Raw genomic sequence first — 57,671 nt, forward strand, 5'->3', positions numbered from 1 at the left:
AGCAATATGTATGGTCTTATTCCGCACTTTTTCCCGGCGGGAGCTATTCCTAATTTAAAAATAGAAAGTGCAAATTACTCCAGTAATATAACAACAGGAGCCTGGCGCGCACCCTACACAAACTTTCTGGCTTTTGCAGAGCAAAGTTTCTTTGATGAAGTTGCAGAAGTATTAGATCAAGACCCTGTTCAGTTACGTTTAGATTTGCTAGACCAGGTTAATGAAGGAGCAGATGAGCGTATACAGTACTCAGCTTCCCGAATGAAAGAAGTGATCAAACTCGCTGCTAAAGAAGGAGACTGGGGAAATGCTCCTGAAGGTGTTTTTAAGGGTTTTTCGGCTTATTACAGTCATAACACGCACGTTGCCGAAGTCGCCGAAATACGTATGCAAAACGGAATTCCTATAGTTGAGCGCGTTACAGCAGCTGTAGATTGTGGTATCGTTGTGAATCCTACGGGTGCAAATAATCAAGTGGTAGGTGGTGTTCTAGATGGTATAGGTCACGCGATGTACGGTGATTTTACCTTTACAGATGGTAAACCCTCTTCAACAAATTTTGACACCTACCGTCTTATACGTATGCACGAGACCCCAAAAGTAGCCGTTCATTTTGTTAAAAGTGAAATTGCTCCTACCGGTCTTGGAGAGCCGGGACTTCCTCCTGCAGGTGGCGCTGTTGCAAATGCAATTAAGGCTGCAACCGGAAATCGTATTCTCAAACAGCCATTGACTAAATATATGACTGAAACAGAAACTACCGTAAAAGGATAACTTTAATGAAACTTATAAAAAAAAGAGACCTCAAATGAGGTCTCTTTTTTATGCAATTCAATTAATGAATATCAAAAACTATAGCCTATTGAAACGCTATAGTTTCTAGGTGCAATAGGATTAATACTATTGTCATCATGTACATTATAATTTAACTCATTTGTGATATTCGCAAGCTTAGCACGTATACTAATATTGTTGCTAAGGGTATATCCTAAAGTTGCATCTAACTGAAAATAATCTGAAAGTGGTATAAGCTGTCTTCCACTATCTGGATTTGTAGTTTGAAAAGACCTTCCTGCAAAACGAGTTCCGAAGTACGAACTTACAACTCCTAGATTTAAGCCATTTAAAGCACCACTGTTTATAGTGTAATTAGCACTTAAGTTAGCTGTATTTTTAGGATTGTATCTAAATAAACTTCCTACAATATAGATATTAGATTCAGTATACTTCATCTCATTAAAACTGTAACCTGCCATAAGACGTAAACCTTTAGTAGGATATGCTGTAATATCAACTTCAACACCTTTACTTTCAGTAGCACCCGCAAGTTCCTGCACGTTATTATCTGTCAAAGACGTTTGTGCCAGATTGCTGTTTTTAATAATGTAACCAGTGATATTCAGAAGTAATTTGCTTCCGAAGAATTCATTCTTAAGACCTACTTCATACTGGTCTATAATTGAGGGTTCTAAAGCCTCTCCATTAATATCAAGACCTGTATTTGTCTCAAAAGAGTTAGCATAACTCGCAAAGATCGAGTTGTGTCGTGTAGGTTGAAGAATTAAACCAAATCTTGGCGTAAAAGCATCGTCATACAAATTAGTTACTGTTGTGTTCCCACTCGGGTAATTTGTGATCTCACTTTCTGTATCCTGATAGGTATAGCGCATACCGGCTAATACTTTTACATAATCATTAATTGCTATCAAATCCTGAATATAGATACCAAATCGTGAAACCGGAGTTGTGGTAAGTCTGCTTTGATCAAGATCTGGAATATCATTTCTAAAATTTGCATAATCAGGATTAAAAATATTGATCACGTCGTAGAAGTTTTCGCCATTATCCTGCTCTGAAAAGGAGTTGAAACGCGTGTCTTTTGTTTTATAATTCTCAACATCTGCACCTATTAAAAACTGATGTTTTAAGAAACCTGTATTGAATAAACCTTTTAAATCTAGCTGATTGATGTTATAGTTATCACGAGTATCTCTCTTCTGAAGATTGCGCTGCCAATCTCCATTTTCCTGCACCGTACCTCCTGAAGTATTGGGTCTAGTATTTGAAAATAAATTGGTATTGTAATGACGAAACGAATTTATATAGGTCAAGCCCCAATTATCTGAAAATTGATGATTTAAAGTTGCCGTAACAGAAACCTGTTCAGAATCAAAATATCCCCACTTAACCCCTACAAATTGATCTCTGGGAAGATCTACTAACTGATAATTGATTATCCCTGCCCCAAAATCTGGTGTGCGCGAATCATTTGTATAATCTGCCTCAATTAAAAGATTAGTCTTATCTCCTAGTTTAAATAATAATGAAGGATTGAAATAATAGGTATCTGAAGAAACAAATTTTCTAAAACTATCTGCAGAAGCATATGAGCCGTTTAATCTAAAAGCAACCGTTTCAGAATCATTTAATGCTCCGTAAATATCAAATGTGGGCTTAACAAGGTTGAAGCTGCCAAAAGTAATATCTACCTTTCCTCCAAAATCAAAACGCGGTTTTTTAGTAATTAAATTTAAAATACCCCCGGCTTCAACATTACCAAAAAGAATAGCAGCGCTTCCTTTTAAAATTTCTGCCTGCTCAATACCGCTGGTCTCCAACTTCATTCCATTAAAATAACGCACTCCGTTTTTAAACGTATTGCTGCTTCCTAAACTATAACCGCGAGAAGCAATCTCTTCTTGATAACCACCTGTATTCCCCATAATATAAACCCCATTTGCATTCTTCAAAATATCGGTTAAGGAATTCACTTGTTGGTTTTCTAAGGTTTGTTGCGAAATAACCGCAGCACTTTGTGGCAAATCTAAAGGTCGTATACCCGCTTTAGCAGCATTGGGAGTTTTGTTAAATAAACTTCCGGAAACGATAACTTCATTTAGTTGATTGTTTGCTTCTTTTAATTGTATTACAGGAATTTGAGTCGTTTCTCCTGCACTAATAATTGCCGATACTTGTGCCGGCTGAAATCCTAAATGAGAAATTCTTAAAACATATTTTCCGGGCTTTAAATTTTCAATTACATAAAAACCTTCCTCATTTGTAATTGCATATTTGTTTGTATCATCAATTGTAATAGTGACTCCATCAACAACTGTATTGTTTGGAGATTTGATTTGCCCAGATAATTTTCCGTCCTGAGCCCATATACAGCAAGACATGAATAAAATACTCATTAAAAACTGAAACTTCAATTGCATCTTTGTTTAGATTAATTAAAAATAATGCGCGAAGCTAAAACTAGAAATGAATTTAAGCAAGCTTATTTAGACTAAATATGCTTAATAAGATAAAATTAAATTATTGAGGATATTTATTTCGATAAAAATCAGTCTTTTATGAAGAAAAATAATTGAATTTTGAAAGTATAAGTATTAAATATTCTAAAAGTTTATAGAAGATTTTGGTGAGAATAAAATTATATAAGCGTTGTATTAAATAGATAGCCTATAAGTGCTGTAGCTACCATTGCCAGAGTACCCCACAACGTGATTCTCAAGATAGCCGCTAGCATACTCGAACCTCCGGTTTTTGCAGCAACTGCTCCTAATACAATTAAAAAAAGAAGTGCAGAGGCATATTGTATATATTCCATATAGGCAACAGGCGCTATAAAGGCAACCAGTACGGGTAGCCCACCTCCTACTGTAAATGCAGCCCCGCTCGAAAATGCAGCCTGTAACGGCTTAGCCTGAGTTATCTCGTGCATTCCTAACTCATCACGGGCGTGTGCTTCGAGAGCATTGTGTGCCGTTAATTGCTTTGCAACCTCAAGTGCTGTGGCTTCTGTGAGACCGCGATCGATATAGATTCTTTTTAATTCGTGTAATTCTTCATCAGGCATCGTTTCCAGTTCGTTTATTTCACGTTCCAGATCGGCCTTTTCAATATCACTTTGCGAACTTACAGACACATACTCGCCTGCTGCCATAGATAAGGCTCCGGCAACAATACCTGCAACCCCGGCAAGAATAATAGGCTCGCGAGTAGTGCTCGCAGCCGCCACCCCTATAATCAGACTCGCTGTAGAGAGAATTCCGTCGTTTGCACCCAGTACCGCAGCGCGCAACCAGCCACTGCGATGTGCATAATGATCTTCAGTTTGCATATTGCTAAATTAAACCAATATATGCTGTATAAAAGGTATAAATTGATTTTAGATACTTTCCAAATAGCTTCTAAAAATATTTAGATTAGCTTCAGATTTAATAAATTGCTTCTCCTAAATTCTATTCTTATGACTCTTGTTTTTGCTACACATAACCCTAATAAACTTCGAGAAATACAGGCATTAATGCCAGATTCAATTCAGCTTAAAAGTCTAACAGATATAGGTTGTACCGAAGATATTATAGAAGATGCACCTACCATAATAGGCAATGCTTTACTAAAAGCCAGATATGTAAAACAAAAATATGGTTATGATTGCTTTGCAGACGATACCGGCTTAGAAGTTGAAGCTTTAGATGGTGCTCCCGGCGTCTATAGTGCGCGTTATGCCGGTGAGCAAAAAGATGCTAACGATAATATTGATAAACTGCTCTCTGAACTTAAAACTAAAGAAAACCGAAAAGCTCATTTTAAAACTGTGATTGCACTTATTATTGATCAAAAAGAAATTTGCTTTGAAGGAATTTGCAATGGTGAGATTACATTGGGCAGAACGGGTTCAGAAGGTTTTGGTTACGACCCCGTTTTTAAACCTGAAGGTTATGAGGAAACCTTTGCTCAAATGCCACTCTCTTTAAAAAACAAAATAGGACACCGCGGAAAAGCTACTGAAAAACTAATTATTTCACTTCAAAATTCTCAATGATTAGCGTTTTTTTTCAATAATGGAGATTTTTAATTAACCCCACACAAAACAATTAGTTGCTAAACTTTTGATTTACAGTGAACTAAATCATAACATACTTCTACTTCTTCTTACATTTATTAACATTATCTTTGCAGCCTCTTAAATCAACGTTGATTGAAGATAATTTTTTTATATGAGTACATTTAAAGCGTTAGGACTTAATGATGCCATCTTGCAAGCTGTAACCGATATGGGTTTTACAGAGCCTTCAGAAGTGCAAGAAAAAGCCATCCCAGTCCTATTACGCGAGGCAACAGACGTAGTTGCACTCGCCCAGACAGGAACAGGTAAAACGGCAGCATTTGGTTTTCCGCTTATTCAAAAAGTAGATGCAACCAGTCGCAAAACACAGGGATTAATAATCTCTCCAACTCGTGAACTATGTCTACAAATTACAAACGAACTTAAAAGCTATTCTAAATATGTTAAGGGTTTAAATACCGTTGCTGTTTATGGAGGAGCTAACATACAAGAACAAGCCCGTCAGATTTCGCGTGGTGCTCAAATAATCGTTGCAACGCCGGGTCGTATGCAAGATATGATGCGACGTAATCTGGTAGATATTTCAGGAATTGATTTTTGTATTCTTGATGAAGCAGATGAGATGCTTAATATGGGATTCTATGAGGATATAACAACTATTCTTGCAGACACTCCTAAAAACAAACAAACCTGGTTATTTTCGGCCACTATGCCTAAAGAGGTTGCTCGCATCGCTAAGCAATTTATGAATGACCCTATAGAAATTACGGTAGGAACCAAGAATATGGGTGCTGAAAATGTTTCGCACGAATATTATATGGTTAACGCCCGTGATCGTTATCAGGCTTTAAAACGTCTGGCAGATGCTAATCCTGAAATTTTCTCAGTTGTATTTTGTCGTACTAAACGCGATACTCAGAAAGTAGCTGAACAACTTATAGAAGACGGTTACAATGCTTCTGCATTGCACGGAGATTTAAGTCAAAATCAACGTGATCTGGTTATGAAAAGCTTTAGAGCACGTCAAATACAAATGCTTGTTGCTACAGATGTTGCTGCACGTGGTATTGACGTAGATGATATTACGCACGTAATCAACTACCAATTACCAGATGAAATAGAAACCTATACGCACCGTAGTGGTCGTACAGGACGTGCCGGTAAAACTGGTATTTCTATGGTTATCGTTTCAAAAAGCGAAGTACGTAAGGTTAGAACTTTAGAAAAAATAATCAACAAAAAATTCATTCAAAAAGATATTCCTACAGGGATGGAAATTTGTGAAGTACAGTTAATGCACCTTGCAAATGATATTCGCAATACCACGATTAACGAGGAAATCAACCCCTATCTTTTTAGTATAAATGAAGTTCTTGAAGGTTTAAGCCGTGAAGAACTTATAAAGAAAGTATTTTCGGTAGAATTTACACGTTTCTTTAACTACTACAAAAAGACGAAAGATCTTAATGCAGGAGTAGTTGCAGATATGAAAGAAGATTCTGGTGAGTCTACACGTTATTTTATAAACGTAGGACAGCGTGATGGTTTTGACTGGATGAGTTTAAAAGACTTCTTAAAAGATCTAACAGGATTAGGTGAAGGTATATATAAAGTTGATTGTAAAGACTCGTTTTCATTTTTTAATACAGATACAGAACATAAGGAAGCAATTTTAGCTTTATTTGAAGACTTTAATCTTAAAGGTCGCTCAGTACACGTAGAAATCACCAAAGACACCAGAAGCGGTGGCGGCGGTGGCGGCAAACGCAAACGTAACGATCGCAGAAGTGGTCCCTCTGGCGGAGGTGGCGGCGGTAGACGCAGAGATGATTCTGGAGGTGACGACGGTTTTAAAAAACGTAGATCTTCTGGAGGTGGAAGCGGCAGAGATCGTAACAGCAGCAGCGAGCGAAGCGGTGGTGAACGTAGAGGTAAAAGTAAACCAGCAGGAGAACGTGAAAATAAAAGCCCGTTTTCAGGAAAAAGAAGAAGACGCGACCGTTAATTGACTATTAATTTTATAAGTATTGTCACGTTTGGTATGATTTTATCGTCTCTTTTTCTAAATTGAAAGCTATATGAAGAAGATTTTTATACTACTCCTGTGTGTTGTTTTACCCGGAGCTATTTTTGCGCAACAGGTTACTTCAGACGAGGCTGAAGAAAGTATCATTGAAGGTACTGTAATAAACGCCTCTACAGATCAGGCACTCGAAGGAGTAAATATTATAAACCTTAATACTGTAAAAGGAACCACAACTGGTACAGACGGAACATTTAAAATCAGGGCATCTTCTACAGATACCCTGTTTTTTTCTTTTTTAGGTTTTAAAACCTTACAAGTACGTGTTACCAATGACTGGAAACGTTTTGGAGATGTAAAGGTAAAGATGACCGAAACCGGGATTGCTCTAGAGGAAGTAGTAGTTAAGAATATAGAGCTTACGGGGTATCTCGAGATTGATGCACGTAACGTTCCTGTTTATAAAAATGTACGATACAGTATATCTGGCTTAGACACGGCTTATGAAGCAGGTAATTCTCAGCCTGGCGCTATTAATAAGGTATTAAGTGCCATATTTAATCCGGCAGATTTTCTAAATAAAGTCTTCTCAAATAAAAGCTCCCAAATGCGGAAGCTTAGACAAATGAAGGAAGACGATAATATTAGAAATCTTCTAGTTACTAAATTTGACCGAGAAACACTTTCTGCATTATTACAAGTTCCCAAAGAAGATATTGAAGCGATTTTAGGACGTTGTGATTATTCGCAGAGTTTTGTAAAGTCGGCAAATGACCTCCAAATATTAGATGCTTTAAGCAGCTGTTATGAAGAGTATAAAGTGCTCAATAGAGATAAGTAACTAAGACATTTAGATGCAAATAAAATAGCCTTTATATGATAAGCATATAAAGGCTATTTTATTTTACCTTACTATTAAAGTGCTCAATTAGTTGATCGTAATTTTTAAGATTACGAGTTAACCACAGATCCTTGATTTGAGTAATGTCTGCAGGTTTTAAAACCCAATCTAGATTTGAATTGCGCAAACGTTGAGTTAATTCTTGTAATAAAATAGCAGCGCATACAGATATATTTAAGCTCTGGGTAAAACCAAATGTTGGAATATAGATGTACTCATCTGCTGCCTCTATAACGGTATCAGTAAGGCCATCTTTTTCACTTCCGAAGAATAAAACAGTAGGTTGATCTAATTTAAAATCTTCAAGTTTATGAGCTGTGTGATGCGGAGTAGTAGCTACAATTTTATAACCTTTACTTTTTAAACTACTTAGCGCTTCTTTTGTACTGTCATATCTGTAAACGCTCGTCCATTTCTGCGCTCCCATCGCAATCTCGCGATCTATTCGTTTTCCTTTAAGTTCTTCTATCACGTGTACATCCTGTACACCAAATGCATCGCAACTACGCATCACAGCACTTGTATTATGCAAATGCCCTACATCTTCTATAGCAACCGTTAAAAAGCGTGTACGTTGCTCTAGGACCTCTTTAAATAGCTGCTGGCGTCGTGGTGTTAGGTAAGATTCTAGGTACTCTGTTAATTCTAAATTCATGATGTCTAAAAATAAAAAAACCCGGCCAATTGGCCGGGTTTTAAATTCAATATTTGGGTTTTTTACTGAACGTTTGACCCTACGTTACCCTGTGCTATTAAAGTAGCCAGATTAGTTGCACTTAAGTGTACATTAACATAACCGTCAATAGCAATCATTTGATCATAAGTGATTGCCGCACCATCTGCACCATTGTATTTTGATACGTTAGTTTTACTAATACCATCAACTCCCATTACATTAGTAAGTGAAATTAAAATATCACCAGGAGCTTCTGCTACAGAACCTGCATGTATATGTGCAGGATGATCTCCACCCACAGTAGTACCTGCTAGGTCTATAGTAACTAGAGTTTCATCATTAACACGCTCTTCAAACTTTACTGTACCATTAATCATTGGGTTAGAAACCGAATTTAAAACATACGTCTTACTCGTTCCTGTCAACTCATTTTGACCTATATCACCTTGAGCGACGATAGTGCTAAGCTGTGCACCAGAACCTAAATGTACATTGATGTACCCATCAAATTCTAGTAAATCATCATAGCTCACATCTTCACCAGCATTTGGAGTTGCTGCCGCATCATCACCATTAAGACCCTCTACCTGAGCAGCACCCATACCTGTTGTACCATCTACCATTCCTAAAGTGATAAGAATCGCACCAGTCTCTGCTGCAGTATTTGCATGTATGTGGGCAGGATGCATACCACCATCTGGAGTACCATTCAACATCAATTCAACAAGAGTTGTACCATCTTTACGCTCAGAAAATAATGCTGAACCATTGATTGTTGCAACATCTGCAGAACCCAAAACATAAGTTTTTGTATTTCCAGTTAACTCATTAGCACCTATATCTGTTTGAGAAACTACGGTAGCTAATTGAGCATCAGGACCTAAATGTATATTTATGTACCCGTCAAAATCGAGTAAGTCTTCATAAGTAACGGCCGTCTCGTCATTAAGTGCCGCTACATTAGTCATACTTAAACCTGTATCACCATTAACACCCTGAAGACTTACAACAATTGCGCCGGTCTCAACTGCACTATTTGCGTGAATGTGAGCCGGGTGAGTAGCCCCTGCTATTGTATTTTCAACATCTAATATTATTAAAGAAGTACTATCTGCACGCATTGAAAAAGTTGCCGTACCCTTAATATCTGCATCAGTCTTCGCCTTAAGCATATATTCTTTAGTATCTACAATTTCATTTTGACCTATGTCCCCTTGAGCAACGATTGTGCTTAATTGAGTCGCACTTAGATGCACGTTGATATAACCATCAAATTCAAGTAAGTCATCATAGCTTACGGCCGCACCAGCGTTAGGTGTACCATCTGTACCATTTAAAGCTGTAACATCTGTCTTACTTAAACCAGTATCACCTATTACAGTAGCAAGAGATACAACAATCGCTCCGTTGTCTAGTGTTGTACCTGCATGTATATGTGCAGGATGCATACCACCATCTGGTGTACCATCTATGTCAAGTGTTACCAAAGTTTTTCCACTCACGCGCTCTTCAAATAAAGCTATTCCATCAATGCCATCTACATCTTTTGTAAATAAAGTATACTCTTTAGATTCTCCGGTTAAGTCATTTTGACCTATATCTCCTTGAGCCAGTAATGTTCCTAGGTTATCTGCACTAGCGTGTACATTAATATAACCATCAAAAGCAATCAAGTCAGCATAAGAAAGCGCAGACCCATCATTTGTAGCTGTTATATTTGTCAAACTTCTACGTGTTGCGCCATCAACAGGAGTCAAGTCGACAACAATATCACCTCCTTCAAGAGCTGTACCTGCATGTATATGAGCAGGATGCGAGCCACTTGTTGTCCCATCCATTAGGATGCTAACATCAGTAGAACCGTCCAATTTTTCTGTAAATGTAACAGTACCACTAATGTCTGGATTTGATACTGAGGCCAAATCGTACGTTGTAATATTTCCCGTTGCCTCACCAGGAATAACGTCAATACCATCATCATCGCTGTTACAACCTACAAGCGATAAAAGTGTAAATGCTAGTAAATAAATTTTTTTCATAAAAGTATGTTTTTTTAGAATTATTGCAATTATAATGAATAATAAGTGATTTTTATACGAATAATCTAACAATACTCTATCTTTAAGAACTAACCCTCAAAGCTAAAATGGCGCTAATTTTTTAAATAAATATTTAAACACCTCTTTCCCAGGCGATAAGGCGAAGTATTATTTCTGATTATTTAAAATCTATCTAGTAAATTTTAATATCAAACTATTATTATTTTAATTTATAATTTTAAACACAAATAACATTTTGAAAAATATTGTCGTACTCTCAGGTGCAGGGATTAGTGCAGAAAGTGGTCTTAAAACTTTTAGAGATGCAAACGGTTTATGGGAAGGTCATGATGTTATGGAAGTTGCCAGTCCCGAAGGTTGGTCTAAAAATCAAGAACTGGTATTAGATTTTTACAATCAACGCCGACGGCAACTTAAAACGGTACAGCCCAATGCTGCACACAAAGCTTTGGTTGCTCTTGAAGCTAATTACAATATTGACATAATTACTCAAAATGTTGATGATTTACATGAACGGGCCGGCAGCAGTGCTGTAGTACATCTGCATGGCGAACTTTTAAAAGCCCGAAGTACTGCCGACGAAAGCATTGTTTTAGATTGGAATACTGATATTATAACCGGTGATCGCTGTTCAAAAAACAGCCAGTTGCGCCCGCATATTGTTTGGTTCGGAGAGATGGTTCCTTTACTAGACACTGCTGCAGCACTGGTGTCTCAAGCTCATTATATTATAATTGTGGGTACTTCTATGCAGGTTTATCCTGCAGCAGGATTAATTGATTATGCTAAACAAGATGCTACAATCTATTTTATAGATCCAAAGCCCAGCATCAACTCCCGTAAGAATCTTAACGTTATTGCTGAAAAAGCTACTATAGGTATTCCTACTGTGGTTGAGGAATTGATGAATAGCTAAGTCGTGCAGCTTTTACCCAATTAATAATAGCCTCAGCCTGTGCAGCGCTCAACTTTGCATCTTGATGAATTAACGTATACGAATCTAGCGGCATCTCGTTCTTTTCAATCTCTTCAAGAACTTCTTCTAATTTATGATCTTTTCGCTTTGCTGTATAATTTCCCCAATCTGCAAAGTTTAAATGTTCTTTTCCTTCCTCTACATGATCTGCAAGAAAGAAACTTACAGGTGCCAGATTTGCATACCAGGGATACTGTGTTTGATTGCTATGACAATCATAGCAGGATGTTTTTAAAATGCCAGCAACCTGCTGAGAAGGTCTCGTTTCAGCAAGAAAAGGTTCTAATGATTCATAGCCTTCTTCATTTTTTTCAACAGGAAAAAATTGAATTACAATGAGAACCACAAGAGCCAACTTAAGAAAACGTTTAATCCAGATCATTTTTTTATTTTTAAGCCCCATAAACTTAGGCAATAAATGGATACTGCCCACTGGGATTATCTACTATCTCAAACCTGCGCTTCCCGAAGCAGCAGATACTCTCACGCAAAAGTTTTACTTCAAAATGAAAATCTGTTAGCTTTTACTTTAGCGTGTATTTCTGAAAAAAAATCTGAAAACCATATTAAGGCTGCCTGGGTTTTAGAAATGGCTCTCCGAGAAAAAATTCAGTTTCTAATACCTCAACTCGATTTATTTTTTGAAGTAGCTCAAAATTTAACTAACAATGCTACGAAGCGCTCTTTCTCAAAAATTTTTGAATTACTTACCGAAACACACTACATAAAAAAACAAGAATTACTGAATAGTGCACAAAAGACCTTACTCGTAACTTTGTGTTTTGATCTATTAATCGCAAAGGAGAAAGTTGCTGCTCAAGTTTATGCAATGCAAAGTCTTTTTTATTTAAGTACAGATTTTAAATGGGTTAAAAATGAATTACAATTACAGTTAGAGTTGATGTATCCTAATGCAAAACCTGGTGTAAAATCACGCACAAAGAAGATTTTGAAAGCTTTAAAACGCTCGTAATAGATTCTACTTACGCATTCTTTCTATTTGAGGTTTGTTACTAGCTTTGAGCTATGTATCTTTGCCGTTTAAATTAAAAACTAATTATGTCGCTATCTTCATTAGAAGCTGTATCACCTATAGACGGTAGATATTCAAATAAAACGGAAGTATTATCAGCCTTTTTTTCTGAAAAAGCACTTATAAAATACCGAATTAAAGTAGAAGTAGAATATTTCATTGCGCTTTGTGAAATTCCGTTACCACAGTTGGCTGATTTCCCAAAGAAACATTACGCAGATTTAAGAGGTATTTATGAAGATTTTACTACAGAAGATGCAGAACATGTTAAAAATATTGAACAGGTAACCAACCACGATGTAAAGGCTGTCGAGTACTTTATTAAGGAGAAGTTTGATGCGTTGGGTCTTACAACATCAAAAGAGTTCATACATTTTGGCCTTACTTCTCAGGATATAAATAACACCGCAATACCGCTTAGTCTAAAAGACGCGACCAATCAGGTTTATTTACCGCAGCTTCTTGAAGTTTTAGATCACCTTAAACAACTTGCAGATGAGTGGGAAACGATACCTATGCTTGCACGTACTCACGGTCAACCCGCTTCACCTACACGTTTAGGTAAAGAAATAGAAGTGTTTGTAGTGCGCCTTGAAGAGCAAATACGTTTACTTAAAGACATTCCTAGCGCTGCAAAATTTGGTGGTGCAACCGGAAATTATAATGCACACCACGTAGCTTATCCACAGATTAACTGGAAGAATTTTGGAACTTCTTTTGTTAGCGGAACTTTAAAACTGCACCACTCCTTCCCTACTACTCAAATTGAGCACTACGATCATATGGCTGCTCTTTTTGATACTATGAAGCGCATAAATACAATTCTGGTAGATCTAAATAGAGATTTCTGGCAATACATCTCTATGGAATATTTTAAACAAAAAATAAAAAAAGGAGAAGTTGGTTCTTCTGCAATGCCACATAAAGTGAATCCTATAGATTTTGAAAACAGTGAAGGGAATCTAGGAATAGCAAATGCCCTTTTTGAACATCTTTCTACAAAATTACCCATATCAAGATTACAACGGGATCTAACAGACAGTACAGTTTTACGTAATATTGGTGTACCTCTAGGTCATACCATAATTGGTTTTCAGAGCACATTAAAAGGCTTAAACAAACTACTTTTAAATGAAGGCAAGTTTGCTAAAGATCTTGAGAATAACTGGGCTGTAGTTGCAGAAGCGATACAAACTATTTTAAGAAGGGAAGGCTATCCAAACCCTTATGAAGCTTTAAAAGGTCTGACTCGTACTAACGAGGTAATTAATCAAGCTTCTATGCACGCGTTTATAGACACTTTAGAAACAAGTGATGCTATAAAGCAAGAACTCAAAGCTATAACTCCTGCAAATTATACAGGCATCTAAACCCTTATGAAAATATCACTAAATCTGGTACTGGTACTTGGGCTATATATAGGCATTCTTTCTGCGGGCCTCGCGGGAATACTTAAACATACCTTGGTATTATCAGGTTTAGTGATTATTTTTTTTAGCTTAATCATTAACCTTATACGTTTAAGAAAATAAATCAGAATTATTCTTCTATAAGCTCGTATACTTGATTTGCAATCTCCAATTCTTCATTTGTAGGTATTACCATTATTTTTACGCTAGAGTTTTCGCTCTGCAGTTCTCTAAGCTTCTTAGATCGTTCTGCGTTTAAATTTTCATCTAAATGAATTCCGAGATAATCCATTTGAGCACAAACTTTACTGCGTAGGTAAGAACTGTTTTCACCTATACCTGCAGTAAAAACAATAGCATCTAATCCATTTAAAGCAGCGGCGTAAGCACCTATATACTTTCTGATACGGTAAGCATTCATTTCAAGTGCTAGCGTGCATACAGGATCTCCACCAGCAGCGGCTTCTTCTATATCTCTCAAGTCGCTAAACCCCGTAAGTCCTAGCATACCACTTTTTTTGTTTAGAATATCATTTACTTCGGGTATAGAATACCCCAGATGTTCCTGCATATAGAAAACCACACTTTGATCTATATCTCCCGCACGCGTACCCATAATTAATCCGTTAGCGGGCCCAAAACCTAGAGAGGTATCTACAGGTTTACCATCTTTTATGGCTGCCATACTACAGCCATTTCCTAAGTGTATGGTAATTAACTTAGCATCTGGGATCTGTAAATAATCCAAAGCTTTTTTACTCACATATTTATGACTGGTACCGTGAAAACCGTATAGTCGTATTCTATTTTCGGTCATAAAATGCTGCGGTATTGCATATTGATACGCTTTTTGAGGAACATCTTTAAAGAACGCCGTATCAAATACACAAAACTGGGGTGCTTTGTCAAATAATTTTTCGGCGACTTCTATACCTGTTAAATTCGCCGGATTATGTAAAGGAGCCAGAGAAAATAAACGCGTAATATTTGCTTTAACATCATCATTAATTTGAATCGTTTCTGTAAATTTTTTACCACCATGAACCACGCGATGTCCTACAGCATCTACTTCATCTGTATTATCAATAACACCATATTTAAGATCCATTAACAGACTTGAAATTTTATATAAACCTGCTGTATGATCGTTAAAATTGGTTTTTTCAGTAAATTCTCTTTGTCCGGCTTTATATATAATTTGACCACCATCTATCCCTATACGTTCTACCATGCCTGATGCCATAACGCTTGCTTCGGGCATAGCTATAAGTTGAAATTTTATGGAAGAGCTTCCGGAGTTAATAACTAATATATTCATAGTTTGAATGCTATCTTGTTTTTTAATTTATAATCCCTGCGCCTGAATCGCAGTAATAATTACCGTATTAAACACATCATCTACCGTACAACCTCTACTTAAATCATTTACCGGTTTGTTCAAGCCTTGTAACATAGGCCCAATGGCTAATGCACCGGTTTCCCGTTGTACCGCTTTATAAGTATTATTCCCTGTGTTTAAATCTGGAAAAATAAGCACACTGGCCTGGCCGGCAACTTCAGAATCTGGGAGTTTACTTTTTCCTATTGTCGCATCTACCGCAGCATCATATTGAATAGGACCTTCTATTTTTAAATCTGGACGTAACTTTTTTACAAGTTCGGTCGCCTCTCGCACGCGGTCTACGTCTGCACCCTTTCCTGAAGTTCCTGAAGAATAGGAAAGCATTGCTATTTTAGGTTCGATACCAAAAGCGAGACTGCTTTCTGCAGAAGAAATTGCAATTTCTGCAAGCTCTTCTGCGGAAGGATTGGGATTAATAGCACAATCACCAAATACAGAAACGCGATCTTCAAGACACATAAAAAATACAGAGGATACCACAGAAACTCCCGGTTTTGTTTTTATAAACTGAAGTGCCGGTCGTATGGTATGCTGTGTCGTATGAGCCGCTCCGCTAACCATACCGTCTGCGTGCCCTTTATAAATCATCATCGTCCCAAAATAAGAAACATCGGTCATCCAATCACGAGCGATATCCATATTTACATTTTTATGTTTACGCAACTCATAAAATGTGGTCACATAATCATCAAAATATGCTGATTTAACAGGATCTATAATTGTGATTTTATCTAAATTAAGGGGAATACTTAGTTTCACAGCTTTCTCCTTAACTTTCTCAGGGTCTCCTAATAGCGTGATTTTAACGATATCTAACTCTACAAGTCGCACGGCTGCTGTTAAAATACGATCATCTGTACCTTCTGGCATTACAATATGCTTCTTTGCAGTTCGCGCTCGTTTCATCAACCCGTACTGAAACATTCTGGGCGTGATGCCTTTCGGTTTTAAATTTATAAGACGTTCTAATAAGGTATCAAACGAAACTTCTTTTTCAAATACGGTTAATGAGGTTTCAATTTTCGGCTTACTCGATGCGTAAATTTGAGACTTAATATTACCTATTCGGTTTGTCACCGAAAACGTACCGTCTTTTACCGATACGATAGGTACAATTTGTGATAAACCACGTATCAACTGAAGTATAGGCTCTTCAGGGATTAAACCTCCCGTTAGAATTATACCCGAAATTCTAGGGTAATTTGTAGATATATGGGCTTGTAAAGCTCCTAAAATAATATCTGCCCGATCTCCCGGAGTAATTACTAAACTATCTTGTTTAAGATGCGTAAGGTAGTTTCTCAACTGCATGGCTCCTACTCCAAAGTTTCCGGTTTGATTATCGAGCAGCTTTTCTCCAAAAAGCACTTCACCATCCAGCTCGTGCACAATTTCTTTTATGGTAGGATGCGCCAATTCTTCAGTAAAGGGAATTGCAAATACCTCAACAGCTTCGGGTAAAAATGATCGCAATCCCTTTTTAGCTTTACTTAGATTTACCGGTTCGACTTTATTTGCTACCACTCCCATCACCGATACATCTTTATCTAAAAAACTGGTATAGGCGATTTGCAAACTCCCGAGTAAATCATCTTCAGTTTTACCTACACCGCTTCCTACTAAAATGACGGGAAGACCTAAATTTTTAGCGATAAGAACATTAGTATCAAATTCAAACACAGTACCTTCTCCTGTAAAATCTGAACCTTCAACCAGTATAAAATCAAATCGATCTTCGAGGTTTTTATATTTAGTAATTATGGTATCTAGAATTTCTCCTGCTTTACCTTTATTCCGTTTTTTTATAACCTCACTTCTGGTAAAAGCAAACGCTTCATTATATTCTAGTTGAATATCAAAATACGAGAGTACCGTATTGATGTGATTGTCTTTTCCTTTATTCTTTGCATCATCAATTATAGGTCTAAAATACCCCACCTTTGCAGTTTTACCCAGTAAGGTGCGCATTAAACCCAGAGAGATAATTGCCTTACCACTATTGGGTTCTATTGTTGCTATATATATTCCTTTACTCATAGTTTTATGTAATTAGTTAAAAATACGATTATTCATTTTTAACCCCATAAACAGAATGCGATTATAACTCGTGATTTGAAAAATTAAATCATCGCAAACCAAATTTTTTAAATAAAAAAAAAGGATCTCAAATGAGATCCTTTTTAAAATAAACATCAATTGATTTTATTGATTTTTAAAAACGTCCATTACGCCTTCAAAGCCTGCCGTATTAAATTTAGTACTGCTAGTATCCATTGTTTCTGCAAAACGAACCATATCTGCCACATTCATCTTATCGCCCAGTACACGAGCAAGTACAAATCCTTTATTCTCATCCTGAGCAAATACAACAACTTCATCTATGGCCTCATCCTGTCCTTTTATAAAAAGGCGCATACGCTGTCCCGGTTTGCCGAATTTCATCAACTCTTCATAATCATCATCTGCAAGAATCTCTTTTACTTTAGCAGATTCAGTAGTATAAAACATACTGTCTTTCATAGAATAAGCCAGTAAGTTTATTTTTTTAACTGATTTGATTACCCGTTTCTGATCTTCAGTCATTTCCTGTGTAACAGGAGCTATTAAGCTACTAGGTAAATCAACCATAATAAAAGCTTCATTCTCTTTACTGTCTATATAGTATTCTTGCAGAGACTGCTTATCCTGACAACTGGATAATGCAGCAACCACAAGAACTACTAAAACTGCTTTTAATGTGCCCATCTTAGTTAACTTTTACATTTTTAAGCTCTTCACTTCCCTTAAAATTGATGCTATTTGCTATTTTACCTATTTCTTTAAGGTTAATGTCACCGGTAATTCTAATAAGTACGGTATCGTCTTTTGTAGACATACCGTCTAAAAACATCACAAACTCACTTACAAAATTTTCACTTTTACCGGGCTTGTAATAAAAATTCACATTTTTACCATCATCTTTTACCTGCATTAATTGTTGCAGATTAGCACTGGTTAAATAAGATTTAAACTCACCCTTCATTTGTTGAGCTGCGCTTATATTTTTTGTCGTAAACACTTTTATATCTTCGAGGCTATTTACCATCTCGATATAACTTTTCATCTCAGGGTCTTTAGAATCAAGATCCATCTGACCTAATAGTTTAAACATTTTTTGATTCATTACCATTGAGGTAACATCTTTCATATCTTCAAACTTATCAAAGTTTTTTTGCGCAAATGCAGTAAGACTCAATCCTACAAACATTAATGTAATTACTAATTTATTCATCGTTTTTTGATTTAAGATTATTTTAAAATTTCGTTTGTCGTTTCTTCAAACGTATCTAGTTTATTTAATTGTGAAGTACTTTTATTCATAAAATTACCCATCATAAAGAGCGCTTGTTTTGTTTTTAAAACAGCTACTTCAGGATCTTTGTAGGTTCCTAAGTCGTTATCAGAGCCTTTTTTAGTACTAAAAGTTAAAAACAGACCTACACAGAGTAAAATACTTGCTGCGATAGGTACCCATTGCCAGGATCGCTTTGTTTGAGGCAATTCAATCTTACGATTAAAGCGTTCTTGTTTTACTTTCGCGAAAGCGGTAAAAAGAGGTACGTACTCCTCAAGATGTGGGTCAACTTCATCACTAGTGAAGTATTCCCTAAGCTTAGCTTCCTGCTCTAAGGAAGTATCTCCCTCAAAGTAGCGCTCAAGCAGGTTTTCTATATTATTTAAGTCCATAGTTATGTTTTTTAAGCAATTCTTCTCGTATTGTTTTTCGGGCTCTAGACAGCGCAACACGTACCGCCGTTTCATTTAATTCTAACTCTTCTGCAATCTCACTATTTGTAAACTGTTCTACATCTCTAAGGTGTAAGATCATTCGCTGTTGCTCTGGCAAGTCATTCATTAACTTATAAACCCAGGCAACACTATCGCTTACCTCACTTTGCCGTACCGTATTGTAGTGCTGGTCTTCATAGTTACTATGAACGAGTTGTAAATTAGAACTGCTTTTTGCCTTAAGCTTATCTAAACAATAATTCTTAGTCATCGTAACTGCAAAAGCTTCAATACTTCTCAGCTTATTTATTTTTTTTCGCTGAGACCACAACTTTATAAGAACTTCCTGAGTAGCGTCTTGTGCCTCATCTTCAGAAATCAGTAATCGCTTTGCTAAACGATACAATCTATCTTGAACGGGAGTAACTCGCGCTAAAAACTCTTTTTGGTTCATTTATTGTTGTGGTTAGTTATAAGGAAGACGATTATCTCTAAATTTTGTTACAGAGAAAAACCAATGATACAATTATACCGTATTTTTAATATGCAAATAACCCGTTTTATGAAGAAGATTATTCTACCCCTTATAGGCCTTTGCTCACTTTTATTACTTTTGTCCTGCAGCGAAGACCGCGATGATGTTCAAATTTCAAATAACTTAGAAATTAAGAATTTCATCTATTCAGCAATGAATATTTATTACCTCTACAAACCCGATGTACCGGTATTAGCCAATGATTTTTTTGATTCGCAGGCAGATTTAAATGTCTATCTGGATCCTTTTAATACGCCAGAAGATTTATATGAAGATTTATTGTCTAATGCAGATCGCTTTAGCTTTATGACCGATGATTACCGCGAGTTAGAGAATAGATTTGCGGGTGTAAGCAAAGATAATGGTTTAGAATACAGGCTGGTGCGCGTTTCTCCCGGAAGCGATGAGATTATAGGTTATATACGCTACATAATACCTAATTCTAATGCATCTACACAAAATATAAAAAGAGGCGACGCTTTTACTAAAGTAAATAACACGCCGCTTACTATAACTAACTATCTAGATTTATTAGGATTAGACACCTATACCTTAACACTTGCTGATTTAACAGATACTGGTAATGCTGTAAGTATTACTGAAAATGGGCGATCTGTAACATTGACTAAAGAAGAAGGTTTAATTGAGAACCCTATACTCATAGCAAAGACACTAAACATAAGCGGCCAAAAAATAGGCTACTTAATGTATAACGCGTACACTGCAGATTTTGATGATGAATTAAATGCCGCTTTTGCTCAATTTAAGGCAGATGGAATTAACGATCTTGTGCTTGACTTAAGATATAATGGTGGTGGTTCTGTAGAGTCTGCAATAGATTTGACATCAATGATTACGGGTCAGTTTAACGGTGAAGTTATTACTAAACAACAATGGAATCCTGAAATACAGGCAGCATTTGAAGCAGAAGACCCTGAAGCGTTAATTGACCGTTTTAATAACACAATTAGAACAGGTGAATCTATTAATAGCCTAAACTTAGGTCGTTTATTTGTAATAGGCACAGGGAGTACTGCTTCTGCAAGCGAACTTACCATAATAGGTCTTAAGCCGCGTATAATAGTAAAAACAGTAGGCACAACTACGGTAGGAAAGTTTCAGGCTTCTACGACATTATATGATTCTGAAAATTTTAGCAGACAAAATGTAAACCCAAATCACTTCTACGCTATACAACCTTTAATATATACTTATGCTAATTCTGCCGGCACTGTAGGACCACCTACAGGAATCGAACCCGATTTTGAAATCGCCGAAAGAGTTTCAAACCTGGGTGTTTTAGGCGATCCTAACGAGCCACTTTTAAAAATGGCATTAGACCAAATATTAGGGCGCAGTGCTTCTACAAAAAGCTTTGAAAACACAACTCATCTAGAACCTGTAGGAGAAAGTAAAATGTTTAACCCTGATTTTCAACGTATGTATGTATTGGATTTGCCTAAGAGCTAGCTAAATCCTATTTTACCACACTAAATAACCCCTATATCCCTTAAAAAAATAAGTATGAAAAAGTATTTTTTAGTATCACTCTTAGCTGTAGGATTTTTAAGTTCGTGCTCTAGCAATGATGATACCGCAGAACCTGAAGTTGTTGATCCTGTTGAAGAACCGGAGCCTACACTTACCCGTGATGATTTTGAGGTTCAGGATTTCATGTATCAGGCGATGAATGAGGTTTATTTGTATAAGGCACAAGTGCCCGTACTCGCGAATGATGCTTTTAGCACAGAACAATCCTACGTTGAATTTCTTTCAAGTGAGCCAGACCCTAGTGTATTTTTTGAAAATATACTGGCAGATATTGATCGTTTCAGTTTTGCCACAGAAGATTATGTTTCTTTAGAAAATGCCTTCTCAGGTGTCTCTAGGTCTGATGGCATTAAACTCTCTTTTGTTGCATATGTCTTTGAAGGAACACAATATGCTGCGGGTATTATTCGCTATGTGGCACCTAATTCCCCTGCCTCAGATGCAAATTTAAATAGAGGTCAGGCGATTATGACCATTAATGGTAACAGATTAACCATTTCAGGAAATTCATTGAGTTCTCAAGCAATAAACTTATTAAGTTTAGATAATTATACATTGGGAATTTCTTCAGGGTTTGACAATGCTCAAAACTTATCAATTGCAACTTCAGATGTAAGTATTTCAAAAATACAACTCACCGAAAATCCTATTTTAGTAAGCAAAACGCTTGATATAAATGGCACTAAAATTGGGTATTTAATGTACAACTCATTCGTCTCTCAATTTGATGATGAACTAAATGCTGCTTTCGCTGACTTTAAAGCAGACGGCGTGCAGGAACTAGTACTTGATTTGAGATATAATGGTGGAGGTTCTGTCGCATCTGCAATTGATTTATGCTCCATGATTACCGGCCAATATAATGAGCAAATTTTAATTAAACAACGCTGGAATGCCGAGTATCAAGCATTTTTTGAATCGCAGGGAGCAGAGACGTTGCTCAATAGATTTAATGCTACAATTTTTACAGGAACACCTGAAGAACAGCCTATAAACAGCCTTAATCTTTCGAGATTATATGTAATAGGTCTCAAAAATTATACTGCATCTGCGAGTGAACTTACTACTATTGGCCTTGAACCTTATATAGATGTTCAGCTAATTGGTAACGGTACAGTGGGGAAATTTGAAGCTTCTACCACACTTTATGATTCCTCAAATTTTGGCAGAGAGAATGCTAATCCTAATCACACATACGCTGTACAACCTTTGATATTTACATATGCTAATGCCAACGATAGAATAGGTGAACCATCAGGATTGATCCCAGATTTTGCAGCTACAGAATCCTTAGAAAACCTAGGTACATTAGGTGATCCTGACGAGCCTTTATTAAAAGTAGCTTTAGATAATATTTTAGGGCGTGCTGCTACAGGAAAAAGCTTTACCCAGAAAAGCAGTGTGATTCAACTTGAAGATTTAGAGAATACATCTCCTACCTATCAACGAATGTATGTTGACAAAGTTCCTCAAATCAAAAAATAAATTGAACTTTTTGATAAAAGTAAAAGCTTCTTAACCAAATGGTTAAGAAGCTTTTTTATATAATTAATTGAATTGAAAAATTAGTTGAAATAGAAACCGTTAGGTGCTAAACCTACAGGAATATTCTTTAACAGTGCACCATCTAAAGTATAAATTTCAACAAAACTGTCAGAAGAAAAATCACCCCCGTCTGCTATATAAATACGATCATTTTTAACACTAAAACCATACATAACTCCAAATGCGGAATTAGACTCGTATGTTAATAATGGTGTCACAGGCTCTTCTAAAACCGAAATAAGCATACTGTAAACTGCTTTTCCGTTTGTGAAATAAGCCAACCCATTCTCAACATCTAAGTTTACAGGATTATTTAAAGTCGTAAAGCTTAAAGAAGAAACCTCTGCTCCTGTAGATTTACTAAACTCTTGAAATTTGCCACCTCCTATTGTGTAAACTACGTCTCCTACTACCTCAAAAGAATCTAATCCTTCTGCAGTAGTTATAGATTTTAACACGGCTTCTGTACTAGGATCAAAAACATTTATTTTATTGCCACTTCCAAAAGCACTTCCCTGAATATAAAGTAAGCCCTCATTTTCTTGAATTTTTTCTACATAATTTCCTATAACTACAGATTTTTCTACGGTTAGCGTAGTTAAGTCTATAATTGCAACATAGTCATCAGCGTTTGTGGTATAGTCATCTTGATTTGTTACATAAGCCTTACCATCTAAAACTGTTCCGTAACGTGGGAATGATAGCCCCTCATCGATTACATCTATTAATTCAAAAGTATATCGATCTACAACTGTTATTAAATTTGAGCCGTTAGAGATTACATAAGCACGTGAATCATCAAAAAATATAGATTGCGTAAAAACGCCTAAATCATCTGCATTATGATTTACTACATTAAAAATATTTTGTTCTACAGTATTAAGGTCATCACTAATAAAGGAGACCGTTCCCCCATCATTAAATCCTCCTTCATTCACCACAAAAAAACCATCAGTATAATCACCTTCAGGAATTAATTCTATTAAATCATCATTATCGTCTGTACACGAGTTGAATACAAAAGCACCTAAGAGTGCTAATACTGCTAGTTTATTAATTTTCATAATTGGTATTTATAGTTTAAGATTTAGATATATATTAAAATTTCTACCCGGCATCCAGCGGCTTTCGACGCTTTGATATTCGGTGTTTAAAAAATTGTTTACACGAGCGCCTAATTCATACTGAGCCTTTTTTCCGAAGCTATAACCCAGACTAAAATTACCCACGTTATACGCATCTAGATTATAACGGCTATTGTTATCGCTACGAGTAAATACTTCTCCCACATACAGGTATTGCAATGCTGCGTTAATTTTTTTGTATATATAATCAACGGAAGCCGTTGCTTTATGAAAAGGCACATAAATAAGTTGGTTCCCGGTTTGTTTATTTTCAGATACGGTGTATGCGTATGTTGAATTAAAAGAAATACGATGCTCTTTATTAAAATTCTTTGACCAACTTAAAGCAGATTCAAGACCGTAAATCTCCACTTCGTCTACATTACTTGGACTCCAAATACCACCCGCTCCCGGCAACCATCTAATCATATCTGTGATAGAATTGTAATAACCCGTTAGATTAAGCTGAATAGAATTGAAGTTAAAAACGGCACCCAACTGACCTTGAAGTGATTTTTCGGGAAGTAAATCCAGGTTGCCGCCGGTTTCCCAGTACAAGTCGTTGTAGGTAGGTATTCTAAAATTTCTGGAAACGTTTATGTTTAAGCTGAAGAAATCATTTAAGGCTTTTGTTGCTCCAAAAGAAAACAAAAAAGGACTATCATAATTCTCAGTTTGCTCTTTCCTAATTCCTAATTCATAATTAAAATCGTTTGCCAGTTGATGCTTCAATAACAATGCGGCAGCAAAAATACTACGGTCATTATCGCCAAAACTAGAACCAAAACCACTGGTAGTTGTATTAGTTAATACTGAATTCAGTTTGAGCCGGTCTGAAATTTTATAGCTTAAATCATACTTGGTAATAAACGTTTTAGCCTTTCCGAAAGAATAAACTTCACTATCTATATTTGCGAAATATTTATAAAACTCTTCAAGATAAGCCGCACGAGCTATACCCTTAAAGGAGCCAAAGCTGTGTTCCCATTCGAGTAAATTTTTACTGTTAAGATCCTGATATTTAGTCTTAGTTTCTGAAGCCCGTGTAATTGAAAAATGTCGTTCTCCGTCAAAAAGTTCACTAAATATGCGTATTGAATTTTTTGAATTGATTTTAAATCCGAGTCCAACATTTAAGGCTGTGTTTTCAAAATCTCCGTTTAAATTATTTCTTCCATTAGGAAGCTCAAAATCATTATCGCTGCTGTTGCGGGTTAGAGCCAGATTTAAACTCCATTTTTTGGTTCCCAGATTCAAATTGTATCGGGCATCCTGGGTGTTGTAACTTCCGTATTGCAGAAAAAGATTATGCGTTAGTTGATCTTCGTATGTTAACCGCATATTTAAATGCACGCTACCTCCTATAGCACCGGTACCATAAACAACACTACCACCACCTCCACGCACAGCAATCTCACTGTAAGCGCCGGCATCAACCGTATTAAAATCTAGCTGGCCGTTTAATTGTGAATTTATATTAATCCCATTCCATAAAACAGCAGTTTGTGACGCTGTAGTACCTCTAAATGAGGGTGACGACACCATTCCCAATCCATTTTCTTTAAAATAAATAGGTGTGTTAAAATTAAGTGTATTGGTGAGAAGTGGCCTGTTTCTACGCAATATCGTATCTGATAAAACGGTAAGATTTCTTCCTGTAGAAAATTCTTTTAATTTACTATCTGTAAGATATACAGAGTCTAAGGCAGTGAACGGGCGTTCCTGAGCTTTTAGGGATAATGCAGTAAGCATTACCAGGATGATGATGTAATTAGATATATATTTCATATTCGCCAGACCTCTATCCCGAAAGTCATTTGTTAAATGTTATTTCTGGCAGGTCTCCTGGCTTGCGTATAAAGATTAACCTTCCCACCTATAAAGGCAGTGGTATTTAAGAACAATCTTTACCATCCGTCAAATGCGGACTAAGCTTACAGTTGCGGGAACAGCTCAGGAATTTTCGAACTATGAAGTGAAAAAAAATACAAAATCATTAAATTTCGTATTCGCTTTTTCTACTTCGTATGTGAAATCACCTGATTCCCTTTTAAGTCATTTTTTAGAATAAAAAATGACACCAAAAACTAAAGCGCGAAGTTAATCAAATGTGTTACGCTACCTTGCTTTTTTTAATTAATCTTACTTTTGGGTTTTGAATAATACATTCTAAATCAATTTTAAATCTATATAATTCTGATGCGCAGTTTATTACCTATCGTATTTATTTGTTTATCATGCTCTATATCCTCTTGTAAAAAAGAGAACAAAGAAGTTGATAAGCATTTTCGTGAAGGAATTGAGCAAAAGATTAGTTACGCTAAGGGTTTTGAAATTACCCTTTACAAGACTTTTAAAATTATCACAGTCTCTAAAGCCTGGCCTAATAGCGATAAGACATTTAACTACGCCTTGGTTCAACGAGGGACCCAATTACCAGATAGTATTACAGCAGATGCGGTGATAGAAACACCCGTGGAAAAGATCGTGGTAACTTCAACCACACACATCCCGGCATTAGAGTTACTGGGTGTGACACAAACGTTAAAAGGATTTCCCAATCTGGATTATATTTCTTCGGAAACAGTACGAAAACATATTAAAAACGGCGCTATTAAAGAGTTAGGGCAAAATGAATCTATTAATACTGAAAGTACTATAAATCTTAACCCCGATGTTTTAGTAAGTTTTGGTGTTGATGGTGAAAACAAAGCGTTGAATTCTATTAAAAGAGCAGGAATACCGGTTATTTATAATGGCGATTGGGTAGAAACCACGCCTTTAGGACAGGCAGAATGGATTAAATTTTTTGCAGCACTTTACGATAAAGAGGCGGAAGCAGATTCTATTTTTAATAGGATTGAAGGTCAATATCGCAACCTGAAAACAAAAGCTGCTCAGGCGAAATCAAAACCCACCGTTTTAAGCGGAGCAATGTTTAAAGATGTCTGGTATTTACCTAAAGGAGATAGCTGGGCAGCTCAACTCGTTGCAGATGCGCACGCAGATTATATCTATAAAGAAACTAGAGGTACCGGTAGCGCTGCCCTAAGCATAGAAGAAGTTTTAAATACCGCTCAGAATGCAGATTTCTGGATTTCACCAAATAGTTTTGAAACCTACAGTGAACTGAGTGCCGGCAATGCTGTTTATAAAGAATTTAAAGCCTTTAAAGATCATAAAATTTATGGCTTCGGAAGTGCAAAAGGTGCAACAGGAGGTCTGCTTTATTACGAGCTGGCTCCTTCAAGACCAGACTGGGTACTTGCAGATTTAGTTGCTATTTTTCACCCGGAACTAACTGTAAATTATAAACCTCATTTTTTTAAACCTCTTGATTAGCCCTAAAAACCACAGCTCAAAATTCGGTTTACTGGTACTATTGCTTTTTGCTTTATTTCTGGTCAACATTGCTTTGGGCTCTGTTCATATTCCTTTAGAAGCGATTTTTAAGATAATTCTGGGTGACGAGAGCGTAAAAAGCGCGTGGACCTACATAATCATAGATTATCGAATTCCCAAAGCGATAGCAGCTATTTTAACCGGTAGCGGTCTGGCGATTGCCGGTTTAATGATGCAAACACTATTTAAAAATCCGCTTGCGGGACCTTTTGTTTTAGGAATAAGCAGTGGTGCAAGTCTGGGCGTTGCTTTTTTAATTCTTGGCGGAAGCGCTTTAGGATTTTCATCTATTATCGCTCCCGGAAGTTGGGGCACCATAATCGCTGCAAGCATAGGTAGCTTTGCTGTACTAAGTGTCGTATTACTCGTAGCCTCCCGCGTGCGTGATGCAATGGCATTACTTATTATAGGATTGATGTTTGGGAGTTTAACCTCAGCAGTCGTAAGCATTCTAGCCTATTTTAGTCCCGCTGAAGAATTACAGCGGTATATGTTTTGGTCTTTTGGAAGCCTCGGAGATATTTCCTGGAGTGCTCTGGGCATACTTACAATTTGCTACACAGTAGGCATAATATTAGCCTTTACAATTTGTAAAAGTCTCAACAGTTTATTACTAGGAGATTATTACGCACAATCTATGGGAATTTCTCTTCAAAAAAGCAGGTTTATAATTTTAATAGCAACCAGTATTCTTGCAGGAAGTCTAACTGCATTTGTGGGGCCTATTGCATTTGTAGGGCTTGCAGTACCGCACCTTATACGACAGTGGTTTACCGCATCAAATCACTGGGTACTTATGCCAGCCTGCCTTCTGGGTGGTGCTGTATTAATGTTAATCTGTGATACACTAGCACAAATGCCGGGATTAGAGTTTACGCTTCCTATTAACTCTATAACATCAATAGTAGGCGCTCCTATCGTGATTTGGCTTTTAATACGAAAAAAGAAACTCTTGTTTTAAATATGGAAGCTTCTCAAAAACATACTAATCTGAGTTGTAAAAACCTATCCGTAGGCTATCATAATAAAGCAGAAAATAAAACAATTGTTAGCGAGGTAACACTTAATCTGGCTCAAGGAGATTTCACGGCGATGGTAGGTATAAACGGTTCAGGAAAATCAACACTATTGCGTACGCTGGCAGGTCTTCAAAAACCTCTTACTGGGAATGTTTATCTTGAAAATAAAATTTTAGACTTTTACCCTGCCTTAATCAAATCTAAGTTACTTAGTCTGGTATTGACTAACCAACAAATTTCTAAAAACCTCACGGTTCTTGAATTGGTAACACTAGGCAGACAGCCGTATACAAACTGGCTGGGATCACTTTCTAAAGCAGATAAAACACATATTCTTGACGCAATTGAAGCTACAGAGCTAGAACAATTTAAGAATACAAGTTGTTTTGAGTTAAGCGACGGCCAATTGCAACGTGCGCTTATAGCACGAGCGTTGGCTCAGGATACAGATATAATTTTATTAGATGAACCTACTACCCATCTTGATTTACATCACAAAGCCTCCATCTTTTTAATGCTGAAAAAAATTGCCCATACTAAGAATAAAACCATCTTATGTACTACCCACGATATTGAATTGGTGCTTTCGCTTTGCGATAAAATAATTGTTTTAAGCGAAGGAAAGAGTCATATAAATACACCGCAGAAGTTAATAGAATCAGGAATATTTAAAAACCTGTTTCCCGATGACAAAATAGGTTTTGATATGAAATCACAACGCTTTTTTATTCAGTGAGAGAACAGCCTTATCCTTATCTTTGATACAAACCTTATCTAATGAATGAAAGCGTACTACTTCTTACTGTTGCTCTAATCTGTGTAGTTATTGGTGCTGTATTAGGTCATTTTATAGCTTCTTTAAAAAATAAGTCTGAAACTGGTAAATTAACAGAACGCCTCAATCTAAAAGCAGAGCAGTTGAATACTGCAACGCAAACTAATACAGACTTAAAACAAACAAACGCTCATTTACAACAAAAGAAAGAGTTTTTACAAAACGAACTTACAAGTACAACAGTTGCTTTTGAGAATTTACAGCTACGTATAGAAGAAAAAACTACCGAATTAGAGCAGCTGCAAATTAAATTCACCAAAGATTTTGAAATAGTAGCGAGCAAAATACTGGATGAGAAATCTTCTAAATTCACACTTCAAAATAAAGAAAATCTAGATCTTATTTTAAAACCACTACAAGAAAAAATAAATAGTTTTGAAAGGAAAGTTGAAGATACAAATAAAGAAAGTTTAGGTCGTCACAGTGAATTAAGGCAACAAATAAAAGGTCTTGCAGAACTTAATTTACAAATGAGTAAAGATGCAGATAACCTTACTAAAGCTCTTAAAGGAGATGCTAAATTACAGGGTAACTGGGGCGAACTTATTTTAACCCGGGTACTTGAAAAATCTGGTCTTGAATTAGGAAGAGAATATACCTTGCAAGATAGTCATACTACAACAGATGGAAAACGTTTACAAACTGATGTAATCATTCATTTACCAGATGGTAAGAAAATGATTGTTGACAGTAAAGTATCACTCGTTGCTTTTGAACGTTTCGTTTCAGAAGATGATACAGATTTAAAGTCAACCTATCTTAAACAGCACATACTTTCCGTTAGAAAACATATAGATTCGCTAAGTACAAAAAACTATTATGCTCTTTTAGAAGAAAGCCCAGATACCGTTTTTATGTTCATTCCTATAGAGCCGGCTTTTGCAATCGCTTCTGCAAATGAGCCCCAACTTTATGAAGATGCTTTTACAAAAAATGTAATAATTGTAACGGCCTCTACACTCTTAGCGGCATTAAAATTAGTAGAGAATCTCTGGCAAAATGACAAACAAAAACGCAATGCTATAGAAATTGCTACCCAGGCCGGAAAGTTATACGATGCATTCACCTTGCTTACAGCCGAGCTCATAAAAATAGGAAATCAACTAGGTACGGTAAATGCTACTTATGAGCGCACTATGACTAAACTTACTGGCAGAGGTAATCTTATAACCCGCGTTGAAAACCTGAAAACGTTAGGAGCTAAGGCCAGTAAGCAACTAGATCAAAAACTGGTCAAAAGAGCTAAGGAAGAATTAGATTATGAAAAAGAAATCTAGAGTTGCATCTTGCAGCCTCTTGAATATTATAGACAAGATATTTTTATGAAAAAACTACTCCTTATCGTTTTAGCTGCAATTGCATTATTTGCAGTTTTATTTTATAGTTTTATTTACGCCGTCCCTTACAGTGAAGGTACTCGTGCGGGTGAACTTATTAAATTTAGTAGTAAAGGTGTACTTATTAAAACCTGGGAAGGTCAAATAAGTCAAGGTATAAGCGGAGCTCAAATATTTGATTTCTCTGTAATGGGAAGCGAAGATGAAGTAATTGAAAAACTTAAAGAATATCAGGGAAGTTATGTAAAGCTCACTTATGTTGAGCGGTATGCTACTTTCTTCTTTTGGGGAGATACAAAATATTTTATAACAGACATATCTAAAGAAAACTCTCCCCATTTTAATAGGCAATAAATTACTTCTAGACAAGCTAAACAATATAATTAATCCGTTATATAAACTACCTATTGAATACATTTAAGAGAATTGAACAATCACAGGTAACCATAAGCGAGCTTATGCTGCCTTCACACACTAATTTTAGCGGTAAAATTCACGGTGGTTATATTTTATCATTGATGGATCAAATTGCGTTTGCATGTGCGTCTAAACACTCTGGAAACTACTGTGTAACCGCTTCTGTAGATACTGTAGATTTTTTAAAACCTATTGAAGTAGGTGAACTGGTTGTTATGAAGGCTTCGGTTAATTTTGTGGGACGTACTTCAATGGTTGTGGGAATACGTGTTGAATCTGAAGATATACACAGCGGTATTATTAAACATTGTAACTCAAGTTATTTTACTATGGTTGCAAAAAATGATAAAGGCGAGAGCATGCCGGTTCCTGGGTTGGTTTTGAAAACCGAAAAAGAAGTTCGAAGATTTTTAAAGAGCCTAAGGAGACAAGAAATGAAAAAAACGCATCGAAAAGAAACTTCTGAGAAACAAGAGATCAATAACGAAGATCTTGAGATACTGAAAAACTCTCACAAAGTAGAGCTTCAATATTGAACATAAAAAAAGCGAATCATTAAGATTCGCTTTTTTATTATATAATTTTATGTGTTTTAATTTTTCACTAGCTTCTGTGTAAATGATCGTGAGCCATTATCTATTTGAACCAGATATACACCACGTTTTAATTCACTCACATCCATTCCGCTTTGCGCCATTGAAGAACTTAATAAATTACGTTTTACTTGTTTTCCCAGTACATCGTAAAATGTTATTTCTAACGGATCTGATTCTGCAGGATTTTCAAAGTAAATACGATCTTTTACAGGATTGGGATAAATTTTGTAACCCTCCTTTTCTTTTGTAAAAAAAGATTTAGTATCAGTTACTTTAATTGATCCTTTTAAACTCTTTTTAAAACTACTTTCAAATGTATAAATTCCTTTTTTGTCAAATACAAACTCATAAACACTGCCCTTCACCTGAAGTTTACGCAAACCAAAATTAGTAGAAGTCCCAAAAGAGGTATTCATTAAATTTTGAGGATTTGTCTCACCAAAAACCCATTGTACGGTATCTCCTACTTCAATCTCTAGTGTAGATTGCAAGGACTTAGAACCAGATTTCCAATCGATTATATGTGTTTCTTGCGCACTTATTGATGCAGCAACAATGAAAACAAAAATGTAGAGCCAGGTAAATTTCATGCCATATTACTGTGTTTGAGGACATTGTAAAGTTAAATAACTTTGACAAATTAAATACTAAAATTATGCCATAATTATAATAATCTTTAACTAATGACGTTCGCGACAATTAAATGTTGCAAAAAAGTTATCTACTTAGATACATTTTTCTTCGAGCATAGATTTCATAGAACTCATCGTCTTTCAAACTGTCTATAAATAAGATACTCTCACCAGTACTTTTCATTTCGGGCCCTAGTTTTTTATTTACATTATGAAACTTATTAAATGAGAAAACCGGTTGCTTAATAGCGTATCCATCAAGCTTAGGGTTAAAATCAAAGTCAGTTACTTTTTTCTCACCTAACATTACTTTAGTTGCATAGTTAACGTAAGGTTCGCCGTACGCTTTGGCTATAAAAGGTACCGTTCTGGAAGCTCTAGGATTTGCTTCAATGATATAAACCATATCATCTTTAATTGCAAATTGTATGTTTATTAAACCTACTGTATTAAGAGCTAATGCTATTTTATGTGTATGATCTTTTATTTGCTGAAGTACCAGATCTCCTAAATTAAACGGCGGTAGCGTTGCATTAGAATCGCCAGAGTGTATTCCACAAGGCTCAATATGCTCCATAATACCTATGATATATACATTTTCTCCATCACAGATAGCATCTGCTTCAGCTTCAATCGCACCATCAAGATAGTGATCTAAAAGTAATTTGTTATTTGGAATCTTTCGAAGCAAATCAACAACAGTTTCTTCTAATTCGTCTTTATTAATTACAATTTTCATTCCCTGTCCTCCTAATACATAAGAAGGCCTTACCAGTATAGGGAAGTCTAATTTATCTGCTACCGCAAGTGCTTCTTCAGCAGTTTCTGCAACATCAAATTCTGGATAAGGAATATTGTTTGCCTGTAATAATCTCGAGAAACTTCCGCGATCTTCAGCAAGGTCTAGTGCCTTATAACTCGTACCTATAATTTTTATTCCATATCGGTCTAGTTTTTCAGCTAGTTTAAGTGCTGTTTGTCCACCTAACTGAACAATAACTCCAACTGGATTTTCGTGACGAATTATATCATAAATATGTTCCCAGAAAACAGGCTCAAAGTAAAGTTTATCTGCAATATCAAAATCTGTAGAAACCGTTTCAGGGTTACAGTTAATCATAATTGTCTCGTAGCCGCATTCTGCAGCTGCAAGTACACCGTGAACACAGCAATAATCAAACTCAATACCCTGCCCTATTCGGTTAGGTCCAGATCCTAAGACTACGACTTTTTTCTTTTCGGTTACTTTACTTTCGTTATCTGCAAATGGCTCACCAGAGGCTAATTGCATATCGTTCTCAAACGTGGAGTAGAAATAGGGTGTTTGCGCAACAAACTCTGCCGCACAGGTATCTACGAGCTTATATACTCGGTTTATTTTTAATTCATCACGCTTCATAGTGACCTGACTTTCTAGGCAGTCAAGCATATGTGCAATTTGACGGTCTGCAAAACCTTTTTGTTTTGCCTCTAAAAGTAAATCTCTAGATAGCGTGTCTATATTGTATTTACCTATTTCTTTTTCTAAAGCATCCATCTCTTCAAACTGCTTTAAAAACCACATGTCAATTTTTGTAATCTCGTGAATACGACTCAAGGGTATTCCCATTTGAATTGCATCGTAGATTACAAAGACACGATCCCAGCTTGCGTTTGTAAGTTTTTCAATAATGGTATCGTAGTTCCTATATCCTTTACCATCTGCTCCTAAACCGTTTCTCTTGATCTCAAGCGATTGTGTAGCTTTGTGAAGTGCTTCTTGAAATGAACGCCCAATACCCATAACTTCACCTACAGATTTCATCTGCAGACCTAAAGTACGGTCACTACCTTCAAATTTATCAAAATTCCAACGAGGAATTTTTACGATTACATAATCTAATGTAGGCTCAAATAACGCCGAAGTAGATTTTGTAATTTGATTTTGTAACTCATCTAAATGGTAACCTATAGCAAGCTTAGAAGCTATTTTAGCAATAGGATAACCGGTTGCTTTAGAAGCTAGTGCAGAAGATCTTGATACACGCGGATTAATCTCAATCGCAATAATATCTTCATTATCATCAGGGCTTACTGCAAACTGCACGTTACAACCTCCGGCGAAATCCCCTATAGAACGCATCATATGAATCGCCATATCACGCATTTTCTGATAGGTAACATCACTTAATGTCATTGCCGGGGCTACCGTGATTGAATCTCCTGTATGAATCCCCATAGGGTCCATATTCTCAATAGCACAGATAATAACTACATTATCATTCTTATCTCTAAGCAGTTCTAATTCATACTCTTTCCAGCCAATTAAAGCCTTGTCAATCATCACCTCATGAATAGGTGATATCTCAAGTCCTCTACTTAAGAGCTCATCAAAGTCTTCTGCTTTGTGAACAATAGAAGCTCCTGCACCTCCTAAAGTATATGACGCTCTAATTACTAACGGAAAACCAAATTCCTGCGCAATCTCTTTACCTTTTAAAAATGAAGTAGCAGTAGCTTGTGGAGCCATCCCTACGCCAATTTTCAACATCAATTCACGGAATTTCTCGCGATCTTCAGTAATATTTATTGCATCTATGTCAACTCCTATAAGCTCAACTCCAAAATCTTTCCAAATTCCTTTTTCATCAGCCTCAATACATAAATTTAATGCCGTTTGTCCTCCCATAGTAGGTAACACAGCATCAATTTGAGGATGTTCTTTAAGAATTTTTACAAGTGACTTTGTCGTTAACGGTAACAAATAGACATGATCTGCCATAGTGGGATCTGTCATTATTGTTGCAGGGTTAGAATTAATTAAAATAGTCTCAATACCATCTTCACGTAATGAACGCAAAGCTTGAGTTCCCGAATAATCAAATTCACATGCCTGGCCTATAACGATAGGACCAGAACCGATAATTAAAATAGACTTAAGGTTGTTGTTTTTAGGCATTTTAGCTCAGATTAAGAGTTTTATATAAAATTACGGTAGGCGTATTTATAAAAAAAGGTGTTACTTAAAAAAGTAACACCTTGATATTTTAACGGTTGTTCACCATTTTATCTTTTATGTCTTAGCTCAGAAGATACAGATAGTTTTTTTCTACCCTTAGCTCTTCTACGAGCAAGTACTTTACGACCGTTTGCGCTAGCCATACGCTCGCGGAAACCGTGTTTATTTTTTCTTTTTCTCTTTGAAGGTTGAAACGTTCTTTTGCTCATTGTGTATCTTCTTTAATCTTCCTTTAACTTTTCTATACTAAATGCTTTAAGAAATACCTTCTCAAAAGCTGGGCGCAAATATACAAACACTTTCCATTATGACAAATGTAAAGTTTAAATTTTTTCAGATTGTTTTTATTACATTTGCACGCTCAAATAAATTGATAGATTTTTCAACTGTTTAAAGCGGGTCAAACCTCAAAATACGCCTCATATATGTTCAATAAAAATATAAAATTAGTTCTTGCCGTTGTTATTTTTGGATTAGCTATCTGGCAATTTATAGATAGATCTATAGGAAATGGGATTATGCTTATTCTTTTAGCAGCTATTTTTATTTTACTGTATTTTAAAAATGAAATTCTAATACTTGCCTTTCTGCGTTTGCGTAAACAAGATTTTGAAGGATCAAAAAAGTGGCTTGATAAAATAAAAAATCCTGAAGGTGCTTTAACACAGAAACAAAATGGGTATTATAATTACCTTAATGGTCTTATGCTATCGCAAACAAATATGACTCAAGCTGAAAAATACTTTAAAAAAGCTGTTCAGTTAGGACTTAGTATGGATGCTGACCTGGCAATGGCTAAAATAAATCTTGCCGGCATAGCGATGACTAAAAATAGAAGACGTGAAGCAGATATTCTTTTATCTGAGGCTAAAAAACTAGACAAACACAATATGCTGGGAGATCAAATTAAAATGATGAAAAAGCAGATGAAACAGGCAGCTAATATGCCTAAACAACAATACGGCAGAGGAAGTAGAAGATAACTTCAATCTGCAGTATTACTTATTGTTAAATTTTATCGTCAATTCTAATCGTCATATTTCTCCTAGTTAATAATCAGATACTTACGTATTTAAACCGATAAACAATCCTCTTTATCGATAAGTTTTCGTCATATCTATTTCTAGATCTAACTTCGCATTATAGCGAAAGTATATGGCAAAAACACTACTCTTTCTTTTACTGGTATCTATTTTGAAAGTGTCTGCACAAGAAGATCAAAAAATCTTTTTTTCTGAAGCATTAGCTCTTAATATAGACGCATACAACACGAAAGTAGATACTGCTTTAGAACGTGGAGAAATTGATTATGCTAAATCTCTACTAGATACCCTCGTAAAAGATCATCTTCAAGGTAGTTATATAGATCCTTTACAGTTTGAAAGTATAAATACATTTCTAACATCTACTAAAGATATTGAAAGACCAACACTTATACTTACCTACGCATCTTGGTGCATTCCTAGTGAAGGGGAAATACCCGTTTTAAACAAGTTAGCAGAACGTTATGGTACTATGGTTGACTTTGTAGTGCTCTTCTGGGATGATAAATCAACGGTACGCAAGCTTTCAAAACAATTTGATAAAAATATACAAATCGTATATGTTGATGAGACACAAAACAAGCATATGCAAACTGTAAACTTGCTAAAACATGCTTTGGGCCTTTCCTTATCATTTGTAATATCGAGTAATGGTGAAATTCTCGATATTAATAGAAGACCGGCAAATAAATTTAACGCTAGTATAGAAGAAAATATTAATAGGAATATGAGATTTTTAACTCGTCAAATTGCAACAATAAATCTTGATCTCAATATCAATATTAATGACCTGCCAGAATCTTTAGCTACTTTTTAAAGTTAAAAGCCAACTTGTTTATATAAATAAAGGAACCTCAGGAGGTTCCTTTATTTATATAAATTTTTTTTTAGTTTAGCAACTATACTATTGCCCTACAGTATAGTTATAACTTCCTTTTTCTGGGATTTCTATAAAATATTCTTTATTAGAACTGTTGTTAAGATGGTCTTCGCGCAACCAGGGGTTGTGTAATTTTAATATCTTATAATTTATTCCATAACCCTGAGCAAACTTGACAAAATTTGTTACCGGTGTATCTACCTTAACTTTATAAGTAGGTACTTTATTATATAGATCATTCTTGGTAAAGTTTAAACCATACTTTTTGGGATCTGATAAAATTTCTTTCAAAGCAAGTATTCTAAAAACGTATCTACCTGTCTCCTCTCCTAATAATAAATCGTAATAATCATTAACATCCTGCTCTCTAAGCCTGCGACTAATCCCCGCGTTTCCTGCATTGTAACCTGCAGCAGCAAGCGTCCAGGATCCTAGATTGTTTTTTGCAGATTTAAGATATTTACACGCTGCACGCGTAGATAATTCTACATTATAACGCTCGTCGACATTATCGTTAACTTCAAGACCTAGTTCTTTACCAGTAGAGCTTAATATTTGCCAAAAACCTGTAGCACGTGCGGGAGAAACTGCCTGTGTCAATCCACTTTCTATAACAGCTAAATATTTAAAATCATCTGGTAGACCTTCCTCTTTTAAAATGGGTTCAATTATAGGAAAGTATTTATTTGCTCTTTTTATTAAAAGAAGCGCATTAGATTGCCAGTAGGTATTTACAAGAAGCTCTCTATCTATTCGCTCTCTAATGTCAGGATCATTTAGTGCAAGTTTTTCACCCGCAAAATCCATTTCATCAGGCAGCGGTATCGCATAGACATTATAATCGTTTACTAATTTATCTTCGTTAATCGAATTTTCCTCAATAATTTCGGGATCTGCAGTGTCTTGCTGTACAGCCTGTACACAGATTGCTGTAGTTGCGATTAAACCTATACCGGCTAATACTGATTTTATATTAATCATAAAAAATTAGTTTTGTTGTTATCCTGCAAATTAGGGATTAATTCCCGATAATTTTAGGGAGGTTTTTGTTAAACCATTTACATTTTGAGATAATCATAACGTGGGTTCCACCCTTAACCGGTATGCATTTATCTATATATTTATACGGAAAAACCGGGTCTTCAGTTCCTTGAATATGCACTAAATCTTCTAAGTATTCGGTTTGTTCCCAACACAGCATTTGCTTCAAAGCCCAAGTGAGATAAATAGGATTTGTAATTGATAAGTACTTTTTATACAATGCTACCTTATGCTTTAAACGATCTCCAACAGCATAATTAGAAAGTGTATCTATATTACGTACTAATTTAACCGGAGCAAGATGGTATAAACCTAATGCTCTTGAAAAACGCATACGTCTGGGTAGTTCAACCTTACTTTTTACGCTGCTTATAATAATAACTTTCTTATACTTTATATACTTCGCCATTTCCTGAATAACAACACCACCAAAACTCACCCCTATAAGCACAGGATTTTTTTCTTTTACTTCTAAGAGCATTTCCCTGGCATAATCTTCAAGACTATCATTAACCTTAGGTATTTTCCACGCAAGGGGATGTAGTGTATAATTATTCTCTGGAAGTTTTAAATATTCAAAAATGCTGGGATTTGCTGCCATCCCGGGCATTAAATAAATATGTATCATACGTCTTTGTATTAATGCTTTAACAGTTAAACTTCAATAAAACCACTTTATTTTAGTATATTTGTAACAATGTGTTAACATAATTATATTTTTTCGCATTATACCCCAAATTCTTTTCTCGAGTAAACCTAATTTCTTAAAACAAATTTTATATGGATGTAATGACAGCGATTGAATTAACAGACAACGAGTTTTTAAGACAATTTGAAGCAACCTTTGACGGTAAAATGGCGAAAATTGAATACTCGCTTCAAGATCGAAAAATTTTTCTTACAAAAATCAAGATGCCTGAAGGAACTGAAAATAAAATGAATGACTTTATCATAACTGTCTTTAAAGAAGTTGAAGATCGCAATATTAGTTTAGTCCCTACAAGTCCCGAGATCGCAAAATTTATGAGATCTAACCGCAGAAAGTATAAAAAGTTACTTCCGGTAGGGATTAATATTTAATCCCATAAACATTTAAAAAAACCTGCTTTTAGCAGGTTTTTTTTATGCGGTTAATAAATCTTCATTTTGATAAGTAAAACGTACTAAACCGTCTTCATCTATTTCAGTAAGTTCTATTTGATGTATTGTGTTTACTAATGCAGGATCCCAAGGCGCTTTCACTTTTACATAATTTTCAGTAAACCCATTAATATAACCGTGCTTGTTTTCACCTTCAAATAAAACTTTATGTGTGGTATTAAGCTGTGATTCGTAAAAGGCTCTTCGCTTTTTAGCAGAAAGACCCCTTAACATTTTACTACGTTTTTTACGTACTCTTAATGGGACAGCATCGCTCATTTCTGCTGCTTTAGTATTATCTCGCTCAGAATACGTAAACACATGTAAATAAGAGATATCTAGCTCATTTAAGAATGTATAGGTGTCCAGAAAATGCTCATCTGTCTCACCGGGAAAGCCAACAATTACATCAACTCCTATGCAGGCATTAGGCATTAATTTTTTAATTTCGGTAACGCGATCTACATAAAGCTCCCGCTTGTACCTTCTACTCATTTTACCTAAAAGCTCATTATTACCACTCTGAAGCGGGATATGAAAATGAGGTACAAATGCCCTAGATTGTGAAACCAATTTTATAGTTTCATTTTTTAGCAGATTAGGCTCTATACTAGATATGCGCAGACGCTCAATACCATCTACTTCATCTAATGCTTTGACCAGGTCTAAAAAGGTATGTTCGTGTTTTTTGTTACCAAACTCACCCTTGCCGTAATCCCCAATATTTACACCGGTAAGAACGATTTCTCGAATTCCCTGTGCTGCGATTTCCTTCGCATTTTTAATTACATTAACTAATGTATCACTACGTGATATACCCCTTGCCAGCGGTATAGTACAGTATGTGCATTTATAATCACAACCATCCTGTACTTTCAAGAAAGCACGCGTACGGTCTCCTACAGAATAAGAACCTACATAAAAATTAGCATCTTCTATCTCACAACTATGCACCTCACCCATATCGTTTTTAGATAGGTCATTTAGATAGTCTGTGATTTTAAATTTTTCGGTAGCTCCAAGTACAAGATCAACACCATCAACATCTGCAAGTTCTTCCGGCTTCAATTGTGCGTAACAACCTACCGCTGCAACAAAGGCATCGGGGTTAGTTTTTTGAGCCTGTTTTACAATAGATTTAAAACGCTTATCTGCATTTTCAGTAACACTACACGTATTAATTACATAAATATCTGCAGCCTCGCTAAAATCTACTCGGTTGAAACCTTCACTTTTAAAACTTCGTGAGATCGTTGCTGTTTCAGAAAAATTAAGCTTACAACCTAAAGTATAAAAGGCTACTTTTTTACCTGCTTCGTTCATTAGAATCTTCTTCACAATTGGTTACTTTTGTTTTTCTTTCGCATAAGCGAAAAAATAAGGCGCCTGTATAAGACTGCAAAGTTAACTACAATAATTCTATTGCTAAAGCTTTAGCTAATATCGAATGATTAGTAATGCTGACAGTGATTACAAAAGTCCTCAGAAATTAAAATTAAATCCTGTATAATACTATTTTACGTCCCAGTCTTATTTTGAAAATCAATATTTTAAAAAATATCTTCAGTTCCTTATTTGCTTGCTGTTTACTTGCATCGTGTAATTCTAAAAAGGGTTCCTCTAGAGAATTAGATGTTTTTAGATACAATGAGCACTATAATGTAGCTACGCTAGACCCTGCTTTTGCTCGTAACCCTCCTATTATATGGCCTACAAATCAACTTTTTAATGGTCTGGTTCAACAAGATGATTCTTTAAATATAGTTGCAGACATTGCTAAAAGCTGGACGATAAGTGAAGACACAAAAACCTATACGTTTACCCTACGTGATGATGTTGTATTTCATAAACATACTCAATTTAAAACTAAAGACAGTACACGTAAAGTTGTTGCTTCTGATTTCGTTTATAGTTTTGACCGTTTAAAAGATGTACAAGTTGCCTCTCCCGGCAGTTGGGTTTTAAACAATGTCAAAAGTTATTCAGCCGTTAACGACACCACGCTAGTTATAAATCTTGATAAAGAATTTCCGGCATTTATAGGACTTTTGACGATGCGATATTGCTCTGTAGTTCCTAAAGAAATTGTAGAATTTTACGGTACTGAATTTAGATCACATCCTATAGGTACCGGTCCTTTTAAATTTAAACGCTGGGAAGAAGGTGTTAAACTTGTACTTCGAAAAAATGAGAATTACTTCGAAACAGATGAAAATGGAACGCCACTACCCTATCTTGAAGCGGTAGCTATCACATTTTTACCAGATAAACAGAGTGAATTTCTTCAATTTGCGCAAGGTAATCTGGATATGCTTAATAGTTTAGATCCTTCTTACAAAGACGAACTTTTAACTGCCACGGGTGAACTTAAGGGAAAGTATAAAAATGAAGTAAAAACTATTTCAGGTCCATTTTTAAACACCGAATACTTAGGCTTCTTTTTACCAAGTAACGCAGAAGAGGTTCGTTCTTTAGCCTTAAGACAAGCTGTAAATTATGGCTTTGATCGTTCTAAAATGATTAAATACCTGCGTAATGGCATCGGTACTCCTGCAAATGCCGGCTTTATTCCCACCGGTTTACCCGGATATGGGACACCCGGATATGAATACAATCCTGCTAAAGCACGAGAATTAATTAATGCTTATATTAAAGAAAGTGGTAATCCCGCACCCTCAATAACCATAGGCACTAATAGTCAATATCTTGACATTTGTGAATACATTCAACGTGAACTAGGCAAATTAGGATTAACAATTATTATAGATGTAATGCCACCATCTACACTTAGACAACTCAAATCTACTGGAAAATTAGATTCATTTCGTGCTAGTTGGATTGCAGATTATCCTGATGCCGAAAATTACCTATCTCTATATTACAGTAAAAATTTTACTCCTAACGGTCCCAATTATACGCATTTTAAAGACGCGTATTATGACCGACTTTATGAACAGAGTTTTAAAATAACTGATATTGAAAAACGAAAAGTTATATATCAGAAAATGGACTCAATATTAATTTCAAAAGCGCCGTTTGTCACACTGTACTATGATCAGGTTATAAAGTTTGTACACAAGAATGTTACAGGACTTACTGCAAATCCTCAGGACTTTCTCGTTTTAAAACGTGTAAAAAAGTTAGCTACAGAATAAATTATTGTAAAAACGAGTAACTTTTAATAGCCTATTCATACTAATCAGTTACTAAAGGCAAAATTTATGAGTTTTGGTGGGGCAGTCTCGGCGATGATTACGTCGATTAAAAACAACAAACGAGAACGTAAATCGAGATTTAATAATAGAAATTCTAATACTACATCCACGAGCTACAAACCTTTTGTAGATCATAAAAGGCCGAGCCCTAAACAACTAGAAAAATTACGCACAGAGATACGCTTAAATGCTAAAAACTATAAAAAGCGTGTACTTATCTACTTCATTTTTAGTCTTATAATTTTGATTCTATTTAGCGTCGCTATCGTTTATTCTGTTTAAATCTTATATCTATAAATCACTTAAAAACTTGAAGGCGATCAATTTTTAAGTTTTTTTTGACAATCATTTTTCGGGATACGAATTTCATTACATCTTCCGCAGAGATTTATAACTACCCACGAAAACGATATAAGTTAAAATAAATCAATTTAAATTTAAACAAACGTTTAATTTAAACAATTGTTTAATTTTGTACTCTAATATTAGCGTATGGATTTAAATGAGAAACAACTTCAGATCATTCAAGTAGCAGAAAGACTATTTTCAGAGCAGGGATTTGACGGTACATCCGTACGTCAAATAGCTAAAGAAGCAGATATTAATATCGCTATGATCTCTTACTATTTTGGATCTAAAGAAAAATTACTTGAGGTTCTTATGGTGTATAGAATGGCTAATTTTCAGGGAGATCTTCTGGGCATAATAGCTAATGATTCTATTTCCTTTTTTGAACGAATAGATTTAATAATTGCCATGATGATTAAGCGTATTCACGCAAACAGACGTATATATACGATTATACATTCTGAATCATCTAATAACAATCGCAGTATTCAACTAGACCAGTATATTTCTCAAAAAAAGGACAATTTTAAAACCTTAGAAAATTTTATAAAGCGCGGTCAGGACGCTGGCAAATTTTCAAAGAATGTAGAAATCTCATTAGTGCTGCCTACACTCATAGGCACCTATTTTCACTTTCATTATAATCTTGAATTCTTCAAAGGTATTTACGATTTGAGTACCGAGTCAAAAATTCAAAACTATATAGAAACCACGCTAACAACACATTTACAAAATTTGATTAAAGCCCTATTAAAATATGGAAATTAGACATATACTATTGAGTCTCTTTGTACTCTTAAGTACAATATCTCTTAAGGCTCAAGAAAAAAAACAACTTTCGCTAGAGGAAGTGGTTACAATAGCACTTCATACTAGTGACGCATCTAAAATTAACAACTCACAAGTTGACATTGCTAAAGGCGCACTAGCAATTAGTAAAAATCTACAGTACCCGGATGTAAAGATTTCAGGACAATATCAATACCTAACTACGCCAAATATAAATCTGCAAATACCCATTACAACTACAGATTCTGGTTCTGAAGGCACTGCACAAACCTCACAACCTAATAATGTTAATGGTTTGTTGCTAGGCGCTGCTAATGTTTCAATGCCTTTATTTTCGGGTTTTAAGATTAAGAATAGTATTGCTGCTAAAGAGAATCAATTGCAAGCAGCTATTTATAGCGCAGCTAATGCTCAGGAACAATTAGCCTTAGATGCCGTCAAACTTTATTTGCAATTATATAAGGCTAACGCCTCTGTAGATCTTGTAGAAGATAACCTGAAAAGTGCAACTCAGCGCGTAAAAGATTTTACAGCAATGGAAGAAAACGGCTTACTGGCTCGTAACGACCTTCTTAAAGCTCAATTACAGCAAGCAAATATTGAGTTGACGCTTGCAAATACTATAAAAAATGCACGCATCTTAAATTATAATTTAAATGCATTACTAAAATTGCCTGAAGATACTGCTATAGAAACTAATGTAAGCCCTTTCACCCCTGTAACAACTACATTACCCAGCATTTCAAAACGCAATGATCTTCAGGCTTTAAACTATCAGCAAGAAGCGCTTCAAGATGAAATTAAAGTTGCTAAAGGTGATTACATGCCTTCGGTTGCACTTCTGGGTGGTTACACGGCATTAGACATCAATAACGCCCTAACTGTAACCAACGCGATGAATGTAGGAGTGGGTATATCTTACGATCTATCATCACTTTTTAAATCAAAAGCAGAGGTAAAATTAGCACAAACTAAAGCAGAGGAACTAAGCTACAAATTTGATTTAGCGACTTCTAAGGCCGAAGTAAATGCAAAAAATGCTTTAGAAGAATATAATCTGGCATTAAATACGCTTGAAGTTTACAAAGTTTCTGAAGAGCAAGCAGTAGAAAACTACCGTATTGTTAAAGACAAATACGACAATGGTCTTTCTGATACTAACGATTTGTTGGAAGCAGATGTACAACAACTGCAAACCCGCATAAATCTAGCTTACGCAAAGGCAGATATTACCCAAAAATATTACGAATTACTAAGTGCTGAAGGTGTGCTTACCAATCAATTTTCTAAAAATTAATCCTGCTAAATAAAATGGAACAAAATAAAAAAACCAACAAAAAGTTTATTGCTATTATCTCAGTTTTACTGGTAATAGGTGTAACATACGGTACAATTAAGTTTATACACTCGCTTTCTCATGAAGAAACAGACGATGCTCAGGTTGAAGCTAATATGAACTCAATAATACCACACGTAGGAGGTTATGTTGAGAAAATCTACGTGACAGATAATCAATTTATAAAGAAAGGAGACACCATTCTTGTTATTGATCAACGAGATTACACTGTAAAATTAGAACAAGCACAAGCACAACTTGCCGCCGCTCAAAGCCAGGTAGGCATAGCAGAATCTACAATAGGTTCTTCACAGGCTAATGCTTCTGCTTCAAGTGCACAGGTATCGTCATCAAGAGGAAGTATTGAAACTGCGAAGATTCAATTAGGTCGTGCGACTAATGACTTCAACAGGTATAAAAACCTTTACGAAAACAAAAGTATTACCACACAACAATTTGAGCAGGCTCAGGCAGCGATGCAGGAAGCTGAAGCAAATCTTTCTATTTTAAAGAATCAGCAAAAAGCTTTACAAAGTCAGAACTCGGCTGCATACTCACAAACAGATGTTACTAAAAAGCAGGTTACAGTTGCTGAAGCAAATGTAAAAAGTGCTCAGGCAATGGTAGATGCTGCTCAACTCAGTCTTGACTATACTGTTATTACAGCTCCTATAGACGGGCAACTCTCTGCTGTAGAAATACAAAGAGGTCAATTTGTACAACCGGGTCAGGCGCTGTTCTATTTAGTAAATACAACAGATAAATGGGTAGTTGCCAATTTTAAAGAAACCCAACTTAGCAATATGAAGGTGGGTCAAAAAGTAGGCATCGAGATTGACGCATATCCTGATGAAGAGTTTGAAGGAGTTATTACAAACTTCTCTCCGGCCACAGGTGCTCGATTTTCATTACTACCACCTGATAATGCAACCGGAAACTTTGTAAAAACAGTACAACGTTTACCTGTAAAAATAGATTTTACAACAAACAACGATACTGAAAAATTAGCACGTTTACGCACAGGTATGAATGCCAACGTAGATGTTCATTTGAAATAATAGTATGGCAGCAGTAGCAATTGAAGAAGAAGACACCTTAGTAGAATATGGCTTTAGAAGGGTAATTATTACAATTACCGCAATATTGTGCGCCCTTTTAGAAATCGTAGATACGACAATCGTAAACGTTGCTCTTAATGACATGCGTGGTAGTTTAGGAGCTACCCTAACTGATGTTGCCTGGGTAATTACTGCGTATGCTATTGCAAACGTAATTATCATACCTATGACCAGCTGGTTGAGTAAGCAATTTGGTCGTAAAAATTACTTTGCGGTTTCAATTGTAATATTTACGTTTTCTTCTTTTCTCTGCGGAAACGCAACAAATATTTGGGAACTAGTAACTTTTAGATTTATACAAGGTTTAGGTGGTGGTGCTTTATTAGTAACCGCACAAACCATTATTACTGAAAGTTACCCAATAGCAAAAAGAGGGATGGCTCAGGCAATTTATGGTATGGGCGTTATAGTAGGTCCTACATTGGGGCCTCCATTAGGTGGTTATCTGGTTGATAATTTTTCATGGCCCTATATTTTCTACATTAATATACCTATAGGAATTATCGCTACCATTTTAACTATTATATATGTGAGAAGCCCTAAGTATGGAACAAAATTAAAAGCAAGCCAGGTTGACTGGTGGGGTATTATCTTTCTTGCATCTTTTATAGGTTCTTTACAATTTGTTTTAGAACATGGGCAACAAGATGACTGGTTTGAAAACAACCTTATTATTACGCTAAGTATTGTTTCCGCATTTGGATTATTAGCCTTTATCTGGCGAGAATTGGTTTACGATAATCCTATTGTTAACCTACGGGTTCTAAAAAATACTAATTTATGGACGGGTACCATAATGACCTTTATTTTAGGTTTTGGTCTTTATGGCTCAACATTTATAATACCCATATACACCCAATCTGTTTTAGGGTGGACGGCCACAGATGCCGGTTTGTTACTCATTCCAAGTTCAATAACTACAGGAATCATGATGCCTATTATAGGTAAGTTGCTAGAGCGTGGAGTTTCTCCAAAATATCTGGTTGCTCTTGGTTTTATTGGTTTCTTTTTCTTTAGTTTCTGGATGCACAATATTATCACACCAGATACTGCTTCTGAAGTAATGTTTTGGCCTTTAGTATTAAGAGGCGTTGGTTTAGGACTTTTGTTTGTACCCATAACAACCTTGGCATTGTCAACTTTAAAAGGTGCAGAGATAGGTGAAGGTGCAGCTTTTACAGGAATGATGCGCCAGTTGGGAGGCTCCTTTGGGATCGCAATCATAACCACAATGATCTACCGCTTTAATCAACAACACCGTGTAGATCTATTACCGAATATTAGCGCTGTAAATACACAAACTCAAAGTCAGGTGTATGGATTGCAAAAAATGTTCATGAGTAAAGGATTTAGCTTTAATGAGGCTTTAGACCGCGCATATCAGGTACTTGAAGGCAAAATAGTATTGCAAGGTACTGTTCTTACCTATATGGATATTTTCTTGAGTCTGGGAATCCTATTTCTAATATGTGTCCCATTTGCGCTTATGCTTAAAAAAGGTGCTGGTAAGGTAGATGCTTCAGCGATGCACTAATACCTCCTATATTTAGCTGTTTGCTCAAATACATGTTCCAGAATTGCCGCTTCCTGCTCATCAAAAGGTATGTTTCGGCGTTCTGTAACTAATTTTGCGGTCTGAAATGCTTTTTCTGTTTTATACGTTGTAAAACCACTCGCACCACCCCAGGAGAACGAGGGTACAAAATTACGAGGAAAACCAGGACCAAATATATTAACACTTACCCCTATTACCGTGCCGGTATTAAACATTGTGTTGATTCCACATTTACTGTGATCGCCCATTATTAGACCACAAAATTGAAGTCCGGTTTTGGCAAAACCTTCGGTCTCATAATCCCAAACACGCACTTCTTCATAATTATTTTTAAGATTACTATTATTAGAATCTGCTCCTATATTACACCACTCACCTAATACTGAGTTACCCAAAAAACCATCGTGCCCTTTATTAGAATAGGCCATTAAAACCGAATTATTAATCTCACCTCCTACTTTACAATATGGTCCAATAGTAGTGCCTGTATAAATCTTTGCTCCCATTTTCACCACCGCACCTTCACATAATGCAAAAGGCCCACGTATTAAGGCACCTTCCATTATCTCAGCATCTTTACCAATGTAAATAGGACCTTCGGAAGCATTTAAAGAACAGAAATTAACTTTAGCTCCTTCTTCAATAAATATATTATTAGGATTAGTTACCTGTACATTCTTCGGAATTTTCAAAGATTCGCGTTCTTCTGTAATCAACTCGTAATCTAATTGAATCGCTTTATGGTTTTTACTGAATAAATCCCACGTGTGCTCAATCTTAAAAAGAGCTTTTTGATCTAATTCAATATGCTCGTATGCTTCAAAATCTATTTCGTCTTGAGAATCCTGAGTATAAAATGCTACCACATCCTCACCGTCAAACAGAGCTTGCAAGGGTTTTAAATCAAAAATAGAATCTATTAAAACTGAAGTAGGAATGTACGCTGCATTAATCATTATATTATCTTCAAACTCTACCATTGGGTATTTATCTGCGAGATATTCTTCAGTTACTGTTGAAGTGGTGCTTCCTAAATACTTCTCCCATTTTTCTCTTATGGTTAAAATACCAATACGCAAGTCTGCCACAGGCCTTGTAAAGGTCAAAGGCAATAATTGATTGCGAACAGGGCCGTCAAAAAGAATATAATTCATACTAGATTTTTAGAGATTGAGAATTAAAAGCCAAAACTTTTAATTATATGAAGGAATTTATTTGCAGTCCAAAATTAATTAAATATAACGAATACTGCGTTAGGGTTTGCAGTGAAAATCCCGCAGATACCAAAGCGATAGCGAAGATATCGAGGAATTGTAACGCAAAGCCCGACCTCACTTTCTTTAAATGAGGCAACGCCATAAAAAAAGCCCCTTAACTTGCGTTAAAGGGCTTTCTATAATTAAAATGTTAAAGCTTAGTTACCGCCTTTTTCCATTTTCTTCTTAAGTGCTGCAAGAGCATCATTTGCATCTCCTAAAGTAGGTGCACTAGCTGCTGCTGAGTCTGCTGCTTTCTTAGCTGCCTGCTTAACAATCTTAGCTTCCTCTTCTCTAAACAATGAAGTATGCGATGCAACTACACGTTTAAAGTCTTTATTGAATTCAATGATCTGGAACTCGGCGCTATCACCTTTTCCTAATTTGCTACCATCTTCTTTCTCTAAGTGACGACCTGGCACAAATGCCACGATATCTTCATTAAATTCGATAGTTGCTCCTTTATCAACTACGTCTCCAATTACGCCAGTATGTTTTGTACCTACTGCGAAATCATCTTCGTACTTATCCCAAGGATTCTCTTCTGTTTGTTTATGACCTAAACTTAATTTACGACCATCAACATCTAATTCAAGAACTACAACTTCTAGTTTATCACCAATGTTTGTAAATTCTGATGGATGCTTGATTTTCTTAGTCCAAGAAAGATCAGAGATATAAATAAGACCATCTATACCTTCTTCTAATTCTACGAATACACCAAAGTTAGTGAAGTTACGTACAATACCGGCATGACGTGATCCTACAGGATATTTAGTAGTAATATCTGTCCAAGGATCTTGAGATAATTGTTTAATACCTAGAGACATCTTACGCTCATCACGATCCATAGTAAGAATTTGAGCTTCTACCTCATCACCTACATTTACAAAATCTTGAGCGCTGCGCAAGTGCGTAGACCAAGACATTTCAGAAACGTGGATTAAACCTTCTACTCCTTCTTCTACTTCAACAAAAGCACCATAATCTGCGATTACAACTACTTTACCTTTTACTTTATCACCTATGCTTAAAGTCTCACTTAATGCATCCCATGGGTGCTTCTTAAGTTGCTTAAGACCTAGTTGAATACGTGTTTTATCCTCATCAAAGTCCAGAATAACCACATTTAATTTCTGATCAAGATCAACGATTTCATTCGGGTGGTTGATACGAGACCAAGAAAGGTCTGTAATGTGTACCAAACCATCAACACCACCAAGATCAACAAATACTCCGTAAGAAGTAATGTTTTTAACAGTACCTTCAAGTACCTGACCTTTTTCAAGCTGCCCAATGATTTCTTTTTTCTGCTCTTCGATATCTGCTTCGATAAGCGCTTTATGAGAAACAACAACGTTTTTAAATTCTTGGTTGATTTTCACAACTTTAAATTCCATTGTTTTATTCACGTAAGCATCGTAATCACGTATAGGCTTAACATCGATTTGAGAACCTGGTAAGAAAGCTTCTATACCAAATACGTCTACGATCATACCACCTTTTGTACGTGCTTTTACAAAACCAGTAACAATAGTACCTTCTTCGTGTGCTTTATTTACACGATCCCAAGCCTTAATTACACGAGCTTTACGGTGAGAAAGAACTAGTTGACCTGTAGCATCTTCACGCACATCAATTAATACCTCTACCTTATCTCCTACTTTAAGATCGGGATTGTAACGAAATTCGTTAAGTGAAATTACACCTTCAGATTTTGCGTTGATGTCAATAATAGCATCACGATCTGTAATGTTTATTACTGTACCTTCTACTACTTCATCATCAAGAGTATCTACAAAGTTCTCAGCTACTAATTTCTCAAATTCACTTAGCTTATCATCGTCGATAGGATCAATCCCCTCTTCATAATTGTGCCAGTTAAATTCTTCTAGAAATTTCTCAGGGTTTTCTTGAGAAGCGCTTTTGTAGTTCTTAGGCGCCGCTGCTTGAGCAGTGCTTGTTTCTTCAACTGCAGGAGCAGTTTCGGGATTTTGGTTTTCTTCAGCCATTGCTGATTAATAATTTGTATTTTACGCTTTCGCGGAAGCTAAACAACACAAAACCATAAAAGAGGTTTAATTCATTTGTTTTCAACACATACCAATTAAAAAATTGGTATCGATGTCCTTTTGTGCTTCCTTACATTGCCAAAAGGTGTGCAAAATTACGCAAAGTTTTCTTATTTTAAAGATCTAAATTAAAAATATGTTTGAAGAAGTTTCTACCGAAACATTTCAAGGGCAAACCTCACGCCATGAGCTCTTTGGCAAATCTTGGAGGGTTGCAAACCCCAAAGCTGTTGTTTGTCTTATTCACGGTTTTGGAGAACACCTGGGAAGATACGAGCACGTAACCCGTCATTTTAACACCTGCGATATTTCTTGCTACGCTATAGATCTACCCGGTCACGGAAAATCTAGTGGTAAACGCGGGCTTGTACAATCATTGCAAGATTTTGTACTTGCAGTAGATTACATTTATGAAAAAGCAGTTCTTGAAAACGAAGGTAAACCCGTTTTTATTTACGGTCACAGTATGGGTGGTGGTATTGTCTTACGCTACTTGTTATTAACCTCATTACCTCCTGCAGGAGCACTTATCACCTCGCCCTGGCTAGATCTGGTAAAAAAGCCAAATGCTATTGAAGTGGTAATCGCAAGAACACTTTTAAGTCTTGGGCTAAATAAAACTCAGAAAGCAAAACTTGATCCTGAGGCGCTATCCCGTGACGATAGCGTGGGCAGAAATTATTTAAATGATCCTCAAGTGCACAACATAGCCTCAATACGCATGTATTTCGCATTAAATGATAATGGTGTTTATCTATTAGATAAAAACTTTGACTTTCAAACACCCATTTTATTGGCACATGGTACTGCAGACACCATTACAAAATATAGCGCATCTCAGATCTTAGCTTCCAGACACCCAAATCAAATCACGTTAAAACTTTGGGATGGATTAAGACACGAAACTCACAACGAACTTAACAAGGACGAAGTTCTAAACTACTACTCAAATTGGATTCTAAATAAATTGAAATAAAAAAATCCCTCTTTAAAAATTAAAGAGGGATTTTTAATTTGTAAACGTTTAAAATTACTAGCCTTCAAGACTCATAATTGCTTTCTCATTTATAAATTCTTTTAGTCCGAATCCACCGTGTTCTCTTCCATATCCTGAATTTTTCACTCCACCAAATGGCATATTAGGCTGCGCAACTCCAAAACTATTTATAAATACCATACCTGTATCAAAATGATTTTTTGCAAGTTCAAAAGCTTTCTTTTCATCATTTGAAAAAATACCACCACCTAAACCAAATCGACTATCATTTGCAATACGCATTGCATCCTCGTCATCTTTTGCTTTTATAAGTGATGCTACAGGTCCAAATAATTCATCATCATATGCAGGTTGCCCTGGAGTTACGTTTCCTAAAATAGTAGCAGGGTAAAAATAACCTTCACCTTCAGGTAATTTTCCTCCACAAAGAATTTCTGCTCCTTTTTCTACACTCTCTTCAACTTGCTCGTGTAATTTTTCTCGCAAATCTTTACGTGCCATAGGGCCCATATCATTTGAGTCATCTGTAGGATCACCTACTTTCAACGCGCTCATTCCGGCAACAAACTTTTCTTTAAATTCGTCATATACTTTTTCAGTAACCACAAATCGTTTTGCAGCAACACAGGTTTCACCGTTATTGTAGGTTCTACCTTGTATACACCATTTAACTGCAGTATCGACATCAGCATCTTCTAAAACAAGGTATGCATCATTAGATCCTAATTCTAATACCATTTTCTTTAAAGCTTTTCCTGCTTTCTCTCCAATAATTTTACCTGCTGTCCCACTACCGGTTAGAGTAACTCCCTGTACATGGTCGTTATCTATGATAGCATCAGATTGATCATGACTTATACGCAATACTGTAAATAAATTTTCTGGAAGACCGGCTTCATCTAAAATTTCTTTTATCAGCAATGCAGAGCCAGTTACATTTTCAGCATGTTTTAATAAAACACTGTTACCAGCCATTAGATTTGCTATAGTATAACGGACAACTTGATAGGTTGGGAAATTCCAAGGTTGAATACCATAAATTACACCTAAAGGAGAATATGTAATTAAGCCTTTACCTCCATCAGGAAGCGTTCTGTTTACATCTTGTAATTCTTTAGGTCCATTTTCTGCCGTATAATCACAGATAGCAACACAAAGATCAATTTCCTGCTCTCCCTGACTCAGCATTTTACCCATTTCTGCCGTCATTAGTTTAACAAGCTTATCTTTGTTCTTCTTAAAACTTTTACCAATTTTTTTAATATGCTCAGCACGCTTATCTAGAGATACATGCCTCCACTTAGAAAATGCTTTGTGTGATGCTTCAACGGCTTCTTTAGCCTCATCATCACTCATCATCTCATATTGATTCAATTCTTTTCCCGTAGCCGGATTTATAGTTTTCAGAAATTCTTGCTTAGAATCTGAATTATTATTTTTTGGTTTGTCCAAAGTTTCAGTACTCATCTTTATTTTCTTTTATGTTAGCAAATGATAGTTCTGTAGATTTTAAAACAATCTCAGTATTATCGTTATTTTCTGATATAAAATTAAAAAACATACGTGTCGCAGCCGGTTGTTTTAGTAAAGCCTTAAGTACATCTTATAAATACTTTATGAGAACTGATACAGTTTGCGTAGCTTTTGAGAAAATAGAATATACTTAGGTCGCATAAATCAATTAAAGTAGGTGCGATATTTAAGTATAAAAGTCTAAAAGAGAAGAATGATAAAATTTAATAAGAAAAAAGCTTACTCAGATTTTAGTATGGTATTAAATACTAAGATTAGGACTGAAAACGCCAAACCCAGTGTAGCAACTCCTATCCACTGAAAATGCTCCCAGGCGTAAGCACCTGCAATCGTACCAAAGGCACCGCCTATAAAGTAGCCTACCATATAAATAGTATTTACTCGATTACGTGCATCGGGATTTTTTGAGAAAATGATGTTTTGATTAGTTACGTGTAGCGATTGCAAACTAAAATCGACTAATAAAACGCCAATAACCAAACCAATAATTGAATTACCTGAAAATTGAAATACAACCCAAGACATAATTAATAGTGCCGAAAAGATTAAAACAAGTCTCTTATGATTGTATTTATCATTTAACTTACCTGCTAGTGCAGCACCCAGAGCACCTATCATCCCTAATAAACCAAACATACCCGATACGGCACTACCATACCCAAAATTAGTTTCCATTAAAAAAACTAACGTAGTCCAGAATGCACTAAAACCGGCAAATGCAAGACCTCCGCGTATGGCTGCAATACGTACTTCGGGCTTCTTCTTAATAATATTAATCAGAGAGCGCATCAATTCTGCATAGGTGCCTTTAAAATCTGTTGCAACATTAGGTAGCTTATAATAAAGTAGGGTCGCATAAACAACCATTATTCCGGCTGCGAGATAGTACATAAATCTCCAGCCATAATATTCACCTATCAATCCGCTTAAAAAACGACTTCCTAAAATACCTATGAGAAGACCACTCATAACTATACCTATAACCTTCCCTCTGTTTTCTTCGGTAGCTAATTCTGCAGCCATAGGCACAAATAATTGAGGCACCACAGAGGTAAAACCTACAAGAAAGCTAGAGACTGTGAGTATCCACAAAGATGGAGCCATAGCTGTAACAAGTAGAGCAGCTATAATTGCTATAAAATCGTAGAGTATAATTTTTCTTCTTGAAAATTTATCGCCCAGCGGAATAATAAACAGCAGACCAAATGCATATCCCAATTGTGTAGCAAGCGGAATCCTACTTACTTGAGACTCGGTTACCTCAAAAGTTTTAGCTATTAAATTAAGGAGTGGTTGATTGTAATAATTATTAGCAACTACGAGACCGGCACCTACAGCCATTAAATAGAGTAGGCTTTTAGTAAGCTTAATATTTCTCATAAAAGGTATACGAACTAAATGTTAGCATCTTCCGTAAATACGGTCTTTCGCTAACTGAAGAAGTATATTAAACTGGTCTTCTATATTAGTATGTGTATTATCTAATAGTATGGCATCATCTGCTTGCACAAGTGGAGAATCTTCACGAGAAGTATCTAGCTGATCACGCTTTTGCACATTTTCTAAAACCGCCTCAAAACTTACATCATCACCCTTAGCAATGAGCTCATCATAACGTCTGCGAGCACGCTCGTCTGCACTGGCAGTCATAAATACTTTAAGTTCTGCATCAGGAAAAACAACCGTCCCAATATCGCGACCATCCATCACAATACCCTTTTCTTTTCCCATCTCATGTTGCTTTTGAACGAGAAGTTGGCGCACTTCAGAAATAGCAGCAATAGGACTAACAAAATTAGAAACCTCGAGAGTTCTAATTTCCTTTTCTACATTTTCATTATTTAAATAAACATCTGCAATCCCTGTAATCGGATTCAATTTAAAATTTACCGATACTAGAAACAGATTACGTATTAATGCCTCTTTATCAAAATGCCCTTCTTTTATAAAGAGTTTCCGCATCGCAAATAAGGTTACAGCTCTATACATCGCACCGGTATCTACATAAATATAGTCTAATTCTTTAGCCAGCATTTTTGCGACTGTACTTTTGCCTGTAGATGAGAAGCCGTCAATGGCTATAGTTATCTTTTTCAAATTTTTAAAATTGAAGATTAGAATGTAGCTTTTATTAAAACAGAGCCTTGCTTTACCTTAAGTCCATATTTAAACCAAAAAATCCTGAACTCGCTGCGCTGTTGTATCTGGCGTAGCTGTAACTAAGCCGCAATTTATTAAACTTAACAGAAAAACCGGCACTAAGACCTGCAAAACTACGCTGATCTAGAATCCGTAATTCTTCTGCTCTGCGCAGGTTGTATCCCACACGAATATTGAAACCTTTATCTGGAAACAATTCTGCTCCTATAATCATATGCCGAAGCACCTCATCAAAAAAACGTATCGTTTCGGGAGTTGTATTTCCATTTAAATCTGAAGTTGCTCTGTTTGGATTTTCAAATGCAAGATTCCAGTTTTGGAGGTTTTCTAATGTAAAATGCCAGCGTAGTGGTATGTGTGCTGGTTGTTGTGAGATCCCTAAATCAATCTCTAACGGAAGCTTTTCATAAACCGCATCATAAGCCGTAAACTGTGTTCCCAAATTACGCACCACGCCTCCTATATTAAGTTTCAAATCTTCATTTACATAGATAAAACCTAAGTCTACTGCACCTCCCAGGGAACTGTATTGTTCTAATTTTGAAGATATCAACTTTAAATTTACTCCAATAAAAAAATCGGTATATGGAATATTATATGCGTAGCCTAACGACAACGCTACTTCCCCACCACTAAAATCTGATGTCGCATTACCTTGCTCATCATAACCCGAGAAATTTCCGTAATTAACATAGGTAACTCCGGCGTGAATTACCTGCGTACGCCTGTCATACAAATAAGCATAACTCGCCGTTCCGTAATTCACATCTGCAAGATAGTTGACATAGTTGAGTGAAAGTTGATTATCCATCGCTGCATTAATCGTCGCAGGATTAAATAATGCAGCTGTGGGATCGTAACTATAATCGGTAACTACTTTACCTCCCATAGCAGCCTGTTTAGGAGAAGATACTAAATTAAGAAATTGATAAGTAGACCTCCCTCCCAGTTGAGCCCAGAGACCCGAAGCATAACATACAAAAATAAGAGCTAGTAGTTTTTTTAGCATAAATAAAATAGGCTCCCGGTCATCATTAAAACGCTTACAATAATACTTTATTTCTAGCCCATAAAAAAACCCGCTAGCATACACGCTAACGGGTTTTAGTATTATTAAAAACTAATTTTATAGCTCTTTTGCATTCTTGACCTTCTCATTTGTAAGAGCGATATCAAGCACTTCGCTCATATCATTTACATAATGAAAAGTAAGACCTTTTAAATACTCTTCATTAATTTCTTTAATGTCACGCTCATTTTCTCTACACATGATAATCTCTTTTATGTGTGCGCGCTTTGCTGCCAGAATTTTTTCTTTTATTCCGCCTACAGGAAGTACTTTACCTCTTAAGGTAATTTCTCCCGTCATTGCAAGACTCTTTTTCACTTTGCGCTGTGTGAATAAAGACACTAAAGAGGTTAGCATAGTAATACCGGCACTAGGTCCATCTTTTGGGGTTGCACCTTCAGGCACGTGAATATGCACATTATATTTCTCAAAAACCAGTGAATCAAGACCCAGCAATTCTGCATTAGATTTAATGTATTCTAATGCAAGGGTAGCACTTTCTTTCATCACTTTACCCAAGTTCCCGGTTACCGAAAGAACTCCTTTTCCTTTAGATAAAATAGATTCTATAAATAAAATATCACCGCCTACCTGTGTCCAGGCGAGACCAGTTACAACACCCGCGACGTCATTATTCTCATATTTATTACGCTCTAGCTTAGGAGATCCTAAAACATCAATAACAATCTCGTTATCAACTTTTACTTTGTACTCCTCTTCCATCGCTAAATTTTTTGCCGCATAACGCACCATTTTAGCAATTTGCTTTTCTAAGCCACGTACCCCAGATTCTCGTGTATAGCCTTCAACTATTTTTTCTAATTGAGGTTTAGCTATTTTTAACTGATCATCTTTTACACCGTGTTCTTTTAGCTGTTTTGGCAATAAATGACGCTTACCTATTTCTACCTTTTCTTCGATAGTATAACCGGTGACATTTATTATCTCCATACGATCGCGTAGCGCAGGCTGTATTGCACCTAAGTTGTTTGCAGTTGCAATAAACATTACTTTAGAGAGGT

The 57,671-nt window shown here is 36.0% G+C and carries 50 protein-coding genes and 1 riboswitch (2 of these 51 cut by a window edge); of the genes, 24 read left to right on the forward strand and 26 right to left on the reverse strand.

Annotated elements, in window-relative coordinates; translation table 11 throughout:
• Positions 1-774, forward strand: the 3' portion of a protein-coding gene (locus ACIGAM_RS13600) for a molybdopterin cofactor-binding domain-containing protein (RefSeq protein WP_396512151.1). The gene continues 1,383 nt to the left of window position 1, outside the view; only the last 774 of its 2,157 coding nucleotides appear in the window; the start codon falls outside the window, past its left edge; it ends in the stop codon at positions 772-774.
• Positions 775-845: 71 nt separating this feature from the next.
• Here the strand turns inward: ACIGAM_RS13600 and ACIGAM_RS13605 are convergent, their stop codons facing one another.
• Complete coding sequence (locus tag ACIGAM_RS13605; RefSeq protein WP_396511993.1) at positions 846-3,218, reverse strand: TonB-dependent siderophore receptor; 2,373 nt, start codon at positions 3,216-3,218, stop codon at positions 846-848.
• A 218-nt stretch (positions 3,219-3,436) separates the two neighbouring features.
• Positions 3,437-4,126 (reverse strand): VIT family protein, encoded by a 690-nt coding sequence (locus tag ACIGAM_RS13610; RefSeq protein ID WP_396511994.1) that lies wholly within the window; start codon positions 4,124-4,126, stop codon positions 3,437-3,439.
• A gap of 129 nt (positions 4,127-4,255) precedes the next feature.
• On the opposite strand from ACIGAM_RS13610, the gene ACIGAM_RS13615 reads away from it, so the two are divergent.
• The 3 genes from ACIGAM_RS13615 to ACIGAM_RS13625 all read left to right on the forward strand — a co-directional run bounded on the left by ACIGAM_RS13615 (position 4,256) and on the right by ACIGAM_RS13625 (position 7,722).
• Positions 4,256-4,834 carry a non-canonical purine NTP diphosphatase gene (locus tag ACIGAM_RS13615; protein WP_396511995.1) on the forward strand — a complete coding sequence of 193 codons (579 nt, stop codon included), beginning with the start codon at positions 4,256-4,258 and terminating at the stop codon, positions 4,832-4,834.
• A 175-nt stretch (positions 4,835-5,009) separates the two neighbouring features.
• Positions 5,010-6,863 carry a DEAD/DEAH box helicase gene (locus ACIGAM_RS13620; protein ID WP_396511996.1) on the forward strand — a complete coding sequence of 618 codons (1,854 nt, stop codon included), beginning with the start codon at positions 5,010-5,012 and terminating at the stop codon, positions 6,861-6,863.
• Between the two features lie 73 nt (positions 6,864-6,936).
• Complete coding sequence (locus tag ACIGAM_RS13625) at positions 6,937-7,722, forward strand: carboxypeptidase-like regulatory domain-containing protein (protein WP_396511997.1); 786 nt, start codon at positions 6,937-6,939, stop codon at positions 7,720-7,722.
• A 58-nt stretch (positions 7,723-7,780) separates the two neighbouring features.
• On the opposite strand, the gene ACIGAM_RS13630 is transcribed toward ACIGAM_RS13625, so the two are convergent.
• Together ACIGAM_RS13630 and ACIGAM_RS13635 are read right to left on the reverse strand one after the other, a co-directional pair.
• Positions 7,781-8,437: a TrmH family RNA methyltransferase gene (locus tag ACIGAM_RS13630; RefSeq protein ID WP_396511998.1), complete on the reverse strand. Its 657-nt coding sequence runs from the start codon at positions 8,435-8,437 to the stop codon at positions 7,781-7,783.
• Positions 8,438-8,499: 62 nt separating this feature from the next.
• On the reverse strand, positions 8,500-10,497 hold the full coding sequence (locus ACIGAM_RS13635; RefSeq protein ID WP_396511999.1) for a CHRD domain-containing protein: 1,998 nt from the start codon (positions 10,495-10,497) through the stop codon (positions 8,500-8,502).
• 256 nt (positions 10,498-10,753) lie between these two features.
• Here ACIGAM_RS13635 and ACIGAM_RS13640 point away from each other — a divergent pair, with 256 nt between their 5' ends.
• A complete protein-coding gene (locus tag ACIGAM_RS13640; protein ID WP_396512000.1) occupies positions 10,754-11,434 on the forward strand; it encodes an SIR2 family NAD-dependent protein deacylase in 681 nt (226 codons plus the stop codon).
• Here ACIGAM_RS13640 and ACIGAM_RS13645 read toward each other — a convergent pair.
• Positions 11,403-11,876, reverse strand: a complete 474-nt coding sequence (locus ACIGAM_RS13645) for a heme-binding domain-containing protein (protein ID WP_396512001.1) — start codon at positions 11,874-11,876, stop codon at positions 11,403-11,405. The genes ACIGAM_RS13640 and ACIGAM_RS13645 overlap by 32 nt on opposite strands.
• Positions 11,877-11,912: 36 nt before the next feature.
• Between ACIGAM_RS13645 and ACIGAM_RS13650 the strand changes: the two genes are divergently transcribed.
• On the forward strand, positions 11,913-12,467 hold the full coding sequence (locus ACIGAM_RS13650; RefSeq protein ID WP_396512002.1) for a hypothetical protein: 555 nt from the start codon (positions 11,913-11,915) through the stop codon (positions 12,465-12,467).
• An 86-nt stretch (positions 12,468-12,553) separates the two neighbouring features.
• Positions 12,554-13,897: an adenylosuccinate lyase gene (gene purB, locus ACIGAM_RS13655; protein WP_396512003.1), complete on the forward strand. Its 1,344-nt coding sequence runs from the start codon at positions 12,554-12,556 to the stop codon at positions 13,895-13,897.
• 169 nt (positions 13,898-14,066) lie between these two features.
• Here the strand turns inward: purB and ACIGAM_RS13660 are convergent, their stop codons facing one another.
• The 6 genes from ACIGAM_RS13660 to ACIGAM_RS13685 all read right to left on the reverse strand — a co-directional run bounded on the left by ACIGAM_RS13660 (position 14,067) and on the right by ACIGAM_RS13685 (position 19,560).
• Entirely contained in the window at positions 14,067-15,254 is a 1,188-nt protein-coding gene (locus ACIGAM_RS13660; RefSeq protein ID WP_396512004.1) for an acetate/propionate family kinase, read from the reverse strand.
• Between the two features lie 27 nt (positions 15,255-15,281).
• On the reverse strand, positions 15,282-17,375 hold the full coding sequence (gene pta / locus ACIGAM_RS13665) for a phosphate acetyltransferase (RefSeq protein WP_396512005.1): 2,094 nt from the start codon (positions 17,373-17,375) through the stop codon (positions 15,282-15,284).
• A 165-nt stretch (positions 17,376-17,540) separates the two neighbouring features.
• The gene (locus ACIGAM_RS13670) at positions 17,541-18,083 is read right to left on the reverse strand and encodes a DUF4252 domain-containing protein (RefSeq protein ID WP_396512006.1); all 543 of its coding nucleotides are present in this window, start codon (positions 18,081-18,083) and stop codon (positions 17,541-17,543) included.
• Position 18,084: 1 nt separating this feature from the next.
• The gene (locus ACIGAM_RS13675) at positions 18,085-18,609 is read right to left on the reverse strand and encodes a DUF4252 domain-containing protein (RefSeq protein ID WP_035899307.1); all 525 of its coding nucleotides are present in this window, start codon (positions 18,607-18,609) and stop codon (positions 18,085-18,087) included.
• Between the two features lie 17 nt (positions 18,610-18,626).
• Positions 18,627-19,064 (reverse strand): hypothetical protein, encoded by a 438-nt coding sequence (locus ACIGAM_RS13680; protein ID WP_396512007.1) that lies wholly within the window; start codon positions 19,062-19,064, stop codon positions 18,627-18,629.
• Positions 19,051-19,560, reverse strand: coding sequence for an RNA polymerase sigma factor (locus ACIGAM_RS13685; RefSeq protein WP_396512008.1), 510 nt, complete (start codon positions 19,558-19,560; stop codon positions 19,051-19,053). The genes ACIGAM_RS13680 and ACIGAM_RS13685 overlap by 14 nt, the downstream gene beginning before the upstream one ends.
• Before the next feature lie 108 nt (positions 19,561-19,668).
• Here ACIGAM_RS13685 and ACIGAM_RS13690 point away from each other — a divergent pair, with 108 nt between their 5' ends.
• Entirely contained in the window at positions 19,669-21,111 is a 1,443-nt protein-coding gene (locus ACIGAM_RS13690; RefSeq protein ID WP_396512009.1) for a S41 family peptidase, read from the forward strand.
• Positions 21,112-21,165: 54 nt separating this feature from the next.
• Positions 21,166-22,677 carry a S41 family peptidase gene (locus ACIGAM_RS13695; RefSeq protein WP_396512010.1) on the forward strand — a complete coding sequence of 504 codons (1,512 nt, stop codon included), beginning with the start codon at positions 21,166-21,168 and terminating at the stop codon, positions 22,675-22,677.
• Positions 22,678-22,757: 80 nt separating this feature from the next.
• On the opposite strand, the gene ACIGAM_RS13700 is transcribed toward ACIGAM_RS13695, so the two are convergent.
• Both ACIGAM_RS13700 and ACIGAM_RS13705 read right to left on the reverse strand, forming a co-directional pair.
• Complete coding sequence (locus ACIGAM_RS13700) at positions 22,758-23,801, reverse strand: YncE family protein (protein ID WP_396512011.1); 1,044 nt, start codon at positions 23,799-23,801, stop codon at positions 22,758-22,760.
• 9 nt (positions 23,802-23,810) lie between these two features.
• Positions 23,811-25,649: a TonB-dependent receptor plug domain-containing protein gene (locus tag ACIGAM_RS13705; protein WP_396512012.1), complete on the reverse strand. Its 1,839-nt coding sequence runs from the start codon at positions 25,647-25,649 to the stop codon at positions 23,811-23,813.
• Between the two features lie 29 nt (positions 25,650-25,678).
• Positions 25,679-25,961: riboswitch (cobalamin riboswitch) on the reverse strand.
• A 99-nt stretch (positions 25,962-26,060) separates the two neighbouring features.
• Between ACIGAM_RS13705 and ACIGAM_RS13710 the strand changes: the two genes are divergently transcribed.
• The 6 genes from ACIGAM_RS13710 to ACIGAM_RS13735 all read left to right on the forward strand — a co-directional run bounded on the left by ACIGAM_RS13710 (position 26,061) and on the right by ACIGAM_RS13735 (position 31,407).
• Positions 26,061-27,203, forward strand: a complete 1,143-nt coding sequence (locus tag ACIGAM_RS13710; RefSeq protein WP_396512013.1) for an ABC transporter substrate-binding protein — start codon at positions 26,061-26,063, stop codon at positions 27,201-27,203.
• Positions 27,196-28,224, forward strand: a complete 1,029-nt coding sequence (locus ACIGAM_RS13715) for an iron chelate uptake ABC transporter family permease subunit (protein WP_396512014.1) — start codon at positions 27,196-27,198, stop codon at positions 28,222-28,224. Before ACIGAM_RS13710 ends, ACIGAM_RS13715 begins: the two co-directional genes overlap by 8 nt.
• A 2-nt stretch (positions 28,225-28,226) precedes the next feature.
• The gene (locus tag ACIGAM_RS13720) at positions 28,227-29,018 is read left to right on the forward strand and encodes an ABC transporter ATP-binding protein (protein WP_396512015.1); all 792 of its coding nucleotides are present in this window, start codon (positions 28,227-28,229) and stop codon (positions 29,016-29,018) included.
• A 41-nt stretch (positions 29,019-29,059) separates the two neighbouring features.
• Entirely contained in the window at positions 29,060-30,394 is a 1,335-nt protein-coding gene (locus ACIGAM_RS13725) for a DNA recombination protein RmuC (protein ID WP_396512017.1), read from the forward strand.
• A gap of 45 nt (positions 30,395-30,439) precedes the next feature.
• Positions 30,440-30,808, forward strand: a complete 369-nt coding sequence (locus ACIGAM_RS13730; RefSeq protein WP_396512018.1) for a 6-phosphogluconate dehydrogenase — start codon at positions 30,440-30,442, stop codon at positions 30,806-30,808.
• A 104-nt stretch (positions 30,809-30,912) separates the two neighbouring features.
• A complete protein-coding gene (locus ACIGAM_RS13735; protein WP_051621276.1) occupies positions 30,913-31,407 on the forward strand; it encodes an acyl-CoA thioesterase in 495 nt (164 codons plus the stop codon).
• Between the two features lie 56 nt (positions 31,408-31,463).
• On the opposite strand, the gene ACIGAM_RS13740 is transcribed toward ACIGAM_RS13735, so the two are convergent.
• The 3 genes from ACIGAM_RS13740 to rpmH all read right to left on the reverse strand — a co-directional run bounded on the left by ACIGAM_RS13740 (position 31,464) and on the right by rpmH (position 35,306).
• A complete protein-coding gene (locus tag ACIGAM_RS13740; protein ID WP_396512019.1) occupies positions 31,464-32,057 on the reverse strand; it encodes a T9SS type A sorting domain-containing protein in 594 nt (197 codons plus the stop codon).
• A 127-nt stretch (positions 32,058-32,184) separates the two neighbouring features.
• Positions 32,185-35,037 (reverse strand): carbamoyl-phosphate synthase large subunit, encoded by a 2,853-nt coding sequence (gene carB, locus ACIGAM_RS13745; RefSeq protein WP_396512020.1) that lies wholly within the window; start codon positions 35,035-35,037, stop codon positions 32,185-32,187.
• A 107-nt stretch (positions 35,038-35,144) separates the two neighbouring features.
• Positions 35,145-35,306, reverse strand: a complete 162-nt coding sequence (gene rpmH / locus ACIGAM_RS13750; protein WP_028374856.1) for a 50S ribosomal protein L34 — start codon at positions 35,304-35,306, stop codon at positions 35,145-35,147.
• A gap of 216 nt (positions 35,307-35,522) precedes the next feature.
• Between rpmH and ACIGAM_RS13755 the strand changes: the two genes are divergently transcribed.
• Together ACIGAM_RS13755 and ACIGAM_RS13760 are read left to right on the forward strand one after the other, a co-directional pair.
• Complete coding sequence (locus ACIGAM_RS13755; RefSeq protein WP_396512021.1) at positions 35,523-36,080, forward strand: DUF2892 domain-containing protein; 558 nt, start codon at positions 35,523-35,525, stop codon at positions 36,078-36,080.
• Between the two features lie 172 nt (positions 36,081-36,252).
• Complete coding sequence (locus tag ACIGAM_RS13760) at positions 36,253-36,957, forward strand: TlpA family protein disulfide reductase (protein WP_396512022.1); 705 nt, start codon at positions 36,253-36,255, stop codon at positions 36,955-36,957.
• A gap of 87 nt (positions 36,958-37,044) precedes the next feature.
• On the opposite strand, the gene ACIGAM_RS13765 is transcribed toward ACIGAM_RS13760, so the two are convergent.
• Positions 37,045-38,001, reverse strand: coding sequence for a lytic transglycosylase domain-containing protein (locus ACIGAM_RS13765; RefSeq protein WP_396512023.1), 957 nt, complete (start codon positions 37,999-38,001; stop codon positions 37,045-37,047).
• A 37-nt stretch (positions 38,002-38,038) separates the two neighbouring features.
• Complete coding sequence (locus tag ACIGAM_RS13770; RefSeq protein WP_396512024.1) at positions 38,039-38,689, reverse strand: alpha/beta hydrolase; 651 nt, start codon at positions 38,687-38,689, stop codon at positions 38,039-38,041.
• Positions 38,690-38,841: 152 nt separating this feature from the next.
• Here ACIGAM_RS13770 and ACIGAM_RS13775 point away from each other — a divergent pair, with 152 nt between their 5' ends.
• Positions 38,842-39,141, forward strand: coding sequence for a GNAT family N-acetyltransferase (locus tag ACIGAM_RS13775; protein ID WP_396512025.1), 300 nt, complete (start codon positions 38,842-38,844; stop codon positions 39,139-39,141).
• Between the two features lie 42 nt (positions 39,142-39,183).
• Here ACIGAM_RS13775 and mtaB read toward each other — a convergent pair whose 3' ends face one another.
• A complete protein-coding gene (mtaB, locus tag ACIGAM_RS13780) occupies positions 39,184-40,524 on the reverse strand; it encodes a tRNA (N(6)-L-threonylcarbamoyladenosine(37)-C(2))-methylthiotransferase MtaB (protein WP_396512152.1) in 1,341 nt (446 codons plus the stop codon).
• Between the two features lie 212 nt (positions 40,525-40,736).
• Here mtaB and ACIGAM_RS13785 point away from each other — a divergent pair, with 212 nt between their 5' ends.
• From ACIGAM_RS13785 to ACIGAM_RS13805, 5 genes are all read left to right on the forward strand, one after another.
• Entirely contained in the window at positions 40,737-42,356 is a 1,620-nt protein-coding gene (locus ACIGAM_RS13785; RefSeq protein WP_396512026.1) for an ABC transporter substrate-binding protein, read from the forward strand.
• 552 nt (positions 42,357-42,908) lie between these two features.
• On the forward strand, positions 42,909-43,532 hold the full coding sequence (locus tag ACIGAM_RS13790; protein WP_396512027.1) for a TetR/AcrR family transcriptional regulator: 624 nt from the start codon (positions 42,909-42,911) through the stop codon (positions 43,530-43,532).
• On the forward strand, positions 43,522-44,850 hold the full coding sequence (locus ACIGAM_RS13795) for a TolC family protein (RefSeq protein WP_396512028.1): 1,329 nt from the start codon (positions 43,522-43,524) through the stop codon (positions 44,848-44,850). Before ACIGAM_RS13790 ends, ACIGAM_RS13795 begins: the two co-directional genes overlap by 11 nt.
• Before the next feature lie 14 nt (positions 44,851-44,864).
• Positions 44,865-45,947 carry an HlyD family secretion protein gene (locus ACIGAM_RS13800; RefSeq protein WP_396512030.1) on the forward strand — a complete coding sequence of 361 codons (1,083 nt, stop codon included), beginning with the start codon at positions 44,865-44,867 and terminating at the stop codon, positions 45,945-45,947.
• Between the two features lie 4 nt (positions 45,948-45,951).
• Positions 45,952-47,541 carry a DHA2 family efflux MFS transporter permease subunit gene (locus tag ACIGAM_RS13805; protein ID WP_396512032.1) on the forward strand — a complete coding sequence of 530 codons (1,590 nt, stop codon included), beginning with the start codon at positions 45,952-45,954 and terminating at the stop codon, positions 47,539-47,541.
• Here the strand turns inward: ACIGAM_RS13805 and ACIGAM_RS13810 are convergent.
• Complete coding sequence (locus tag ACIGAM_RS13810) at positions 47,538-48,716, reverse strand: GlmU family protein (RefSeq protein ID WP_396512033.1); 1,179 nt, start codon at positions 48,714-48,716, stop codon at positions 47,538-47,540. The genes ACIGAM_RS13805 and ACIGAM_RS13810 overlap by 4 nt on opposite strands.
• 260 nt (positions 48,717-48,976) lie before the next feature.
• Positions 48,977-50,830, reverse strand: a complete 1,854-nt coding sequence (rpsA, locus tag ACIGAM_RS13815; protein ID WP_396512034.1) for a 30S ribosomal protein S1 — start codon at positions 50,828-50,830, stop codon at positions 48,977-48,979.
• Between the two features lie 196 nt (positions 50,831-51,026).
• Here rpsA and ACIGAM_RS13820 point away from each other — a divergent pair, with 196 nt between their 5' ends.
• Positions 51,027-51,866 carry a lysophospholipase gene (locus tag ACIGAM_RS13820; protein ID WP_396512036.1) on the forward strand — a complete coding sequence of 280 codons (840 nt, stop codon included), beginning with the start codon at positions 51,027-51,029 and terminating at the stop codon, positions 51,864-51,866.
• Positions 51,867-51,923: 57 nt separating this feature from the next.
• Here ACIGAM_RS13820 and ACIGAM_RS13825 read toward each other — a convergent pair whose 3' ends face one another.
• The 5 genes from ACIGAM_RS13825 to lon all read right to left on the reverse strand — a co-directional run.
• Positions 51,924-53,354 carry an NAD-dependent succinate-semialdehyde dehydrogenase gene (locus tag ACIGAM_RS13825; RefSeq protein WP_396512037.1) on the reverse strand — a complete coding sequence of 477 codons (1,431 nt, stop codon included), beginning with the start codon at positions 53,352-53,354 and terminating at the stop codon, positions 51,924-51,926.
• 285 nt (positions 53,355-53,639) lie between these two features.
• Positions 53,640-54,800, reverse strand: a complete 1,161-nt coding sequence (locus ACIGAM_RS13830; RefSeq protein WP_396512039.1) for an MFS transporter — start codon at positions 54,798-54,800, stop codon at positions 53,640-53,642.
• 21 nt (positions 54,801-54,821) lie between these two features.
• Positions 54,822-55,517 (reverse strand): (d)CMP kinase, encoded by a 696-nt coding sequence (cmk, locus tag ACIGAM_RS13835; protein ID WP_396512041.1) that lies wholly within the window; start codon positions 55,515-55,517, stop codon positions 54,822-54,824.
• Between the two features lie 52 nt (positions 55,518-55,569).
• Positions 55,570-56,589, reverse strand: coding sequence for a type IX secretion system protein PorQ (porQ, locus tag ACIGAM_RS13840; protein ID WP_396512153.1), 1,020 nt, complete (start codon positions 56,587-56,589; stop codon positions 55,570-55,572).
• A gap of 117 nt (positions 56,590-56,706) precedes the next feature.
• On the reverse strand, positions 56,707-57,671 hold the 3' portion of the coding sequence (lon, locus tag ACIGAM_RS13845) for an endopeptidase La (protein ID WP_396512043.1). It continues 1,486 nt past the right edge of the window; 965 of the gene's 2,451 nt are visible here — the last part of the coding sequence; its start codon lies off the right edge, out of view; its stop codon occupies positions 56,707-56,709.

It is taken from the genome of Leeuwenhoekiella sp. NPDC079379 (assembly GCF_044542075.1).
Lineage (GTDB): Bacteria > Bacteroidota > Bacteroidia > Flavobacteriales > Flavobacteriaceae > Leeuwenhoekiella.

Coding starts and splice junctions, on each gene's coding strand:
- ACIGAM_RS13605 (WP_396511993.1), bottom strand. CDS start 3,218: ATGCAATTGAAGTTTCAGTTTTTAATGAGTATTTTATTCATGTCTTGC.
- ACIGAM_RS13610 (WP_396511994.1), bottom strand. CDS start 4,126: ATGCAAACTGAAGATCATTATGCACATCGCAGTGGCTGGTTGCGCGCT.
- ACIGAM_RS13615 (WP_396511995.1), top strand. CDS start 4,256: ATGACTCTTGTTTTTGCTACACATAACCCTAATAAACTTCGAGAAATA.
- ACIGAM_RS13620 (WP_396511996.1), top strand. CDS start 5,010: ATGAGTACATTTAAAGCGTTAGGACTTAATGATGCCATCTTGCAAGCT.
- ACIGAM_RS13625 (WP_396511997.1), top strand. CDS start 6,937: ATGAAGAAGATTTTTATACTACTCCTGTGTGTTGTTTTACCCGGAGCT.
- ACIGAM_RS13630 (WP_396511998.1), bottom strand. CDS start 8,437: ATGAATTTAGAATTAACAGAGTACCTAGAATCTTACCTAACACCACGA.
- ACIGAM_RS13635 (WP_396511999.1), bottom strand. CDS start 10,497: ATGAAAAAAATTTATTTACTAGCATTTACACTTTTATCGCTTGTAGGT.
- ACIGAM_RS13645 (WP_396512001.1), bottom strand. CDS start 11,876: ATGATCTGGATTAAACGTTTTCTTAAGTTGGCTCTTGTGGTTCTCATT.
- ACIGAM_RS13650 (WP_396512002.1), top strand. CDS start 11,913: ATGGATACTGCCCACTGGGATTATCTACTATCTCAAACCTGCGCTTCC.
- purB (WP_396512003.1), top strand. CDS start 12,554: ATGTCGCTATCTTCATTAGAAGCTGTATCACCTATAGACGGTAGATAT.
- ACIGAM_RS13660 (WP_396512004.1), bottom strand. CDS start 15,254: ATGAATATATTAGTTATTAACTCCGGAAGCTCTTCCATAAAATTTCAA.
- pta (WP_396512005.1), bottom strand. CDS start 17,375: ATGAGTAAAGGAATATATATAGCAACAATAGAACCCAATAGTGGTAAG.
- ACIGAM_RS13670 (WP_396512006.1), bottom strand. CDS start 18,083: ATGGGCACATTAAAAGCAGTTTTAGTAGTTCTTGTGGTTGCTGCATTA.
- ACIGAM_RS13675 (WP_035899307.1), bottom strand. CDS start 18,609: ATGAATAAATTAGTAATTACATTAATGTTTGTAGGATTGAGTCTTACT.
- ACIGAM_RS13680 (WP_396512007.1), bottom strand. CDS start 19,064: ATGGACTTAAATAATATAGAAAACCTGCTTGAGCGCTACTTTGAGGGA.
- ACIGAM_RS13685 (WP_396512008.1), bottom strand. CDS start 19,560: ATGAACCAAAAAGAGTTTTTAGCGCGAGTTACTCCCGTTCAAGATAGA.
- ACIGAM_RS13690 (WP_396512009.1), top strand. CDS start 19,669: ATGAAGAAGATTATTCTACCCCTTATAGGCCTTTGCTCACTTTTATTA.
- ACIGAM_RS13695 (WP_396512010.1), top strand. CDS start 21,166: ATGAAAAAGTATTTTTTAGTATCACTCTTAGCTGTAGGATTTTTAAGT.
- ACIGAM_RS13700 (WP_396512011.1), bottom strand. CDS start 23,801: ATGAAAATTAATAAACTAGCAGTATTAGCACTCTTAGGTGCTTTTGTA.
- ACIGAM_RS13705 (WP_396512012.1), bottom strand. CDS start 25,649: ATGAAATATATATCTAATTACATCATCATCCTGGTAATGCTTACTGCA.
- ACIGAM_RS13710 (WP_396512013.1), top strand. CDS start 26,061: ATGCGCAGTTTATTACCTATCGTATTTATTTGTTTATCATGCTCTATA.
- ACIGAM_RS13720 (WP_396512015.1), top strand. CDS start 28,227: ATGGAAGCTTCTCAAAAACATACTAATCTGAGTTGTAAAAACCTATCC.
- ACIGAM_RS13725 (WP_396512017.1), top strand. CDS start 29,060: ATGAATGAAAGCGTACTACTTCTTACTGTTGCTCTAATCTGTGTAGTT.
- ACIGAM_RS13730 (WP_396512018.1), top strand. CDS start 30,440: ATGAAAAAACTACTCCTTATCGTTTTAGCTGCAATTGCATTATTTGCA.
- ACIGAM_RS13735 (WP_051621276.1), top strand. CDS start 30,913: ATGCTGCCTTCACACACTAATTTTAGCGGTAAAATTCACGGTGGTTAT.
- ACIGAM_RS13740 (WP_396512019.1), bottom strand. CDS start 32,057: ATGAAATTTACCTGGCTCTACATTTTTGTTTTCATTGTTGCTGCATCA.
- carB (WP_396512020.1), bottom strand. CDS start 35,037: ATGCCTAAAAACAACAACCTTAAGTCTATTTTAATTATCGGTTCTGGT.
- rpmH (WP_028374856.1), bottom strand. CDS start 35,306: ATGAGCAAAAGAACGTTTCAACCTTCAAAGAGAAAAAGAAAAAATAAA.
- ACIGAM_RS13755 (WP_396512021.1), top strand. CDS start 35,523: ATGTTCAATAAAAATATAAAATTAGTTCTTGCCGTTGTTATTTTTGGA.
- ACIGAM_RS13760 (WP_396512022.1), top strand. CDS start 36,253: ATGGCAAAAACACTACTCTTTCTTTTACTGGTATCTATTTTGAAAGTG.
- ACIGAM_RS13765 (WP_396512023.1), bottom strand. CDS start 38,001: ATGATTAATATAAAATCAGTATTAGCCGGTATAGGTTTAATCGCAACT.
- ACIGAM_RS13770 (WP_396512024.1), bottom strand. CDS start 38,689: ATGATACATATTTATTTAATGCCCGGGATGGCAGCAAATCCCAGCATT.
- ACIGAM_RS13775 (WP_396512025.1), top strand. CDS start 38,842: ATGGATGTAATGACAGCGATTGAATTAACAGACAACGAGTTTTTAAGA.
- mtaB (WP_396512152.1), bottom strand. CDS start 40,524: ATGAACGAAGCAGGTAAAAAAGTAGCCTTTTATACTTTAGGTTGTAAG.
- ACIGAM_RS13790 (WP_396512027.1), top strand. CDS start 42,909: ATGGATTTAAATGAGAAACAACTTCAGATCATTCAAGTAGCAGAAAGA.
- ACIGAM_RS13795 (WP_396512028.1), top strand. CDS start 43,522: ATGGAAATTAGACATATACTATTGAGTCTCTTTGTACTCTTAAGTACA.
- ACIGAM_RS13800 (WP_396512030.1), top strand. CDS start 44,865: ATGGAACAAAATAAAAAAACCAACAAAAAGTTTATTGCTATTATCTCA.
- ACIGAM_RS13805 (WP_396512032.1), top strand. CDS start 45,952: ATGGCAGCAGTAGCAATTGAAGAAGAAGACACCTTAGTAGAATATGGC.
- ACIGAM_RS13810 (WP_396512033.1), bottom strand. CDS start 48,716: ATGAATTATATTCTTTTTGACGGCCCTGTTCGCAATCAATTATTGCCT.
- rpsA (WP_396512034.1), bottom strand. CDS start 50,830: ATGGCTGAAGAAAACCAAAATCCCGAAACTGCTCCTGCAGTTGAAGAA.
- ACIGAM_RS13820 (WP_396512036.1), top strand. CDS start 51,027: ATGTTTGAAGAAGTTTCTACCGAAACATTTCAAGGGCAAACCTCACGC.
- ACIGAM_RS13825 (WP_396512037.1), bottom strand. CDS start 53,354: ATGAGTACTGAAACTTTGGACAAACCAAAAAATAATAATTCAGATTCT.
- ACIGAM_RS13830 (WP_396512039.1), bottom strand. CDS start 54,800: ATGAGAAATATTAAGCTTACTAAAAGCCTACTCTATTTAATGGCTGTA.
- porQ (WP_396512153.1), bottom strand. CDS start 56,589: ATGCTAAAAAAACTACTAGCTCTTATTTTTGTATGTTATGCTTCGGGT.